This is a genomic window from Bartonella sp. AP21QHHD (genome assembly GCF_042196205.1).
Lineage (GTDB): Bacteria > Pseudomonadota > Alphaproteobacteria > Rhizobiales > Rhizobiaceae > Bartonella.
In genome coordinates this window covers 1-57,671 of sequence record NZ_JBHIPT010000118.1, presented here as the reverse complement: position 1 = coordinate 57,671, position 57,671 = coordinate 1, and the positions used below count along the sequence as shown (strand labels likewise).

The window sequence follows — 57,671 nt, the reverse complement described above, 5'->3', positions numbered from 1 at the left end:
ATCGATCTTATCTGTCGTCTCTTCTTATAAATTCACTGATTGATCCCAAAGCTATCGCGACTGTTTTATCATTTACAGCCATTATTACAGCTGTTGTATCCTTTGCATTCAGTTTTTTATACGGTCATGTTTTTTCAACATTCTGGCAAGCTAATTTGTGGTTGGCAGTGATTATGGCTGTGATTTTTGGGGTGTCTGCTTTAATTATTTTTGTCAGAAAACAAGAAATCATTTGGTTACAGCCTGAAAATGCACAATCGTCAAAACAACATTTCTTGAAACGCAAGCATCAAGAGTTTTGCTATGGGCAAATTTATCCGGAAGCATCGTGCATTAATGAAAACATCAAGGATGGCTCTTTTCGACAAAGTCTCTATCCTGCACCAAATTTGATAACACTTTGCGATGAAATAGTCGAATGGGAGTTTATCCGGGGTACTGTATTGAGCCAAATGGATTTGCTACATCAAAAGGCGATTATTGATCAAATCAATAAGATCTTTCAAGATCGATTAAGCAAGAATATAATCTTATCACATGGAGATTTACATCCTGATAATATCATTGTTACTTCTGATAGTTCTTTTATGGTAGTGGATTGGGATTTATGTCAAGAAGCCAGTCCGGAATTGGATATCTTAACATTTTTCACCAGTCCAAGATTATCTCTCAATTTAGAAGAACGGATAGACTATATTTCTCATTTGCTGTCTATATCAAAGGATGAAGCTTTACCAATGATAAAAGCGTTTGTGGCTAAAAAAATTTCTGATCTTTCTCTATACCAAAATATTTTCATGAAACAATTAGTATTGGATTATATGAACTTGAATAAAAAATTTCATGGGCGATAATATTGTAATTTGTAATGAAAATTGCAGTGCGGGCTGCAATCATTGTCCGTATTCGATGGAATATATGGTGAGAGATGACGCGTTGCCTGAATCTTTATATACAATAAATGACATAAAATCTGATTTTATTATTCTTTCTGGTGGAGAGCCTTTTGAGCTCGATTATGATTTACTTCATAAATATACTTGTATGTGTCTCATTTGCAAAAAATATTTTCGGATTGCAACAGGGGGGCACATCTATATTCAACCATATTTGAAGCTATTAAAGAGTAATCCGTTCTTTTTAGGGATACAAATAGGCACAGATGTTATTTCAGAGATAAGAAATCTAGACAGTAAAAAATATAAACAAACGTGGGTGCGTAACATAGAATGTATGAAAAAAGATAGCGTACCATATAGTGTGACGATTACTTTATCGGAGAGATTCGATTTGGCAGAAGTGTTAGCTCTAATACGTATCGCTACTCCCGAGTTCATTTTAGTTAATTTTGAAAATAGAAAAAAGTATGAGAATAGATTTCAGTTAAATATGATACGGGATTTTTTTTCTGGCTGTGAGATAAAATATGGATATACGCATCAGAGTTTACACCAATAAATATAAACTATCGGATTCTTTTCACAGTTCTTCTGGTGTGTTAGTTGAAAAAACAGAACTGATAATTTTATTTACTGCTCAGGATAAAGTTATTTCGCCCTTTGCTATGGAGTTGCCATTGTCACCTAGTCACGGAGAAATGCCGGACGATTTTATAAAATCTGTAAATGAACGATCAATAAATAAAAGTAAACACTTTGCAAATTCTTTAAGCTATTTCTTTGGGTTGGAAGATTTTTTTAAAAAAGTTGAAATGGCTAAAATTATTAATTCTGGATTAATGAAATCTATTAAAACGATAGGAATAGGTGCAATTATTGATGATGAGATACGTAATTACGATTTGATAAAATTGAAATCATCGAATCAGTATTTGGATGATACAATTGCAATTGTTAATGAAAACAAAAATGTAAAATTTATTATTGATTTCAATGCAAGTATTAATTTTGAGCAGTGGAATTATTTTATTGATAGGATAGATAAGAATAATTTGTTTGGAATAGAACAGCCTGTGAAATTTCCTTCAAAAATTCCAGATTTGGGTTTCTTAAATATCGCTGATGAGACATTCGTGAAATGTGGTTATGAAAAAATTCACGAATATGGCTATAATGCTTTTGTCTATAAGCCATTTGCAAGTAATATTAAAGAATTATATAAGTGTTTTGAGAATAAAAATAACTACGTTGGTATGGTTGGAAGTAATGTTTCAGGCCCTTTAGATTGTAGTTTTTGTAACATCATAAATCATTATATGCCTACCAAATTAGCAGGAAATCGTGCAAGTAATTTTGAAGCGCATCCGTTAAATAATAAAACTGAGGATTTAATGAGAATTCGAGAAAAAAAGATATCTCTCTCTGATGAATTGTTTATTTATCTTGATAAATTTTGCCAAAAGGTATCGGATTTGTATTTTGATATGAATCAATTAAAAGAAATTGCTACAAATATATAGTATTTCCCACTCTGAAGCAGCTATGTTTCGTGAATAGATATAGGACATACCGATGGAAGAACGATATGGTGCTTGTCTCATGTATCGGGATCTTATATACTAAAAGTGTCAAAGATGGTGGCAAAATTGGCTTTGATTTTTTTGATATTAGCAGTAATTTAAGCAGCAACTTGCCTTTTTTATTCAAGATTTTTGATGAGAAAGAATTATAGGTATTTCAGTTTGATGTAACTCAAAATAAGCGAACGGTATTTTTAAGCTTGATGTTTATTATAAAGCTGAGCTCAACCCCAATCAAAACAGTATGGCAGGTGGACTTATTATCTTACTTAAAAGGGGCTAGCTAAGAAGCATACGCTTGTTATTATATCGAATGTTCTCAATTTGCATTCGATTAAACTTACAAATCAAGATGGCTTTTATTCTAATATCATCAATACTGGGCTTTATAGATTAAACATTCAAGTCCAATAATTCGCAGAACAAATGAGCCATGCATCCAAAATGCCAATTACGAGTAATATAAATCCCAATGATATTGTAGCTGATATTCACTTAATACCATCAATACTTCCAAATGACTCATATTATCGTAAGGTTTTTTTCTTTTTTCTTGAGATCATCACCAACGTCATAAAAATATATTTTACCATGCTGTTGCACGTTTGGATTTTTTACAAAAATAGAAATTTCCATAGAGTAGCTCAAGATCCTAAACAAAAATATTAAAATATAATGTTTTTTATTTTTTATTATTAAAAAAATAACATAAACATTGGAATAACTCTCCAAAAGCAACAAAACTCTTTGTAAGAAGAACTCTGATCATTTTCTTTGAAAAAAGAGCAATGAAGAGAATGTCACTAAAAAGAGCGTTGAGCGATTGGCTTGAAAAACTGTCAAAAGAGATTTCTCTATTGTGTGGTCCTATGATTTTTCACCAAGGTGAGCTATTCATAGCGTTTTGTAGGCCGACCGCCTTTTGGGTTTTGTCTTCATAAATTTCACGAAGATAGTTGTAACAGCATAAAAGCTCTAAAGTTTGTTGAATAATTCCTTTATCCTTTAAAAGCTTCCAATCACGCTTATAAACATCTCGTGCAGGTAAAACCATCTGGTAAATGATCACAAGGCTCTACAATGAGTTTTGCATGACTTAACAAATAGGGTGATCAACACAATGTCATAGTGAGTGAAGGCAGGCCTATTTCAAAACGCCCCCCCTCACTCAATTCAAAAATCAAAGCAAGGGTTGGTATGGTTTTATTCATTTTTAAAAGATGTGCTTGTAAACTTGATGAGAAATGACCTCCTTTGATTGTTCTTTGAAAATTTTCCCACCATACACGAAACATTTCTTGAGCTTCAGCAGAAAAGCGTATGGTAATAGGGTGTTTTGGTGATCCTAAAGGTTTATCATAAAGAGAACGAAAGACTCCTTGATAGCTTTCCCATGCCTCTTGTTTAGGAGGTCTATCAACCCATAACCGCTCTTGTCGTTCATCGGGCCACACCAGCATTTGAAATCGTTGCAATAAGCCGTCATTATTTGTTCCATGGTGCATTGCTTGAATAATGGCAATAATCCGTGAAGGTTGAATGCCCCTAATCATAGATAAAGTGACATAAGGGATAAAAATGGTTCCACGTCCTATACGGTCATAAGTAAATTGATCATCTTCATTAAAAGCTTCCAAATAAAAAGCACAGTCTGATTGATACTCCTTTTAAGAAGGCTTTGCTCAATAATACAGAATTTACCTCTGCGATGTATGGAAGCAATGAAGGTGGTGGGATTCAAGGCAAAAAAGCACCTTCACCAAAACATTCTGGAGGTCATAAGAATACGGCAAATATACGGATGATTTCGCATATCGGTTGTGAAGATGGTTGCGGTTATGTTTGGCAATTTGTGAGAGATGTTTGTTTCATGCAAACGGTAACTGGAACCTCACCAAATGTACAGTTTAAAAAAGATATGTATGCATTGTGAGCTGCTGGAGACTGGTCTGATACTACGAATATCAATCCACATCTGCGTGCAGTCATTACACGGAATGCCATTTATGAATCGGCTGGCGCCCGTGGCTGTAGTTATCCACGGCATTTTGTTTAGGAGGGGTAGATGATAGATTATCCAGAGCATTTAAATAGCAAGCAAGATTATCTGAACATGCTTTCCTTTGATAAGGCTGAAACCGTAAGGAGGCTAGGGAATCTTTTAGCAACACGTTTTTATTGGGTCTTTGTTAAAGAGCTTGGAGAGGGAGAAGAGGGGATTGAAGATGACACGCATAAGGTTTGTCTAACAACAACCATGCCGTTTGATTTAAATGGTGATTTTGTAGAAAAGCGTTGTCAGTATGAATTACAGGAAAGCGAATATGCACCGCTCTTTCAACTTGGCTTTCGTGTTGAAGAAGTCGAGCAGCTGATCAAAGAGCATAGCCAATAGAGATCATAAGAAAACATTTTTATCCAGCCCCACTTTTGTGGGGCTTTTTTTATGGAGCGTCAGATGAGAAAGATATCGAAAGAAGGATTAGAGCTTATCAAACAATGGGAAGGTTTGCGTTTAGAGGCATATAGAGACACGGCATGTATCTGGACGATTGGTTATGGTCACACCAGCAATTCGGGTCACCCCCTTGTCAAAAAAGGCATAACAGTACGATTATTAGCACAATAGTAAGCCTCTACTTTAGTCTTAGAATTTGTGTTATCTTCAAAATAATAAGAAAGGCTGAAGGGAATATTTGAAAGACCGATTTTGAGAGTTTTATATTCTAAGTAAGGTAAATCTTGCGTATTGATTGTTCTTTTCTCTAAGCTTTCTACATCTTCTAAATTTTTTACATCCCTTAAGTTATTTACATCTTCTAAATTTTCTACATTATGTACATAAAAGTTAATTTGGATATTTTCATCTTTCTTTAAAAAAAGTAAAGGAAGAAGATGATAGTAAATTTCATTATGAACTAAGTTTATATCTAACACATTTTGTTTATAAGGCCCTTCAAAAGATAAATGTGTATTCCACCATTTATCTTTTTCGCCATTTTCTTTTTTAAAAGAATCTTGTGTAAACTGTGGGGTGAAATTCAGTGAAATTTGAGCATGATGTTCATCTTTGCTAAAACTAATGATTTTAACTTCTTCGAATATTTTCAAGTAAGTAATACGTCCAACCCCTTTACATCCTTCTTGAATTTTATAATCACTTTTATAAGAAGAGAAAGATTTGATATTCTCTTTTGTAAATCCATCTCCATTATCAAAAACACTTATAGAAAAAATTGGTTGATTCTCCCACAAATCTGCATTGCCATAAAGTTGGAATAAAATATCAATTTTTGTTGCATGAGCTTGTATAGAGTTAACGATAGATTCCTTAAGAACTGTAACGATATTCGTTTCTGAAGAAAGATCGCGGATTATAGCATTAAGATTGACAAGCATAAGTACACCAATATATTTTATTTATATATCTCGTTGTAATATTTAAATTTTATAATGATATTAAACACACTATTCCTGATGAAAAGTTAATAATTTCTCACCATAAGAGATATTGTATATGCTTGATAACGGTTTTTGTATAGAGGTATTGGACAAGATCTCCACACACTAAAAATAAAGACTAACCAAAATTTGAAAAACTTTATTAGAATCAGAATAAAATACTTATTCTTTCTAAAGGATTTTTCAAATGTTACCCCCTTTGGTAAAACTTTACGCAAACTTCGTATTGTTCGCTCAGAACGCCTCTATAGATATGGCTAAGAAATTAGACATATCTGTATCATTTTTATCTTCTGTAGAAATTGGCAAAAAATCTGTTCCTGTAGGACTGTAGGAAAAGATAATTGAACTCTATGATTTAGATCAAGAGAAGGCTTTACTCTTAAGAAAAGAAGCTTATGTTTGTCGCAAAAGTTTTACAATCAAGACTTCTGATCCGTTGAGGCATGAAGCTGTTGGTGAGTTTGTTAGAAATTTAGAGAATTTTTCACAACAAAACTTAGCAGAATTAAAAGACGTTCTTGAGAAAGTTTGCAAAAAAAGAGGCGTCCTATAGAGATAGGTTGAAAAATCCTATTCCCTTAACTTTATTAAGGCATCCCTCGCAGTAAAAAAGATATGAATTCCAAAAACTTAATAGGAATATAAAGCTATATGGTGGGCGATGAGAGACTCGAACTCCCGACATCCTCGGTGTAAACGAGGCGCTCTACCAGCTGAGCTAATCGCCCAATGCAATGATCAGCAATTGAATGAAGACTATTTAAGGAAGAATTTTTCTAAACGCAAGAATAAAGATGGGATTTGATAATTTTTTTTAAAAATGCATAATCCTTCTTGACATGAACGCATGAACCCCTTACACGACCGCTTGTACCAAATTAAATTGGTTCGAAAAAAATGCGCGGGTGTAGCTCAGTTGGTTAGAGTGCTGGCCTGTCACGCCGGAGGTCGCGGGTTCGAGCCCCGTCACTCGCGCCATTTCGTGATTCCTTATGAAATTTCCTTTTTAAAATATCCATATGCTATGAGTAATGTGGTGGAGTGTTTGATCGGGGAATAAATATGTTTTTTCTTTCTTTTTATATGGTTTATAAGAATAGGGCTTGCGTCTTTCTTTGCTCTGCGTTACCTATGCCGATAAGAAAAGTATCGCTCTGTATGCCTTAGAAGCAGTATGAATAGAGTTAATAGAGCGATTGTTAAATTTGTCTGTTTGGTCTCGCAATATTGAATCATTGTGTTAAACTCAGGCATTTCGTTACGATGGAAGAGGGTTATGGCTTATTTATTGAGCTCTTATTTGCCAGTCTTGATTTTCATTATTGTGTCAGCGGTTATTGCTGGAGTTTTGTTGATTACACCTTACATTGTAGCATATCGTTCCCCCGATCCTGAAAAATTATCGGCTTATGAATGTGGGTTTAATTCATTTAGTGATGCACGCATGAAGTTTGATATTCGTTTCTATTTGGTATCAATTTTATTTATTATTTTTGATCTTGAAGTTGCATTTCTTTTTCCTTGGGCTGTTTCATTCGAATCAATAGGTATGTTTGGCTTTTGGTCGATGATTGTGTTTTTAGCGATTTTGACTATTGGATTTATATATGAATGGAAAAAAGGAGCCCTTGAATGGAATTAAGATCTAATAATTCAACGATTGAGGCTCCAAAACCAAAAGGAATCATTGATCCAAATACTGGTGGGCTGATAGGATCTGACAATAAGTTTTTTCGTGATATCAATGCTGAATTATCAGATAAGGGTTTTTTAGTTACCTCGGCAGATGCTTTGATTACTTGGGCACGTACCGGTTCTTTAATGTGGATGAGTTTTGGTTTGGCTTGTTGTGCTATCGAAATGATGCAATGCTCAATGCCTCATTATGATAATGAGCGTTTTGGATATGCACCACGAGCTTCACCCCGCCAGTCAGATGTGATGGTGGTGGCAGGTACTCTAACAAATAAGATGGCTCCTGCTTTAAGAAAAGTGTACGATCAGATGCCAGAGCCACGTTATGTGATTTCTATGGGATCATGTGCAAACGGTGGGGGATATTATCATTATTCCTATTCAGTAGTGCGGGGATGTGATCGTATCGTGCCTGTCGATATATATGTCCCAGGGTGTCCACCTACAGCAGAGGCATTATTATACGGCATATTGTTGCTACAGAAAAAAATCCGTCGTACCGGATCCATAGAGCGATAGAGAGTTTTCTTGTCATGGTGGATGAAACATTGGTTGAGCTTGCTGCTTATTTGGAAAACAAATTAAAAAATAAGCTTGAAGAGACTGTTCTTGCTTTTGGTGAATTGACCATTGTGGCACGTCTTGATGCAATTATCGATGTCTTAATGTTTGTTCGTGATGATTCTCGTTGTCAATTTATTAATCTTACAGACATTAGTGGTGTGGATTATCCTTCTCGCGATAAGCGCTTTGATGTTTCTTACCAATTGTTATCTCCTCGTGAGAATTTACGCTTACGTGTAAAGGTTCGTACTGATGAAAATACTCCTGTTGCTTCAGCTTGTACAGTTTATCTTGGCGCAGAGTGGTATGAACGTGAAACGTATGATATGTATGGGATTTTATTTTCAGGACATCCGGATTTGAGACGGATTTTAACAGATTATGGGTTTGAAGGATATCCTTTACGCAAAGACTTTCCTGTGACAGGATTTGTTGAATGCCGTTATGATAATGAAGCAAAGAGGGTGATTTATGAGCCTGTTGTTTTGCGCCAAGAGATGCGTAATTTTGATTTTCTTTCTCCTTGGGAAGGAGGACAGTATACTTTGCCATGTGATGGGAAAGCAGATGAAAAAAAATAATATTGGTTTTGATAAGGCATTATATTAGGGTACTGTATTTCTTAAATAATTAAATATTTTTTAGCGTGATAGATTTTTTTGATATTTGATATGAAGTTTTTTAAAAAGCAAGGGGTTGATTGTGGCTGAGGTCAATGTTCGAAACTTTAATATCAATTTTGGTCCGCAGCATCCTGCCGCGCATGGGGTTTTGCGCATGGTTCTGGAGCTGGACGGTGAAGTTGTTGAGCGTGTAGATCCACATATTGGGTTGTTGCATCGCGGTACTGAAAAATTAATGGAAACAAAGACTTATCTCCAAGCTGGTCCTTATCTAGATCGTTTGGATTATGTTGCTCCTATGAATCAGGAACATGCTTTTGTTCTTGCTATTGAAAAGTTATTAGATATAAAAGTTCCTAAAAGAGGGCAATTAATACGTGTTTTGTTTTCTGAAATTGGGCGTATTCTTAATCATTTGCTTAATGTAACGACACAGGCAATGGATGTTGGTGCTTTAACACCACCGCTTTGGGGATTTGAGCAACGTGAAAGATTGATGATTTTTTATGAGCGTGCCTGTGGTGCTCGTCTTCATGCAAATTATTTTCGTCCTGGTGGCGTGCATCAAGATTTACCAGAATCTTTAGTTGAGGATATTGGTGATTTTATTGATCCATTTCTTGTTTCTCTCGGAAAACTTGACGCGCTTGTGACCCCAAATCGGATTTTTAAGCAGCGTAATGTGGATATTGGCGTTGTAAGTATTGATGAAGCTTGGGCACGCGGTTTTTCTGGGGTTATGATTCGTGGAGCTGGTGTTCCATGGGATTTGCGTAAAAGTCAGCCTTATGAATGTTACGATGAAATGGAATTCGATATTCCTATAGGTAAAAATAGCGATTGTTATGATCGCTATCTTATTCGTATGGAAGAAATGCGTCAATCAGCGAAAATTATGCGCCAATGTGTGGAACGTTTACTGAGTACTGAAAAAAATGGACCAGTTTCGAGCTTGGATCGCAAAATTGTACCACCGACGCGGAGTGAAATGAAAAGCTCGATGGAAGCACTGATTCATCACTTTAAACTCTATACGGAAGGTTTTCATACACCTCCTGGAGAAGTATATGTTGCTGTGGAAGCTCCGAAGGGTGAGTTTGGTGTTTATCTTGTTTCTGATGGAACCAATAAGCCTTATCGTGTCAAGTTGCGTGCTCCTGGGTTTGCTCATCTCCAAGCTATGGATTTTTTAACCAGAGGTCATATGTTAGCAGATGCTACAGCTATTTTGGGTTCGATTGATATTGTTTTTGGGGAGGTTGATCGCTAATGTCCGTACGCCGTCTTGCAGATGATGTTTATCAGCCCGCTGAGTTTTCTTTTACAAAAGAAAATCAGATATGGGTAAAAAATACCATAAAAAAATATCCTGCAGGGCGTCAGCAGTCTGCTGTAATTCCATTATTAATGCGTGCTCAAGAGCAAGATGGTTGGGTGACACGTGCTGCGATTGAGCATATTGCTCAGATTCTTTCCATGGCTTATATCCGTGTCTTAGAAGTTGCTACTTTTTATACTCAGTTTCAGCTTAAGCCTGTTGGAACAAAAGCGCATATTCAAGTTTGTGGTACAACGCCTTGTATGTTACGTGGTTCTGATGAATTGATTAAAGTTTGTCAGAAAAAAATTCATCATGAACCTTTTGCGACCAATCAGGATGGAACCTTATCATGGGAAGAGGTGGAGTGTCTTGGTGCTTGTGTGAATGCTCCGATGGTTATGATTTTTAAAGATACTTATGAAGATCTTACAGCTGAACGCCTTGAAGAAATTATTGATGCATTTGAAGCAGGTAAGGGTTCTGAGATAGAGGTTGGTCCGCAAAATAGTCGTAAATCGTCGGAACCGATTAGTGGTTTAACTTCTCTTATTGATGATGAGAAAGAAAAAAAGATCTCTCAAGTCTTCACCAAAAAAGGATAAGGAAAGAATGGGGAACATAATTAAGTATTTTTCTTGAGAAAATATTTTATTATTCTACCCATGATGGCAACATTTAACGAAAAGTAAGAAATCTTGAAAAGATATTTAAAAATTGCATTTGAGGAAAAGCAGAAAATGCTATGGGTAATAGAAAAAAAGGTGGGGTATGCTAGCTGATAAAGATCGTATCTTCACCAATATTTATGGTTTAAAAGACAAATCATTAAAGGCTGCGATGTTGCGTGGGCATTGGAATGGTCTGAAAGAAATGATTGACAAAGGTCGTGATTGGATCATTGATGAAGTGAAGGCATCGGGTTTACGCGGTCGTGGTGGTGCTGGTTTTCCTACTGGAATGAAGTGGTCCTTTATGCCAAAGCAGAATGATGGGCGTCCTCATTATTTGGTTGTCAATGCCGATGAATCTGAACCTGGAACTTGTAAAGACCGTGATATTTTACGTCATGACCCCCACACTTTGATTGAAGGATGTGCAATCGCTACTTTTGCTATGGGAGCCAATGTTGCTTTTATTTATATTCGTGGTGAATATATTCGTGAACGTGAAGCGCTTCAAGCTGCCGTTGATGAATGCTATGATGCGGGTTTACTTGGCAAAAAAACGAAATATGGGCATGCTTGTGATATTGTTATTCATCATGGAGCGGGTGCTTATATTTGTGGTGAAGAAACAGCTCTTCTTGAAAGTCTTGAGGGAAAAAAGGGACAACCTCGGCTTAAACCACCATTTCCTGCCAATATGGGGATTTATGGCTGTCCAACAACAGTAAATAATGTAGAGTCTATTGCCGTTGTTCCAACGATTTTGCGGCGGGGTGCTTCGTGGTTTTCATCAATCGGACGAGCAAATAATGTTGGAACGAAATTATTTATGGTTTCAGGGCATGTTAATGCACCTTGTACATTTGAAGACGCTCTTGGTGTTTCATTCCGTGAATTAATTGAAAAACATACGGGTGGTGTTCGTGGTGGATGGAATAATCTTTTAGCAGTTATTCCAGGGGGGGCTTCTTGTCCAGTCGTTCGTGGTGAGGATATGATCGATGCGATCATGGATTTTGATGGGATGCGAGATGTCGGGTCTTCTTTTGGCACAGGGGGAATGATTGTTATGGATAAATCAACCGATATTATCAAGGCAATTTGGCGTATAGCTGCTTTTTTCAAGCACGAGAGTTGTGGTCAGTGTACACCGTGTCGTGAGGGGACGGGATGGATGATGCGTCTTTTAGGGCGTATGGTTGAGGGAAGAGCGCAAAAACGCGAGATTGATCTTTTGTTTGAAGTGTCTAAACAGGTTGAAGGACACACTATTTGTGCGCTTGGTGATGCTGCCGCATGGCCTGTACAGGGGTTGATACGTAATTTTCGTCCAGAAATCGAGCGTAGAATTGATGAATACACGCGAAATGTAGTCCAAAGCAAAAATATTGCTTTAGAAGCGGTTTAATAAAGGATTTTGTTTTAAGAACGACCGAATGCAAATTTTAAGTGGGTTATCCGCAGGTTGGATGGGTGATGATAAATATCAAAGTTGATGGCAAAGAGATTGAAGTTCCTGATTACTACACGTTGCTTCAGGCTGCTGAGGCGGCTGGGGCAGAAATTCCACGTTTTTGTTTTCATGAATCTTTGTCAATTGCTGGAAATTGTCGTATGTGTTTAGTTGAGGTTAAGGGTGGTCCACCAAAACCTCAGGCTTCTTGTGCTATGGGGGTTCGTGATTTACGATTAGGGCCTAACGGTGAGGCACCTGAGATTTTTACCAATACACCGATGGTAAAAAAAGCACGTGAAGGTGTTATGGAATTTCTTCTCATTAATCATCCTTTGGATTGTCCAGTGTGTGATCAAGGGGGAGAGTGTGATCTTCAAGATCAAGCAATGCTTTATGGACGAGATTGTTCTCGTTATACAGAAAATAAACGTGCTGTAGAAGATAAATATATTGGACCTCTTGTCAAAACTGTTATGACACGGTGTATTCATTGTACACGGTGTGTTCGTTTTACAACGGAAGTTGCAGGTATTTCTGAGCTTGGTTTGATCGGTCGTGGTGAAGATGCTGAAATTACGACGTATCTTGAAAAAGCTATGACATCTGAATTACAGGGAAATGTTATTGATCTTTGTCCAGTGGGAGCTCTAACTTCAAAACCTTATGCGTTTCATGCCCGTCCGTGGGAATTGGTAAAAACGGAATCGATTGATGTGATGGATGCGCTTGGTAGTGCTATCCGTATTGATAGCCGCGGCCGTGAAGTTATGCGGATTATGCCGCGTACGAATGAAGATGTAAATGAGGAATGGATCTCTGATAAAACGCGTTTTATTTGGGATGGATTACGGACTCAGCGGCTTGATAAGCCATATGTACGCAAAGATGGAAAGCTTCAACCTGTCAGTTGGACAGAAGCTTTTGCAAAAATTAAAATGGTAATCTCTAAAATTTTTCCAGAAAAAATTGGAGCCATTGCGGGGGATCTTGCTTCTGTTGAAGAAATGTATGCCCTTAAAGCATTATTGAGTTCTTTGGGCTCAAAGCTTTTTGATTGTCGTCAAAGAGGGGGGGCTTTATCGCCAGAGTTTGGGCGCTCGAGTTATATTTTTAATCCTACAATTGTAGGTATTGAACAGGCTGATGCACTGCTTATTGTGGGATCTAATCCACGTCATGAAGCAGCTGTTTTAAATGCGCGTATTTTAAAGCGCCAACGGATGGGCAATTTTCCTATTGCATTAATTGGAGAGAAAGTCGATTTACGTTATCCTTATTCTTACCTTGGATCTGGGAGTGATACATTAACGACACTTATTCGTGGAGAGGATGTTTTTTTTAATGTCTTAAAAGAAGCGAAGAGGCCCCTTATTCTTATCGGAGAGGGAGCGGTTTCAGGAAGTGAAGGTTTATCTGTTTTAAAAAGTCTTGCTAAATTAGCTGATAATATAGGTGCTCTTAGTGAGACATGGAATGGGTTTGGGGTTCTTCATAATGCAGCTTCGATTGTTGGAGGGTTGGACATAGGCTTTACTTCTAAGCTTGGGGTTGCAAATATACTTAAAACCTGTGAAGTTCTATTTTTGCTTGGTGCTGATGAAGTAGAATTAGCCAATACAAAAGCTTTTACAGTTTATATTGGGAGCCATGGTGATAATGGTGCACATGCTGCTGACGTTATTTTGCCTGCATCTGCTTACACTGAAAAATCAGGGCTTTATGTGAATACAGAAGGACGTGTTCAAATGACAAATCGGGCTGGTTTTGCTCCAGGTGAAGCAAAAGAAGATTGGGCTATTTTGCGTGCTTTATCGGATATTTTAGGACAAAAGCTCCCTTTTGATTCTCTTTTTCAATTAAGGCAATGCTTGTTTAATGATTATCCACACCTTTGTGCTGTTGATGATATAGTGCCTTCTGATATAAGTGGTCTTAAGGCGCTTGGTTCAAAAATGGTTTCTCTCGAGAGTCAAGCATTTACTTCTATGGTTAAAGATTTTTATTTAACAAATCCGATAGCACGTGCTTCTGCTGTTATGGCTGAATGTTCATCTCTTGCAAAAAACCGTGCTACACAAACAGTAAAGTAAGGGCAAAGGAAAAGGAATAATGATGTATGATTTCTTTATGACTTGGCTGTTGCCATTACTCATTATAATCGGAAAAACACTTCTTCTTTTGGTCGTTCTTTTGGTCTTAGTTGCTTATCTTCTTTATGCAGATAGAAAAATTTGGGCAGCGGTACAATTGCGTCGTGGACCAAACGTTGTTGGACCATGGGGTTTGTTACAGTCTTTTGCAGATTTAATTAAATTTGTTGTTAAGGAGCCTATTATCCCTGCAGGTGCAAATAAGGGTGTTTTTCTTTTGGCTCCTTTTGTTTCAGCGACACTTGCTTTATCAACTTGGGCTGTTATTCCTGTCAATGAGGGTTGGGAGATTGCAAAGATTAATGTTGGCTTGCTTTATATTTTAGCCATTTCGTCTCTTGAAGTTTATGGTGTTATTATGGGGGGATGGGCATCAAATTCAAAATATCCTTTCTTAGGAGCTCTTCGTTCGGCGGCACAAATGGTTTCTTATGAAGTTTCCATTGGTTTTGTGCTTGTGACTGTCATTTTAATAAGTGGTTCGTTAGATCTCACAACAATTGTTTTTAAACAAACGCACGGGCTTGGTACAACTCTTGGTCTTCCTTTTAACAGTTTTCTCGATTGGAATTGGTTGGTCCTTTTTCCAATGTTTATTATATTTTTTATTTCTGCGCTTGCAGAGACAAACCGTCCTCCATTCGATTTGGTGGAAGCAGAATCCGAACTTGTTGCTGGTCATATGGTAGAATATTCTTCAACGCCTTACATGCTCTTCTTTCTAGGTGAATATGTTGCGATTGTTTTAATGTGCGCATTAACAACCATTCTATTTTTAGGCGGTTGGCTGCCTCCCTTAGATGTTTGGTGGCTTAATTGGGTTCCTGGTATCATTTGGTTTGTTTTAAAAGTCTGTTTTGTATTTTTTTGGTTTGCTATGGTTAAAGCATTTGTTCCACGTTATCGCTATGATCAGCTCATGCGGCTTGGTTGGAAGGTTTTTCTTCCTCTCTCACTAGCAATGGTTGTGATAACTGCTGCTTTTTTAAAGTTTACGGATTTCGTTTAAGAGGAGATTTTACGATGTCAGGTTTTATTCAGGCGGCAAAGTCACTTCTTCTATTGGAATTTGTGAGTGCTTTTTTCTTAGCTATGCGTCAATTTTTTTCACCAAAACCCACGATTAATTATCCTTATGAAAAAGGTTTTGTATCTCAGCGTTTTCGTGGTGAGCATGCATTGCGTCGCTATCCAAATGGTGAAGAACGGTGTATTGCTTGTAAATTATGTGAAGCGATTTGTCCTGCTCAAGCGATTACAATTGAAGCTGGGCCACGGCGCAATGATGGTACACGTAGAACTGTCCGTTATGATATAGACATGGTTAAATGTATCTACTGTGGTTTTTGTCAAGAAGCCTGTCCGGTTGAGGCTATTGTCGAAGGTCCAAATTTTGAGTTTGCGACGGAAACACGTGAAGAACTTTATTATGATAAAGAAAAACTTTTATTGAATGGAGATCGCTGGGAGCGAGAAATTGCTCGAAATATATTGATGGATGCGCCTTATCGTTAAGTGTATCGTTAAATGAGGTGTCGGATATTTTTCCGATAAATTGTAATCTGGTATGAAGTTTATACCAATTGTTTGAATAATTAAGGAGAAGCCTATGCTAACAGATCTAGCGGCGGCATTTTTCTATTTGTTTGCTTTTATTATGCTAACAAGTGCAGTTATTGTTATTACAGCACGCAATCCAGTGCATTCTGTTTTGTTTTTAATCCTCGCATTTTTTAATGCAGCAGCTTTGTTTTTACTTGCAGGAGCAGAGTTTTTAGGGCTTATTCTGCTTGTTGTGTATGTTGGAGCTGTCGCTGTTTTATTTTTATTTGTCGTTATGATGCTTGACGTTGATTTTGCTGAGTTAAAGAGTGGAACTCTTCGGTATGCTCCTATTGGAGCTCTTATTGGTGTTATTATCGCTGTAGAATTGATTGTTGTTTTTATGAGTAGCTATTTTTCTCCAGTCTTGAGAACGCATGTTACGCAACCAATGCCAGATTTAGCGCAGCGAACAAATACACAAGCATTAGGTGATATTCTCTATACGGATTATGTTTTCTATTTTCAAATTGCTGGAATGATTTTATTGGTTGCAATGATTGGAGCTATTGTTTTAACACTTCGTCATAAATTAGGAGTAAAGCGGCAATCTATTGCGGAGCAAGTTTCTAGAACGGTAGAAAGTGCCATTGAAATCAAACAAGTTGAATCAGGCAAAGGTATGTAAGGGGGGCTATGCAGATGTATATTGATATTACACATTATCTCACTGTTTCTGCTTTGATGTTTACAATTGGTATTGCTGGAATTTTTCTCAACAGAAAAAATGTGATTATTATCTTGATGTCCATTGAGCTTATATTGCTTTCAGTTAATCTCAATTTTGTTGCATTTTCAGCATTTCTTCATGATCTCGTTGGTCAGGTATTCGCTTTATTTGTCTTAACCGTAGCAGCTGCTGAAGCTGCCATTGGTTTAGCAATTCTGGTCGTTTTTTTCCGTAATCGTGGTTCCATTGCGGTTGAAGATGTTAATGTAATGAAAGGCTAACCAGTGATGTATTATACGATTGTCTTTCTTCCGCTTTTGGGTTTTTTAATTGCTGCACTAGGTGGAAAAACGATAGGAGATCGTGCGAGTGAATTGATAACATGTAGCTTTATGGTTGTTGTTGCCATATTATCGTGGATAGCATTTTTCAGTACTGCACTTGGTCATATTCCAGCGATTGATGTATTGGTATTACATTGGATGACTGTTGGTGACTTAAGCTTTAATTGGGCTTTACATGTTGATGCATTAACAGCTGTCATGCTTATTGTTGTGAATAGTGTTTCGGCATTAGTGCATATTTATTCAATTGGTTATATGCACCATGACCCTTCAAGGTCTCGTTTTTTTTCTTATCTTTCTTTGTTTACATTTATGATGCTTATGTTGGTCACATCCAATAATTTGATTCAGATGTTTTTTGGATGGGAAGGTGTCGGACTTGCTTCTTATTTACTCATTGGTTTTTGGTTTCAGCGCGATTCTGCTAATAAGGCCGCAATGAAAGCTTTTGTAGTTAACCGTGTTGGAGACTTTGGTTTTCTCTTAGGAATCTTTAGTATTTTTGTTTTGTTCCAATCGGTTGATTTTGCCTCTATTTTTGCAAAAGCTGCCGACAAGAGCTTTATACAAAATATGACATTTTTAGATTGGCAATTTGATGGGCAGACGGCAATTACCATTACATGTCTTTTATTATTTATTGGTGCGATGGGAAAATCCGCACAATTTCTTTTACATACTTGGCTGCCTGATGCAATGGAAGGGCCAACCCCTGTATCAGCGCTTATTCATGCCGCTACAATGGTAACGGCTGGTGTTTTTATGATTGCGCGTATGTCGCCAATTTTTGAACTTTCTTCAACTGCTTTGACCGTGATTATTATTGTTGGTGCAACAACAGCGTTTTTTGCAGCAACTGTGGGGTTGGTGCAGAATGATATTAAGCGTGTTATTGCTTATTCTACATGCTCTCAACTTGGTTATATGTTTGTGGCATTAGGTGTTGGAGCTTATGGCGCTGCTGTCTTTCATCTTTTTACGCATGCTTTTTTTAAAGCCTTATTGTTTCTTGGTGCAGGTTCTGTGATTCATGCTGTATCTGATGAACAAGATATGCGAAAAATGGGTGGGTTACGCAAACATATAAAGGTCACCTATTGGATGATGATGGTCGGGACCATTGCCTTGACCGGAGTTGGAATTCCAGGAACACTTTTCGGGACTGCAGGTTTTTTCTCAAAAGATGCGATTATAGAGTCTGCTTTTGCATCTCATAATATTGCTTCAGGATATGCTTTTTATCTTCTTGTTTTTGCTGCCTTTTTAACAAGTTTCTATTCATGGCGACTTATCTTTATGACATTCCATGGTAAACCACGGGCAACAGTTGATGTGATGCATCATGTTCATGAATCGCCTCCAGTTATGTTGATTCCACTCTTTCTTTTATCTATTGGAGCAATATTTTCTGGTGTCGTTTTCCAACCTTACTTTTTTGGTGACTTGTATAATGCTTTTTGGAAGGGAGCATTGTTTACAAGCAGCCATAATCATATTCTTCATGATGCTCACCATGTTTTTAATTGGGTAAAATGGTCGCCTTTTATAGCAATGATTCTTGGGTTTATGTTGGCTTATTTATTTTATATTGTGGCTCCCTCTCTTCCCAAGAAAATGGCGCGTATTATGCCAGGAGTGTATCACTTTCTTTACCAAAAGTGGTATTTCGATCAATTATATAACTTTTTATTTGTTCGTCCTACCTTTAGAATTGGTTCTTTTCTTTGGAAAGTGGGAGACGGTAAGATTATTGATGGTCTAGGTCCCAATGGTATTGCAGCGCGTGTTGTTGATATTACAAATAGAGTTGTTCGAATGCAAACAGGCTATCTTTACCACTATGCATTTGCAATGCTTATCGGCGTTGCATTGCTCATTACATGGATGATGATCGGGGGCGTAAACTAATGACCGATTGGCCTATTCTTTCTACGGTTACATTTTTGCCGCTTGTTGGTGTTCTTCTGATTTTGTTTATCAAAGATGATAGTGAAGTAGCACGCCATAATATACGTAATGTCGCATTTTTTACGACTCTATTTGTTTTTATTATTTCTTTAATTATTTGGATAGGATTTGATTCTAGCAACCAAAATTTTCAAATGGTTGAAAAATCCAGTTGGTTAGGGGGTGGTATTAGCTATCATATGGGGGTCGATGGTATTTCTATTCTTTTTGTTGTTCTCTCGGCTTTTCTTTTGCCTTTCTGTATTTTAGCAAGTTGGGAGAATGTTAAAGAGAGATTAAAAGCCTATATGATTGCGTTTCTTCTTCTAGAAGTTGCGATTATTGGTGTTTTTTGTGCTCTTGATGCAATGCTATTCTATGTTTTTTTTGAAGGCAGCCTCATTCCAATGTTTATCATTATAGGTGTATGGGGAGGAGCACGTCGTGTTTATGCAAGTATAAAGTTTTTCTTATATACTTTACTTGGTTCAGTGCTTATGCTGGTTGCTCTTATGGTTATGTATTGGGAGGCTGGGACACTTGATATACCAACTTTACTCAATTATCAGTTTCCTGCTCATATGCAAATATGGCTATGGCTTGCATTTTTTGCTTCTTTCGCAGTTAAAATGCCAATGTGGCCAGTTCATACATGGCTCCCTGATGCTCACGTAGAAGCACCGACAGCGGGTTCTGTTATTTTAGCTGGTGTCTTACTTAAATTAGGTGGGTATGGTTTTCTTCGTTTTTCTTTACCTATGTTTCCTATCGCTTCAGCAGATTTTGCGCCTTTTGTTTTCACATTATCGCTTATCGCTATTATTTATACATCACTGGTTGCACTTGTTCAAAGTGACATCAAAAAACTTATTGCATATTCCTCAATAGCGCATATGGGATATGTAACGATGGGTATTTTTTCTGTGAATGAACAGGGGATACAAGGGGCTATTTATCAGATGCTATCCCATGGAATTGTTTCAGCAGCATTGTTTCTTTGTGTTGGGGTTATCTATGATCGCTTGCATACACGTGAAATTTCAGCGTTTGGTGGTTTAGTGAATAATATGCCTAAATATGCTGTTGTTTTCTTAATTTTCACCATGGCAAATGTTGGTTTGCCTGGAAGCTCAGGATTTTTGGGTGAATTTTTAACCTTAATAGGTGTTTTTCAAGTAAATAAATTGGTTGTTGTTTTAGCAACAACAGGTGTTATCTTATCGGCAGCCTATGCCCTTTATCTTTATCGGCGTGTGGTTTTTGGTTCCTTGGATAAAGAGAATTTAAAAGTATTAATAGATCTTTCTTTAAGAGAAAAATTCCTCCTTTATCCAATGGTTATTCTTACAATATTCTTTGGTATCTATCCAACGCCTATTCTTAAGGCAACGGCGTTTTCCGTAGAAACCCTCATCAATAAACTGCACTAGATAAGGGAAGAATGCACATGCAAACTGAAATAATAGCGCAATTAGTCTTAATTCTTCCAGAGCTTTTAATTGCATTAGGAGCTGTCGTGCTGCTTATGATTGGTGTTTATTCCAATACACGTGCTTCTTTAACAGTGACAGGTTTAGCCATAGCAATTCTTGTGGCAACCATTATTATTCTTATAATTTTTCCGAAAAATGGTTCATTTCAAACCAATGCGCTCGTTATCGATTCCTTTAGTCGTTATATGAAAATTTTAATGCTTATTGGTGCACTCTTTTCTCTTATCATGTCTGTTGGTTTTGCCAATGCACAAAAGTTTAATATATTTGAGTTTCCAGTACTTGTTCTTTTAGCAACCCTTGGAATGATGTTTATGATTTCAGCGGGTAATATGCTGTCGCTTTATATGGGGTTAGAGCTGCAATCTTTAGCTTTATATGTTTTAGCAGCGATTAATCGTAATAATGTAAAATCTTCTGAAGCCGGTATAAAATACTTTGTTTTAGGAGCATTATCTTCAGGGTTGCTTCTTTATGGTATTTCTTTGCTTTATGGTTTTACCGGTCAAATTGGTTTTCACGAAATTGCTCTTGCTTTAAAGGGCAAAAATGTACAATTGGGGGTCATTTTTGGAATTGTCTTTATTTTAGCTGGTTTGGCTTTCAAAATTTCTGCTGTTCCGTTTCATATGTGGACACCTGATGTTTATGAAGGAGCGCCCACACCGATTACAGCATTTTTTGCTGGTGCCCCTAAAGTTGCTGCAATGGCTTTAATCATCCGTATTATTGTGGTGACCTTTATTCCCCTAGGGCGTGTTGATAACGTGATGCCTGCATGGCAACAAATTTTGGTGTTCATGGCGATTGCATCAATGATACTGGGTGCTTTTGCTGCAATCGGTCAGAATAATATTAAGCGCTTAATGGCTTATTCGTCGATCAGTCATATGGGTTATGCACTTGTTGGTTTATCTGCTGGAGATATGCTTGGGATAAAAAGCGTTATCCTTTATATGACTATTTATCTTGGAATGACGCTTGGTTCATTTGCCTTTATTCTTGGAATGCGCTCTCAGAATGGAAATGTTGAAAATATTTATGATCTTTCAGGGTTAGCAAAGACGAATCCGTTTATGGCTGTTGTGATGACAATACAGCTTTTCTCTTTAGCCAGTATACCACCTATGGCTGGTTTTTTTGGAAAGTGGTATACCTTTTCTGCTGCTGTCCACGCTGGACTTACGCCACTTGCTGTCGTTGGGATGATAGCGTCTGTCGTTGGGGCTTTTTACTATTTGCGAGTCATTAAAATTATGTGGTTTGATGATGCACAAGCGCATTTTGTTGCTTTATCGAAAGAGCTTCAATTTTGTCTTGGTCTTTCTGTATTCTTTATTTTATTTTACGCGCTTTTTGGAGTTTGGTTCGCTGAGCTAGCAGAAAAAGCAGCAACAGCATTGTTTTAATGAATATGGTTTATACTTTATCAGATTTTGCACAAAAACAGGGATACACTGTTGAAGCGTACGATAGTGTTGATTCAACAAATCTCATTGCGCAACGAAAAGCGCAAACTGGTCATCAAGGTAATCTTTGGATTGTTGCACAAGAACAATCACAGGGAAGAGCAAGAAGAGGGAGGACTTGGTCTAGTCCAAAAGGGAACCTTTATTCTAGTCTTTTATTAGTTGATGATATTGTTCATCAAACTGCGGCTCAACTTGGTTTTGTTGCTGGAGTAAGTGTGGCAGAGGTAATAAAACAATTGATAAAAGAGGAAAAGCAGACAAACAATATTGTGAGCTTAAAATGGCCAAACGATATTTTGCTCAGAGGAGAAAAAAGCTCTGGAGTTTTGCTTGAGATTTTAAAATTGTCATCACAACAATATGCTTTGGTTATTGGTATTGGAATAAATGTGAAATATAATTATGAAGATGCGCCCTATTCCACTTCAAGCTTAAAGAATATCGGGTTGCGTATTGATGCAGAACAATTATTTACGGTTTTGACGGAGTGTTTTTCTAAAAATTACCTTCTTTGGAAACAACCAAAAGGATGTGAAATAATCCGAAAAAAATGGCTTTTATATTCCGCTCATCTTGGGAAACATGTCAAAGTGGTGAATGATGAAAAAGTCATTGAGGGTATTTTTGATGGTCTTGATAGTGATTTTAACTGCATCATAAAGCGAAAAGACGGTCAGACAGCCATTATAACAGCTGGGGATGTTCATTTTGGTTTGGCTGATTCTGTTAATGCAGGCCGTTATTGAAAAATTATTTTATCATCAGATACCTTAATGATTTGGGAGATGTTTATGGTTGCAGCCAATAGATGTGAATTTGTTTTTTTACCTCTGGGAGGTGTAGGTGAAATAGGGATGAATTTAGCTGCTTACGGATTTGGTCCCCAATATCTTCGTGAATGGCTGCTGGTTGATATGGGGATTAGTTTTGCTGGTTCTGAATTACCAGGTGTCGATCTTGTTTTGCCTGATATTCGTTTTCTAGAAAGTGAAAAACACAATATACGGGGTCTTGTTTTAACACATGCACATGAAGATCATTATGGGGCCGTTCTTGATTTATGTCCAAAGTTACAAGTGCCGATTTACTGTACGCCTTTTACGGCAGGATTATTGGAAACTAAAAAACAATTAGATTTTGAATCTCAAAAAATTTTACTCAATATTTTTCAAGCTGGTGATTGTTTTCAGGTAGGTTCCTTTGCTGTAGAGGCTATAGCCGTTAACCATTCAATACCAGAATCTGTATCTTTAGCAATTACAACCTCTTTGGGGACTGTGATTCATACTGGTGATTGGAAAATTGATCATACCCCTTCACTCGGGGCTGTAACCGATGAAAAAAGATTTCGTGCTTTAGGCAAAAAAGGTGTTTTAGCATTACTTTGTGATTCCACAAATGCATGTCGGGATGGTATCTCTCCTTCAGAACAGCAAGTTCAAGCCAGTCTTTCAGAGATTATTTCTAAAGCTGAAGGGCGCGTTGCGATAGCAACTTTTTCTTCTAATATTGGTCGGATACGTTCTATTGCTCTTGCAGCTGAAGCTGCTGGACGTAAGGTGCTTGTCATTGGGCGTTCCCTTAAGCGAAGTATTATGGTTGCACAAGAGCTTGGTTATATGAATGGTTTAGCACCATTTGTAACGGAAGATGATTATGGCTACATCTCGCGAAAAGATCTTGTTTTAATTGTCACAGGGAGCCAAGGTGAGCCATGTGCTGCTTTGGCTAAACTGTCACGTGATGGAATGAAAAATATTGCACTTTCCACTGGTGATACCGTTATTTATTCATCACGAAGTATTCCAGGAAACGAAAAAGCGATTATTGAGGTACAAAATCGTTTCATTGATTTGGGTATTAAAATTATTACGAATGAAGATGCACTTGTTCATGTTTCAGGTCATCCCCGTCGTTCAGAACTTTTACAGATGTATGATTGGATAAAGCCACAAATACTTGTCCCTGTACATGGGGAAGCAATGCATCTTAAGGCTCAGGCAACTTTAGCACGTCAAGCGGGTATTAAAACTGTTATGGATATCAGAAATGGCCATATGTTACGTCTTGCACCAGAGCCTGTAGAAGTTATTGATCAAGTTCCTGTTGGCCGCATCTATAAGGATGGTTGCCTAATTGGAGATGAAGATGAATTAGGGATTCGTGAACGCCGCAAACTAAGTTATGCTGGTCATGTTACTATTTCTCTCCATATAAATAGTAAGCATGAATTATTAGGGGATATAGGTCTAACAACATTCGGGTTACCTGAAAGTAATGGAAAGGGGGAAAGTTTAAAAGATATTCTTTTAGATATCGTAGAAAATACAGTTTATAATATCCCACGCATGAAACAGAAAAATAATGAACTTATTCGAGAGGCAACACGACGTGCAGTAAGAGCGGCTGTTCATGAAATTTGGCAAAAAAAACCTATCTGTACAGTTTTTTTACATCGGTCAAAATAAAAGAACTTTCCTATTACGTTATTTAAAAAGAGAAGAGCATTTTTATTTTATTGCTAAATAAGAAAAATAGAGAATAAAGCACAATAAATTTTTAAATGATAAGATCGTTATATTTGCAAGTATTCAGAATGCGGCTATAGATGAATAGAGGGTGTGATAAATTGTTCCGATATGATAGATCTGATTAGGAGTTAATTATTTCAATGCGTCTTTCTCAATATTTCCTTCCACTTTTAAAAGAGAATCCTAAAGAAGCAGAAATTGTTTCTCATCGCTTCATGTTGCGCGCTGGAATGATTCGACAACAAACATCAGGGATTTATTCTTGGCTTCCTTTGGGAAAAAAAGTGCTTGATAAAGTTTGTAAAATTATTCGTGAAGAGCAAGAACGTGCGGGTGCAATAGAAATATTGATGCCTACAATTCAGTCTGCTGATCTTTGGCGTGAAAGCGGTCGTTATGATGATTATGGTTTGGAAATGCTCCGCATTAAAGATCGTCAAAAGCGTGATTTACTTTATGGTCCAACCAATGAAGAGATGGTAACAGATATTTTTCGCTCTTATGTTCGTTCTTATAAAGATCTTCCGCTTAATTTATATCATATTCAATGGAAATTTCGTGATGAAATTCGTCCACGTTTTGGTGTGATGCGAGCACGAGAATTTTTAATGAAAGATGCTTATTCTTTTGATCTTGATTATGAAGGCTCTGAAACATCTTATAATCGTATGTTTGTTGCTTATTTACGCACTTTTTCTCGCCTTGGCTTAAAAGCAATTCCTATGCGTGCAGATACAGGTCCAATAGGGGGGGAACTCAGTCATGAATTTATCATTTTGGCTGAAACAGGAGAGAGTGCTATCTTCTGTGATAAACAATTTCTTGAACTTACCGTTCCTGATAGTTCAATCGATTTTAGTGATAAAGCTGTTTTAGATGATATTGTTAAGCAATGGACATCTTTTTATGCAGCAACGGAAGAAATGCATAATGAAGAGGAGTGGGCTAAAGTTTCTGATCATAATCGTCTTTCAGCGCGTGGTATTGAAGTAGGGCATATTTTCCACTTTGGTACTAAATATTCTGCTCCAATGGGAGCAAAAGTTATGGGACAAGATGGAAAAGAGCATGTGGTCTCTATGGGATCTTATGGTATTGGGCCTTCGCGTCTTGTTGCGGCCGCTATTGAGGCTTCTCATGATGAAAATGGTATTATTTGGCCAAAGTTTATGGCACCGTTTGATTTTGGGATTATCAATATGAAGCCCGATGATGAAAAATGCACACAGGCATGTGAGTTTCTCTATCAGGGATTAAAGAAGGTTGGTTTTGATCCGTTATTAGATGATAGAAATGAACGCCTTGGATCAAAATTTGCAACAATGGATTTGATTGGTTTGCCAACGCAAATCATTGTTGGTCCTAACAGTATTGCACAAAATGAAGTTGAAATTAAAGATCGAAAAACAGGAATAAAAAAATCTCTAAAGGTTGAAGATGTGCTCAGCCAACTTTCTATAATTTAATAGGAAATATTATGAAGAGGCTGAAAAAAAAATGCTTTTCATCTTATGAGTGGATGATCGCTTTTCGTTATATGATTCCCAATAAAAAACATGTCGTTGCATCTGTTATTTCAATTATTTCTCTTATTGGGATTATGTTGGGCGTATTTGCTCTGGTTGTTGTTATGGCGGTGATGAATGGCTTTCGTACAGAACTTCTCAATCGTATTCTTGGTATGAATGGGCATCTTATTATTCAAACAGTTGATTCTGGTTTCTCTGATTATAAGACTCTTATTTCTTCTTTAGAAACTACAAATGGTGTGAAGTTTGCTTTACCTGTTATTGAAGGTCAAGCGCTTGTTCAAGGTGAAGTTCAAGGTGGCTCTGGCGCGTTAGTTCGTGGTATGCGCAAACAAGATCTAGAAAAGCTTAAAACAGTCTCTCAAAACATTAAATTAGGATCGATTTCTCGGTTTGATCAAGAAGAAGGTGTTGCAATTGGAAGTGGCTTAGCAGAAAAATTAGGACTGACAGTTGGAAGAGATATTCGTATTATTACTCCAGATGGTGATGAGACTCCTTTTGGCGTTACCCCACGTGTGAAAGCTTATAAAGTCGTTGCTATTTTTGAAGTTGGTATGTCTGAATATGATTCAATATTTATCTTTATGCCTCTCCATGAAGCACAAATGTTTTTTAATTTGGGAGATAAGGTTCAGTCTTTGGAATTATTTCTAAATGATCCTGATGCTGTTGATCAAATAAAACCTGTTGTAGAAAAAGTAGTTGAACAACAGGTCTATTTAATTGATTGGCGTACACGCAATCAGGCTTTTTTTTCAGCCTTACAGATTGAACGAAATGTTATGTTTTTCATTCTTTCTCTGATCGTTCTTGTTGCTGCTTTAAATATTATTTCAGGGCTGATTATGCTTGTAAAAGATAAAAGTCATGATATTGCAATTTTACGCACGATGGGGGCTCAACAGAGTGCGATTTTGCGTATATTTATCATTACAGGAATGATGATTGGTTTTATTGGAACTATATTGGGTTTAGTTTTAGGTGTTATCGCGACCGCGAATATTAATCATATCCAAGATTTTATATCTTGGTTATTTAATGTCGACGTTTTTAATCCTCAACTTTATTTTTTAACAAAATTGCCTGCACAAATTGAGTGGAAACAGACCATCTTGGTTGCTATGATGGCTTTATTCTTGTCGTTTCTTGCTGCTCTCATTCCGGCATGGCGTGCTGCTAAGCTAGATCCCGTACAAGCTTTGAGGTATGAATAATGACAGCTATTTTAGAGCTTGTAGAGATTGAAAGACACTTTTTCGAGAGTCATAAGCCACTCATTGTTTTAGATAAAGCGAATTTTATTCTTAATCGTGGAGAGCTTGTCGCACTTGTTGCACCATCTGGTGCTGGAAAATCAACACTTCTTCATATTGCTGGATTATTAGAAAAACCAACAGCTGGTGATGTGATGTTACGGGGTGTTTCTTGTGCAAAGCGCTCTGATAGTGAGCGAACAGCTATAAGACGAAATGATATTGGTTTTGTTTATCAATTTCATCATTTACTTCCAGAGTTTACGGCGTTAGAAAATGTCATGATACCCCAAATGATAGCAGGATTAAAAAAATCTATAGCAGAAGATCGTGCGCGCAAATTATTGACGTATCTGCGTGTTTCTCATCGTGCGAACCATCGTCCCTCAGAGTTATCGGGAGGAGAACAACAACGTGTTGCTATTGCACGTGCAGTAGCAAATGGCCCTTCGGTTCTTTTGGCTGATGAACCTACAGGAAATCTTGATCCAGTAACTTCAGCTTATGTCTTTCAAGCTTTATCTATCCTTGTTCGTCAGTCTGGTCTTTCTGCTCTTATTGCAACACATAATTACGCTTTGGCTAAGCAAATGCATCGTCGAATTACACTTAAAGAACAAAAGATTATAGAACTTCCTTAAAGCAAGGTAAAAATTTTATACGACTAATTGAATAGTTTATATTACTTTATTCAAGGAGATTTTTTATGACAGTTTTTGTCGTTGACAAAAATCAATTAGATGCTCGTCGTCGTCGATTGATTTTTCGTGCATGGCATCGCGGTATTCGTGAAATGGATCTCATTTTTGGACATTATGTCGATGCTCATATTACTGGGATGAATGATAGAACGCTCTCTGAGCTTGAGTATATTATGTCTTTTGATGATCGTGATTTACTCACATGGATTACTGGAGAAATTTTGCCCCCCTCTGAAGTTGATAGTCCACTTTTCCGTGATATTGCCAATTATCGTACTTGCTTAAGTTATTAATCCCGATGCCTATATTTAAAAAAATTGTTATTCCAAAAAATAATTCTGTTCGTATGATTTTAGATGGCGTTACTGATGGATTTGAAGCCTTTGCGCTTGCTAAATTAAGTTCAGAAATTGCACAAGGTAAACCGCTCATCTATGTTGTCCGTGACGGAACAAAAATTGCGCATTTACAACAAGTTTTAAATTTTATTGAACCCAATTTACCCGTACTTCAATTTCCTGCATGGGATTGTTTGCCTTATGATCGCGTATCACCAGGAATTGCTGTTATGGCACGTCGACTATCAACATTGGCACACATAGCAAATTTACGGAAAGATCCATATTCTGCAATTATATTAACAACAGCAAATGCAATTATGCAAAAGTTGCCTCCTCGTGAAATGATAGAAGCTCAGCTTATTCACGCACGTGTTGGCCAGCGCAATAACATGGGAAATCTTATTCAATTTCTAGAAACCAATGGTTTTGAACGCGTTACGGTTGTCCGTGATGTTGGTGAGTTTGCTGTAAGAGGAGGAATACTTGATATCTTTTCTCCGATGGATGTTGAACCTTTACGCCTTGATTTTTTTGGAGATACCCTAGAAAGTATCCGCGTATTTGATCCAGAAAGTCAAAGGACAACAGGCCAAAAAACTGAACTTTTATTACAGGCAATGAGTGAGGTTGTTCTTACACCAGAACGCATCAGTCGTTTTAAAAGCAATTATACCCGTACATTTGGTGTGTCACAAAAAAATAACATGCTTTATGAAGCAATTTCTCAAGGTCGGCGTTTTGCCGGTATGGAACATTGGCTTCCATTTTTTTATGAAAACCTTGATAGCTTTTTTGATCATTGTGGCAACTTACCGATAGTTTTTGAGCATCTCATAGAAGAAGTCTTCATTGAGCGCTATCGTCTTATTGAAGACTATTATAATGCGCGCAAAGAGCGCGAAAGTGATGAAAAAAATTCTACTTCTTATCATCCAATAGATCCTAGTCTTTTTTATTTAACGCCAGAGCGTGTTTTGGAAGGTGCGCAACAATCTTCACAGCGTATTGATTTTTCTCCTTTTAATGTTCCACAAAGTTTGGAACAAACTGTTATTCACACCAATGTTAAACAAGGATATGATTTTGTAAAAGAGCGTAATGCGCAGGAAAAAAATGTTTTTTCAAGTGTTATTGATCATATCGCATCTTTACGCACTGCTGGTAAAAAAGTGCTTTTAGCGTGTTGGAGTGAAGGATCTCTCAATCGTTTGTTACAAGTTCTCGATGAGCATGGATTGAAAAAAATAGATGTTGCAAAATCTTTGCAAACTGTCAAAGCAACACCTCGGGATCGCATATTAGCAGCTGTTATCATGATAGAACATGGTTTTGTGGCTGAAGATTTGGCTATTATAGCAGAGCAAGATATCCTTGGCGATCGTTTTATAAGATCGCCAAAGCGGCGTAAGAATAATACAAATTTTATTTCTGAAATTTCTGCTTTAAATTCTGGTGATATTATTGTGCATATCGACCACGGTATTGGCCAATTTGTTGGTCTTAAAACCATCAGAACCACTGGAATTTTACGAGACTGCCTTGAAATTAGATATGCTGGAGGTGATTTACTCTTTTTACCTGTTGAAAATATTGAGCTTCTCTCACGTTATGGCTCAGAAGGAACAGAGGTAACTTTAGATAAATTAGGAGGTGTTGCTTGGCAAGCACGTAAAGCTCGGCTTAAAAAACATTTATTGGAAATGGCAGGGCAATTAATCCGTATAGCTGCAGAGCGTATGACTCGTGCTGCGCCTGCTTTACTTCCACCAATTGGACCATTTGATGAGTTTGTTGCTTGCTTTCCCTATGAAGAAACGGAAGATCAAATGAATGCAATTGATGCTGTTTTGGACGATCTAGCCTCAGGCAAGCCGATGGATCGCTTGATATGCGGTGATGTTGGTTTTGGAAAAACTGAAGTAGCCATTCGAAGTGCTTTTGTTGCAGCATTAAATGGATATCAGGTTGCTGTTGTTGTACCGACAACTTTGCTTTCACGTCAACATTACAAAACATTTATTTCGCGTTTTCAAGGATTACCGGTTAAAATTGGACATGCTTCGAGGCTTGTAAAAGCGAAAGAACTTGCACGAGTAAAAAAAGGTGTTTCAGATGGTACAATCGATATTGTCATTGGAACCCACGCATTATTAAGTGGTGCAGTTAATTTTTTACGGTTAGGTCTTCTTATCATTGATGAGGAACAGCATTTTGGTGTCAAACACAAAGAGCGTTTAAAAGAGCTTAAAAGTGATATTCATGTTCTCACACTTTCAGCAACTCCCATACCACGCACTTTAGGGTTAGCTTTATCGGGTGTACGTGAACTTTCATTGATAACAACCCCCCCCATTGATAGAATGGCGGTTCGTACTTTTATTTCACCCTTTGATGCACTTGTTATACGAGAGACCCTGCTTCGAGAATATTATCGTGGTGGACAAAGTTTCTATGTTTGTCCTCGTATTTCTGATCTGGCTTTTGTAGAAGAATATCTCAAAACACATGTGCCAGAACTGAAATTCGTTGTGGCTCATGGACAAATGCCGGCTGGACAACTTGATGATATCATGAATGCATTTTATGATGGACAATATGATGTGCTGCTCTCAACAACCATTATTGAATCAGGTCTTGATATTCCAACAGCCAATACCCTAATTGTGCATCGTGCTGAGATGTTTGGTCTTTCTGCCCTTTATCAGTTACGTGGTAGGGTAGGACGTTCAAAACAACGTGCGTATGCTCTCTTTACATTTCCTGCTGGTAAAGTTTTAACAACTGCTGCTGATCGCCGTCTTAAAGTGTTACAATCTCTTGACACCTTAGGGGCCGGTTTTCAATTGGCAAGCCATGACATGGATATCCGCGGTTCAGGCAATTTTTTAGGTGAAGAGCAATCGGGGCATATCAAAGAAGTTGGATTTGAACTCTATCAAAAAATGCTTGAAGAAGCTGTTGCTGAATTAAAAGATGGAGAGCTAAATGAAGATAAGCAATGGTCACCTCAAATTTCCCTTGGTACAACAGTGATGATACCAGAAAGTTTCGTGCCTGACTTATCATTACGTATGGGACTTTATCGTCGTTTAACAGAACTTGATGGTTTAGAACAAATTGATGAATTTGCAGCGGAGTTAATTGATCGCTTTGGTCCTTTGCCCCTTGAGGTTCAACATCTTCTTAAAGTCTTTCATATTAAAACATTGTGTCGAAAAGCACATGTAGAGAAATTAGATGTTGGACCAAAGGGGATTGTCATACAGTTTCGTAATAACTATTTCGCAAATAGTGTTGCTCTTGTTCAGTGGGTGGGAAAACAAGGTTCAATGGCAAAAATCCGACCAGATCAAAGTATTGCTCTTATTCGTGATTGGTCCACAGCGGATGAAAGGCTTGTTGGAGCAGCGAATATTATAACACAGCTTGTCGAAATGGCAGAACAACATTCTGTTTAAAAAATATCTTTATTATTTTAGAATTATTACTCATTTTTATAAAATCATTCTATAAAAACAAACAGTTATTGATTTTGTATAAGAATAAAATTTAAGTTTATAATAAAGAGCCCTTATATATTTATTTTGTTTTTATTATATACGTATTGATACAATGAAGGAAATAGATTAGACGGTTTAACCGCATTAAATAGCACTTGCATATAATAAGCTAATAAGCTCCTGTAAATTTTTTAGAAAGAATTTAGGTAAAGATAGCATGCTTTCTTCATTACAAAAGTGTCTAACTATCGTTTTTTTGTTACTCACTTTAATATATGGCGTAAAAAACGCTTATGCTGAGTTATCTTCTGATGAACAATACCAACATTTAAAAAACAAAAGAAAGAATATTAAAGAGAGCATACAATTTATTGAAGAAAGTATATCTCATTTGGATATTTGGAAAAAAAATATTTCTAAAGCAGAATACTATGAGCGTTTACAGGAACGGAATAAGTTATATAAAAAACTGAAAACTCTGAAGGATGAATATTATAATCTTGGTTCGAAATTACAGGATCTAGCTGAAAAAAAACAAAAAATTATCTCTAGAATACATATAGCGAGAGAGTATGAAGTAGGGGAGTATGAAGAAAAGTTGATTAAAGCAAAAGATTATTTAAAAAAAACTCAAACGTTTAATGAATGGGGAATGAATGAGAAAAGTGGAGGTGATGATGAGATAATGAAAAATTATCTCATATTTATTATTGCTTGCAATACGTTAGCGGATATATTGCAAAGTGATATAGGTGCTATTTTGCGCAAAGATTTTGATTGGAAAGATAAAGATTTTAGTTGGGCTAAAGGCGCAAATAATTCAATAAGTCCTAGTTTAGTCAGGGATATTAAAGAATTATTAACAGATGGCTCTTATAGTTATGAAAAACAAATATTTGACGATATAAAAAATAGTCTTACAGAAGATAATTGGTTTGTAAAAAGTGCACCTAAGCTTTGTAATACCATTAAAGAAGTACATAATATAATGCTTCCAAACAAGAAAAAGAATATTATAGATCGTATACGTTTTCATGTTGAAGAATTATTCAATTAAAAATTTACTCATATAAATACAGAGAAATTAATATTATATACTAAATAATAGTTAAAATATATTTTAATTTTTTGTTTTTAATTATTATTTATAATAAAGTAATTTTATGCACATAAGATATTATCTATTGTTCTTATCATATAAGATTTAATATATTATTAAATAATAAAATCATATATCTTTTTTATGTTTTCTTTTTATGCATAATTTTTTGTGCTTGTAGTTTTTTATTTTTATCTGTTTAATTATTTTAATGACGATACATCTCATATCATAAATCTTGTTTCATTAATACGATAAGAGAAATATTTTATAGTTCTAAGTTGTGTTATATAGAGAAACAAAATGATATTTTTAATTCATTTTTTTCTTAAAACTTAAATCATTAACGATTTATATCTTTGATATTGTGAAAGATGAAAAGAATTTATCATTTTAGTAGATTCTTTATTTAAGAAATAACTTAAAATAAATTGATAAAAGCTACATTTTTTATTCACGTTATAAAGCTGAGAGATGATATTTGTACAGAGATGCAATAATAGATGTATAATATATGAGCATAAATTTATTATGGCTTTGGGCACGTGAGATGATTCATAGGGGGGGTCCTTTGTTCAGTAGTTTTATCTATAAAACTAACTCCGCTTGTGATGTACAAGTGGATAAATTTTATTGATTCAATATAAGAGAGGTTTGCGCTATTAGGATCTTTCATACAATATAGAAATAGAAAAAAGATAAATTATTATTATAAATTAATATGTTATTATATTTTAAGAAAGTTTATTATAAATAAAATATTTTCAGCAGTTATAGATTTTCTCCCTAAGAAAATGTGTTGTTTAATTAAGAAAAAAGCACTTCTTTAGTAGCGTATTTTTAAACTAAACTGTTTAGTTAAACGCTATGGAATATAAAATTTTTATTACAAAAGCGTATCACCATTATTTTGTAAACAAGGGCAGAAAATTGTTCATTAGCAAAAAGCTCTCTTACAATTATGCAGAAATTTTAGACAATCAGTGGTTTTAATTCATTAAATGTTTCAATAATATCGTAGATGATTTTGTTTTTGTGTATCACACGAGGCACATAAGGAAAACAGTAAAATTTATCTGATATTTTGGAGCTTCATGCATTACAACACCTGTTGCTAAGGTTCTATAAGCTTAACATGAAGAGTAATAAATGTAAAAATTTTAATTAGTAAATTTTTTAGAGTAGTATCAGAGTTTATTTTAATTAATATTGCAATATTGATTCGTTTGTGTAATCTTAGTTTAAATGCACAGAGGTGTTTTATGGATAGATTGCATCAAATACCAATGTGATGAAGAGGGGAAATGATATGAGTGTATAAAAATTAGAATGGCTCGTCGTATTTTTTCTCTAAATTTGACTTTTTTTTTTATATTGAAGTAAAAATAGTAAAATTAATTGTTATTTCATTATAATTTAATAAATTAAGTTGGAATTATATTTAATATTTTTTTGAAGTTACTTAAGAGCGCGTTGAAAGGATTAACTTAATCATGTCGCATAAAAATGTTTATTCTGCTGTTTCAGTATTAGTTGGAGCCGCTGCCCTTTTTCTTATAGCTGGTATTTCTGCAAATGCGCAAACTTTATCACAAGGTTGGTACAAAGTTTGCAGTAAGCAGCATGATGTTGATATTTGTAATACAATGAATACTGTATTATCGAATACGGGACAACCTTTAACGGCTTTTAATCTTGTTGAAATAAAAGGGAAGCAAAATGAGAAACGTATAGGTATTCAAGTACCTACAGGTCGTTTTTTGCCAGAAGGTGTTCACATTAAAATTGGTGACGAGTTCTCTAAAAAAATTCCTTATATTATTTGTAATGGACCAAGTTGTATTGCTAATGATGTCTTAGATGATAAGCTTATAGCAGCTATGAAAAGTGGTACAAAAATGGTTGTAACCACAGTTAATTTTCGTGGTTCAGCTAATCCTATTGAATTTTCTCTTAATGGGTTTACAGCAGCCTATACCGGTCCTGGTATGGAGGAAAAAGATTTCCAACAAGAACAAATAAAGCTGCAGCAAGCTATTCAATCAAAGCAAAAAGAAATTGAAGAGCGTATGCGGGCTGAGCAAGAAAAAGCGAAACAAAAGTAATAAAACCACACCATAAAAGTTGGTCAAAACGTTTTCTATAATTGTTTATTTGAACCGCCACAGTTTTCTGTGGCGGTTTTTTTAATCCTTAATTTTTCGAAAGAATTCTGCGTTTCCACCAACCAATACGTTCAGTTTTGGAAGAATCATTAGGCGTTGATGAAATAACAACGGGTTGATTAATTGTTTCTTCAATTTGGGAAGGAGAGGTTTCGATAACTTTCTCCATCTCGATTACAGTTTCTTGCTCTAATATTTTTTGTATTTGCGTTGTCTCTTTAGAAGATGATTTTTTACGTGTTCCACGTGTTGATTTTTTACTCTTTTCAAGAGCTTTATCTTCTACCTCATGAATAGCTTTGTCTGCTTTTTTTGTTTTAGTTTTACGCACCGGACTGGTTGTAGGTTTTTCTTCAAGAGATTTTTGTTCTGCAATATTTTGATCATTCTCTAAAGAAAGTTGATTTTCTACTACTTTTGAAGAACGTGTTTTACGTTTTTTAGGTTTAATACTTGTATCATTTTTTTCAGATTCACTCTGTTGTTGTATATCTAGAGCTTGTGTATTATTTTTTGTTTCTTCAAGTTCAAAAGATTTAACAGGTGAAACACGACGTTTGCGATGCGCTGCTTTAATTTCTGCTAAAGCTTGCTTAGCAAAATCTCCTACTGGTTCTGCATAAGGAACGCGAATCTGATGAAAATTATTATCTTGATTGCGTCGACCACCACGACGTCCTCGACGACGTCCTCGACGATAAGAATCATCATTTAAGGTATCTTCTTTTTTATGAACGTTGGAGAGAGAATGATCAGTAATTTCACCGTGACGATTTTTGCGCCGACGCTTTTGGTTTGTTTCAATGGGAGAAGGATTTTCAATAGATTCACTTTTTATGAAAACAGAATCTTCAATTTCTTGCTTATTGTCATCTTCCAATGAAGATTGAGAAATTCTCTCTGCTATTGAGCCTTTAGAAATAACAAGATGTTGTGTTCCAATACTATCATCTGCTTCAATACTAATATTAAGTTTAAAGCGAGCTTCTAAATTAACAAGAATATTGCGTTTATGATTTAATACATAAAGCGCTGTTGCTACGGGGGTGCGCACGATAATATTATGTTGCGAATTATGAAGAAGATATTCTTCAATTGAGCGCATGACATGTAACGCAATTGATGATTCAGAACGTATATTTCCTGTTCCTGCGCAATGTGGGCAGGGCTGTGTCGTACTTTCTAAAACCGATATGCGAATACGTTGACGACTCATTTCTAAAAGGCCGAAGTGTGAAATATGACCTACTTGAATACGAGCACGATCGTTTTTTAAACAATCTTTTAATTTTTTTTCGACCAGCTTCACATTGCGTTCTTCAAGCATATCAATAAAATCAATCACAATTAAACCAGCAAGGTCACGCAAGCGTAATTGACGCGCTACTTCTTCAGCAGCTTCAAGGTTAGTTTGTAAGGCTGTCTTTTCGACAGAGAATTCTTTCGTAGAGCGGCCAGAATTTACGTCAATAGCAACAAGTGCTTCTGTTTGATTAATAACAAGATAACCACCAGATTTTAAAGAAACCTGTGGTTGCAACATTTTATCAAGTTGAATTTCAATATTATTTCTTGCAAAAATGGGCGTAGGATCACGGTAAGGTTGCACAACTTTTGCATGACTTGGCATGAGCATACGCATAAAGTCTTTCGCTTCACGATATCCTTGGTCTCCAGAGACAAGAATTTCACTAATGTTCTTATTATAAAGATCTCGTATAGAACGCTTGATGAGATTGCTTTCTTCATGGACAAGGCATGGTGCCGTTGACTCGAGTGTCAAAGTGCGAATAGTATCCCATAACCGCATAAGATATTCATAATCACGTTTAATTTCAGCTTTTGTTCTATTGGCACCAGCGGTTCGTAAGATAACGCCCATACCTTTTGGAACGGCTAATTCTTTTACGATTTCTTTAAGACGCTTACGGTCTTGTACGTTCGTAATTTTTCGTGAAATACCACCACCACGTGCTGTGTTGGGCATTAGAACAGAGTAACGACCAGCTAGAGATAGATATGTTGTAAGGGCAGCACCTTTATTACCACGCTCTTCTTTGATAACTTGTACCAACAAAATTTGACGTCGTTTAATGACTTCTTGAATTTTATACTGGCGCCCTTGTTTTCTTTGATAAATCGGGAGCTCTTCACGGATGTCCTCAGCACCGACCATTTCAATCTCATCATAAGAGATATTGGCATTTAATGCTTCTTCTGTATTATCAATTATTATCGCTTCAGATGTGATATCATTTTCAATATCGGCTGCTATAACATTGTTTTTTTCACTTTTTTTTGTTCTTCTGGAGCGTTTTTTATTTTTAGTTGCTTCTTCCGTAAAGGTATCTACAGAATTTTCTCCTACAGCTTCTTTTTCTTCTTCTTCAAGAAGAGCAAGGCGATCAGCAATAGGAATTTGATAATAATCAGGATGAATTTCAGAAAATGTTAAAAAACCATGTCGGTTTCCACCATATTCAACAAAAGCCGCTTGGAGAGACGGTTCTACACGCGTAATACGTGCGAGATAAATATTCCCCTTGAGCTGTTTTCTATGTTCTGATTCAAAATCAAGTTCTTCAATTTTGTTGCCGTGAACAACAACAACACGTGTTTCCTCCGGATGGGAGGCATCTATAAGCATTTTGTTTGACATAAGTTAATATCCTGAAGGCGACATGCACAATTTTATTCAAACGAATGCCATAACTATTCGTAAACATAAAAGGCTGTCTGCCATAAAAGGGAGGTACCAGAAAAACAGGACGAAACACCACGTGCAAAGGCATGACTGCATTTACACCATTTCTCATCATTATTTCCATCTGTTTTTTATGACTCATATTTTCTTAAAAGTCTCCGGTAAAATAATCTTTAAAACAGTTCGGATATCCGAACCAACGAATCTTAAGTAATGCAATCCTAATGTTACAACATAGAAATTTTTCATCCATAAAAAAGTCTCAACGCATAATAGACAAAAAACTTCTAAAGACAACTTAATATGAGTTACAGATAATTTAGATGACTATTATCAGCTAGGAAGCATAAATATTCTTTTATGTTGATATCATGCGTTTGGCAAGTAACAATGTAAATCATGTATAATTATAATATCTTTATGACCTTAATTTCGTTTTGAGGTGTTTATTTAGCTTTTATTGAAAAATAGATAATAAATTGGTGTATCGTTTTATGTAACCAAGATAAATTATTACAAAGGTAATGTAGAGTATTTTGCTTATGATAAGAGTTTTTTTTACCAAAAAGCTGAAAACAGCTTATGGGGATGTTATTGTGCTCGTCACATACTTTTTATTATCTTTTTTGCTACTCCAAACTAGTGTTCAAGCCGCAGATCCTCTGAGACTTATTAATTTTCGAACCATTGGTGATAGTATTCATACGCGTATTATTGCGGTTTTTAATTCAAAACCAAATGTTCGTTTACAGATTTTTGACAGGCCCGCACGTTTGGTTATCAATTTACCTACAATTGACTTTTCGATGCAAAATACGCCTTTAAAGAAACGGAATACATTATCCGTTATGCTTTCAGATGTGCGTTATGCTTTCTCTGACATACAGACTTCACGCATTATTTTGACAAGTAAAACGGCTTTTGTGGTTGAAAAAAATGTCGTAAAAAAATTAAATAATGGTTTATGGCAGTTGCTGATTGATATTCGTAAAAGTACACAAGAAAAATTTGATGAGATATTAAAAAAACAGCAAAGAAGCAATTTTGATACAAAAACACAGTTAATGCCAGCATATAATTTCCGTGTTGTTCTTGATCCTGGTCATGGTGGTATTGATGGCGGTGCACGGGGTGTTACTGGAATTTTAGAAAAAGATGTGACTTTAGACTTTGCGCGTGCATTGCGAGACGAATTACAAAAGGATTCTCATATTACCGTTGCTTTAACACGAGATTCCAATATTTTTTTAAGACTAAGTGAAAGAGTTAAAAAAGCGCAAGAGTTTGATGCTGATCTTTTTATATCTATTCACGCAGATACGATTGATCTACATTCTCTTCGCGGTGCCACAGTGTATACCATATCAGATAAAGCCTCTGATGCCATTGCAAAATCTTTAGCTGAAAATGAAAATAAAGTTGATTTGCTTGATGGTTTGCCTGCAGATGAAACGCTCGAAGTTACAGATATTTTGATGGATCTTACACGACGTGAAACACATACATTTTCGGTTAATTTTGCAAATAGTGTTATTTCAAGTTTATCAAAGAATCATATTAACTTGATTAATAACCCACATCGGTATGCTAATTTTCAAGTTTTAAGAGCTTCAGATATACCCTCAGTCTTGATAGAGATAGGTTATTTATCCAATAAAGAGGATGAAAAGTTATTAAATGATCCTCATTGGAGAAAACAAATGGCAGCCTCTATTGCTCATTCTATTCGTCAATTTGCTGATTATAGGCAGAAAATGATACAGCCTCTTTAAATTTATGAGAAAATAGAGTATCAATATGGGCTTCTAGTGTACCCTGGTATAAATAAAAGATAGAAAACAATTTCTCTTGATCTCAATCTTGTGGTGATATCCACTTGGTGTGTTTGAAGTAACGTATTTTTTCTTTAATTAATTCTTAAGAAAGCGATAGCCGTTTTTATGATGATTTTTTTAAGATATCTTCTTCGTTTTTTTATTGCTATTGGACTTTATGGTGCAATAACGTGGGGTGTTATGACCAGTGGTCAAGCAAATGCACTCCCTGATTATGAAGTTCTTTCACTTTATGAGCCGCCGGTAATGACCCGTGTCCATGCTTCTGATGGCCGTCTTATGGCAGAGTTTGCAACAAAACATCGCCTCTATTTACCGATTCAATCAATACCAAAGCTTGTTATAAATGCTTTCATTTCAGCTGAAGACAAAAACTTTTATCATCATTTTGGTTTAGATCCTGAAGGACTTTCTCGAGCTTTGATCAATAATATTCGTAATATTGGTTCTGGAAGACGTCCAGAGGGGGCATCAACTATAACGCAACAAGTCGCTAAAAACTTCCTTTTAAGTTCAGAAACAACGTTAGAACGTAAATTTAAGGAAGCTATTTTAGCAATGCGTATTGAGAAAACTTATTCAAAAGATCATATTCTCGAACTTTATCTCAATGAAATTTATCTGGGTCGTGGCACTTATGGCATAGCTGCTGCTTCATTGACCTATTTCAATAAATCCGTCAATGACCTGACGCTAGAACAATGTGCTTATTTGGCTGCTCTTCCAAAAGGACCAGCAAATTATGATCCATTTAAGAATACACAACGTGCTATTGATCGGCGTAATTGGGTTATAGACCGGATGATTGCAAATGGATATGTAACGCGTGAACAAGGTGAAAAAGCGAAAGCTAAACCTTTAGGAGCGACAATACGTGGGAGTGATAGCTATGTTTTTGCGGCTGATTATTTTACTGAAGAAGTACGGCGTCGTTTAATACATCGCTATGGGGCTAAAACACTTTATGAAGGTGGGCTTTCCATTCGTACAACGCTTGATCCGCATTTACAACTTATTGCGCGACGTGCTTTGCACGATGGATTAATTAGATTTGATCATGCGCAAGGATGGCGTGGAGCTTATGCGCATATTGATGAGAAAGGTGATTGGGGGACAGAACTTGCAGATATCACAGGGCTAAGTGATGTTCCTGAATGGCGTTTAGCTGTTGTTCTTTCTACTAATCTCAATAAAGTAGAGATTGGTTTACAGCCACAGCGCGAAGCTTCAGGTATATTATCAAAAAAACGGGAAATTGCTGTTTTATCTGAAGCTGATTCAAAATGGGCACTCCATGTTGTAAAAGAAAATGGTTATCGAAAAACTGTTCAGAGCTTATCTCATGTTCTGCAAGTTGGGGATGTCATTTTTGTTGAAAAACTATCTAATACAAACAACACTTATCGTTTACAACAAATTCCAAAGGTTGAAGGTGCAATTGTTGCTATGGAACCTCATACAGGGCGCGTTCTTGCTATGGTGGGAGGATTTTCTTTTGCAGCATCTGAATTCAATCGTGCAACCCAAGCTTATCGCCAACCGGGGTCTGCTTTTAAGCCTTTTGTTTATGCAGCAGCTCTTGATAACGGATATACACCAGCATCCGTTGTTTTAGATGGCCCCATTGAAGTTCGTCAATATAATGGTGAAGTTTGGCAACCCAAAAATTATGGGGGTACCTTTGCAGGACCTTCAACGTTGCGTTATGGTATTGAGCGTTCTCGTAATCTTATGACAATACGGCTTGCCAATGATATGGGAATGCCTCTTGTCGCTGAATATGCAGAACGCTTTGGGATCGTAGATAAATTGCAGCCTTATCTTCCCATGGCTTTAGGGGCTGGCGAAACAACAGTATTACGAATGGTTACAGCTTATTCCGTTATTGCCAATGGCGGACGCTCTATTAAACCTTCTCTGATAGACAGAATTCAAGATCGTTATGGGAAGACAATTTATCGTCATGATGATCGTATTTGCGAAAATTGTAATACGAATTCATGGAATAATCAAAGTGAACCCACATTGATTGATGAGCGAGATCAAGTTCTTGACCCTATGACGGCTTATCAAATTACATCGATGATGGAAGGGGTTGTTCAGCGTGGTACTGCGGCACGTTTACGTTATCTTAATCGACATATTGCCGCTAAAACAGGAACAACCAATGACTCTAAGGATGTCTGGTTTATGGGATTTACTCCTGACATTGTCGTTGGTATTTTTGTCGGTTATGATCAACCAGCTCCGTTAGGATATAATGGAACAGGAAGTTCATTAGCTGCACCTATTTTTGGTGATTTTATGGCAGATGCTCTTAAAGGGAAGCCAGATGTTCCCTTTAAGATGCCAAAAGGTATGATTTTAATGCCAATTAATCGGAAAACAGGAATGCTTGCCGAAAGAGGAGATCAAGATGTCATTATAGAAGCATTTAAACCAGGGACTGGGCCTGCTGATATATATCAAGTTATTGGGAGTACAAATTCTTTTCAAGAAGGTGTTCCTGCAGTAACGACTTCTCCACAAGTCAACAAAGCACTTGAAAGTGGGACAGGTGGGCTGTATTAATCGACAAAATCTCCTTTTGCCATGAGTCATGGTTTTTATCTCTTTTTTACAATGTCGGTTCTATAAATAGAGTGATAGAACTGTACCATTTTCTGATAGCAGCTATTAAATTTGTATAAAATGCTAAGAGACACAACCAAAAAGAGTTTTTAAAAATACGGTGTTAAATTATGCGAGCAGAAATAGAAACATTAGTTGATGAAATCCAGAAAGCAATACAATTGCTAAGGGGGCATCTTTGACTGGGATCAATCACTAAAGCGTCTTGAATATCTTAATCAAAAAGCGGAAGATCCATCATTATGGGATGATGCACAACGAGCACAGGATATGATGCGTGAGCGTCAACGTCTTGATGATTCAATCAATGGTCTTTTATCATTTACAAAAACACTTGAAGAATGCATTGAGCTTATTGCGATGGGCGAAGAAGAAAGTGATGTGGAAATTATCGCTGATGCAGAAAGATCAATACGTAATCTTAAAAATGAGATAGATAAAAGGCAAATTGACGTACTTCTTTCAGGAGAGGCAGATCCGAATGATACCTATTTAGAAGTTCATGCTGGAGCAGGGGGAACAGAAAGCCAAGATTGGGCTTCTATGCTCTTACGTATGTATATGCGATGGGCTGAACAGCATGAAATGAAGGTTGAAATTTTAGAAATTCATGATGGAGAAGAAGCAGGAATAAAGTCAGCGACTATTCTTGTAAAAGGGCATAATGCTTATGGAATGTTAAAAACAGAATCAGGCGTTCATCGCTTAGTACGGATTTCTCCATTTGATTCGAATGCAAAGCGCCATACTTCTTTTGCGAGCATTTGGGTCTATCCAGTTATTGATGACAATATTGAAGTTGATGTTTCAGAGGCAGATGTGCGTATTGATACATATCGTGCATCTGGAGCAGGAGGACAACATGTTAACACAACAGATTCTGCTGTTCGCATCACACATATAAAAACGGGTATTGTTGTTCAATGTCAAACAGAGCGTTCTCAACATAAAAATCGCGCTACGGCTTGGTCGATGTTGCGTGCACGGCTTTATGAAGAAGAGCTTAAAAAAAGAGAAGAAGAAACCAATGCTGCTGAATCTTCTAAAACAGAAATCGGATGGGGACATCAAATTAGATCTTATGTTCTTCAACCCTATCAGCTTGTCAAAGATTTGCGTACAGGAATTGAAAATACGGATCCACAATCCGTACTTAATGGTAATTTAGATGCATTTATAGAGGCAGCACTCGCACGGCGCATTTATGGACAAGACAAAAAAACTGAGGATATTCGTTAATTACATATCCTTCCTTCAAGCCATGTAGATTTTTTCTTAAGCTGTTCGTTTTATGGATGCTGTGATGTTATATAGCCTTTGATACTTTAAAGGTTTAAAGGGGGATTTTCTTGTTCCTTTCTTCAACTTTTTCTCACACGCTAATTCTGCTTATGATATTGCAAGTGATAGGAAGAATCTGAAATCAGAAAATTTTGCGATATTCGGGGGACTAATATAAATGTAAAACAATTCATTATCCTTATAAATCAATATATTGTAAAAATTGAATCCGTTGAAAAACTAAAATCAATTAGGGAGAATAACTTTTGCTTTTGAAGGTAAATCAAACACTCAATTTACAAGTTACCATTATGATATAAAAGTGTTGCAGTAGCTAAAACATTTTCAGCATGCCCAGATACGCTTACTTTGCGCCATTCTTCTACTATTATTCCATTTGCATCAATTAAAAAAGTGCTCCGTTCAACTCCCATATATTTGCGTCCATACATGCTTTTCTCAACCCAAACACCATAAGCTTCGAGGGTCGTTTTTTCTTCATCAGAAACCAAGATGACATCAAGTTCATGTTTTATTTTAAATTTATCATGTTTTTTTACATTATCTGGAGAGATTCCAATAACAGCAACACCGATTTCATCAAATTTCATCTTTAATTTTGTGAAATCAAGTGCTTCACTTGTGCAACCACTGGTGTCATCTTTTGGATAAAAATATAAAACAACAGGCTTTCCTTTAAAGTCAGAAAGACACACTGTCTCTCCTCCATCGCGCGGCAAAGTAAAATCAGGAGCAAGAGCACCTTTCATTGGTCTTGTCATTGTTTTCATCTTTCTTTTTTGTGTAACAGGTATAAAATATCAGAGTACACAGAAGAAAAGAACTATTCAACTCTCTAGAATTTTATCGTTTTGAAGAGACTTTTATTTCCCTAACAAAATTCGCCCTATCACAACGATTGAATTGAAAGAACAAGCTCGACGTGAACAACATAAACAAAACAGCAAAAGATTATACTGGTTTCATCACAACATGTTTTTTCTTACCAAAAGAAAGTTTAATGGTTCCTTCTGCACTGACATCCCTTTCAATAATAAGATGTGTTTCATCCTCAATAATTTGATCATTTACACGGACACCTCCACCTTGAACGTGTCGGCGTGCCTCACTATTCGATCTAGCGAGTCCTGCTTGTACTAAAAGAGTGAGCAATCCAACACCTTTTTTTAATTCTGAGGCATTAATTTCAACAGTTGGAAGATTTTCTCCCAGAGTTTTTTCTTCAAACGTCTTGCGAGCCGTTTCTGCTGCTGCATCAGCAAGAACACGTCCATGCAACATTGCTGTAATTTCTGTTGCAAGAATTTTTTTTGCTTCGTTAATTTCAGTTCCTTGTAATAGAGAAAGTTTAAGAATCTCATCCATCGGCAATGGAGTATAGAGCTTTAGAAATCGTGTTACATCAGCATCTTCTGTATTGCGCCAGTATTGCCAAAATTGATAAGGTGAAAGTTTATCCGCATTTAGCCATACAGCCCCATTCAATGATTTACCCATTTTGGCACCGGAAGAGGTTGTCAGCAATGGTGATGTTAACGCATATAATTGCGGTGTTCCTAAACGATGTCCTAATTCGATTCCGTTAATAATGTTGCCCCACTGATCAGAGCCCCCCATTTGCATACGCAACCCATAACGTTTATAAAGTTCAACAAAGTCATAAGCTTGCAGAATCATATAATTAAACTCTAAGAATGACAAAGAGTGCTCACGCTCAAGTCTGAGTCTGACAGAATCAAATGACAACATACGGTTGACAGAAAAATGCTTTCCTACATCACGCAAAAATTCTAAGTAGTTTAAATTGCATAACCATTCAGCATTATTCACAATACAAGCATCGGTTTCTCGGTCACCGAATGTCAAATAGTTAGCAAATACCTTTTTAATACCATCAATATTTGCAGCAATATCATCTTGTGTCAGAAGGCGTCGCGCTTCGTCTTTGAAAGAAGGATCACCAATCAATCCGGTTCCTCCACCCATTAAAGCAATGGGGCGATGACCCGTTTTTTGTAACCAATAAAGCATCATAATCTGAAGAAGACTTCCAGCATGTAAACTCGATGCTGTTGGGTCAAATCCAGTATAAGCGCTTACAGTTTCTTTTGAAAAAAGATCATCTAAGCCTTTTTCATCTGAAATTTGGTGGATAAAACCACGTTCGCTCATAATGTGTAAAAAATCAGATTTAAAGGCAAACACAGATTTAATTTCCTAATTTAAGAGTGCATTTATTGTATATAATAGGCGATTATATAACGAATTATTAATGCGTTATCTATCATAACTGACGCACACCTCACAAGAGAAAGAGACATATTGGTAGTATAAAGATAATAATACAGGTATTATTTCCTTTTTACGCTAAAAAAGAAACTTCTTAGTAATAGAAAAAAGGTGTTCTGTTATTCTCATTTCTATCCTGAAATAAAATTTAGAAAAATTTTAAATGCAGACTAAAAAAATTACTTTGTTATGATCAGAGACGATTTTTGCTAATTTTTTATAAATCTATCGTATTTTCCTAAGTTAGTGAAAGTATTTCAGGAGGAGGAGCGAGAAGTTCATTGGAGATATGGTTATCCAAATAGTGGGCACATCGTTCAATAAGTTTTTCATGACATCCACTGAAAAAGTGATTAGCCTCTTCCAATATTTCTTGTGTAATGATGATACCTTTTTGTGTTTTTAATTTATCGACAAGTATTTGAACATCTTTTGGAGGGGCAACTTTATCGATACCGCCATGAATGATAAGTCCAGAAGAGGGACAAGGTGCAAGAAATGAAAAGTCATAAACATTAGGCTGAGGGGCAACTGAGATAAATCCCTCAATTTCCGGTCGGCGCATTAAAAGCTGCATACCAATCCATGCTCCAAATGAGTATCCTGCTACCCAACAATTTTTAGAGTCTGGATGTTGTGTCTGCACCCAATCGAGAGCAGCAGCAGCATCTGAAAGTTCTCCTATTCCATAATCAAATTCACCCTGACTACGACCAATACCACGAAAGTTAAAACGTAAAGTTGTAAAGCCACGTTGTTGGAACATATAAAAGAGGTCATAGACAATTTTATGATTCATAGTTCCACCAAATTGGGGATGAGGATGCAAAATGATCGCAATGGGTGCATTTTTTTGTTGTGAAGGTTGATAACGCCCTTCGAGCCGACCCGCGGGACCGTTAAAAATAATTTCTGGCATAAAATGCTCCTTAATGCAATAAAAGGCTCTCTTTGACCTTGGTCGACTTTTACCATAGAATCTCTTAAATAATTATTAGATATTCTTTTTTTAGTGCACTTTTCAAGAAAAATGCGCTATTTTTTCAATCAATTCATAAGATTAATGATTGCGATGTAAAATGGTTATAAAACGCCGATATTTTGATCATAACGCAACAACACCGCTCAAAAAAGTGGCACGGATAGCGTTACTGGAATCTTTAGAGATATTTGGTAATCCATCATCGGTTCATAAGGAAGGGCGTGCCGCTAAAACTTTGTTGCAAAAGTCCCGTCGGCAAATCGCTGAAAATCTTAAAACAGATCCAGATCACGTGGTATTTACCTCTGGTGCGAGTGAAGCCGCAATGACTTTGTTAACACCTTTTTACAATATGGGGAAAGCAAAAGTTAAATTTTCTCATCTTTACCTTGGAGCGACTGAACATCCCTCTGTTGCAGAGGGAGGACGTTTTTCTAAAGAATTGATAAGCGTCATTGATGTTGATCAAGATGGGCTCATACAACAAGATAAATTAACATCACTCTTAACGGTTCACGATAAAACAAAAGGTTTACCTCTTGTTGCTATTCAAGCTGCAAATAGTGAAACGGGTGTTATTCAACCGTTAACAGAAATCGCCGCTATTGTTCGGGATTTAGGAGGCACTCTTATAGTTGATTTGACACAATATGTAGATAAAAATTTTGTGGATATTCATCAGTTAGGAGGAGACTTTTTTATACTGTCTGCCCATAAAATTGGCGGTCCTAAAGGAATTGGTGCTTTTGTTTCATGTGGTAATCTTCTCATGCCACACCCTCTTATTATTGGAGGAGGACAAGAAAAAGGTCTCCGTGGAGGAACAGAAGCATTGCCCCTTATTGCTGCTTTTGGGGCAGCAATGACTGATTGCTTCACACAGGAGGAAATAAAACAGTTAATATATTTACGCAATAAATTAGAAGCTGGACTACAAAAAATAAGTAAAAATGTTGAGATTTTTGGCAAAAGAGTTCAACGTTTGCCAAATACAACTTACTTTACCGTGAAAAATATAAAAGCTGAAACGATGCAAATTGCTTTTGATTTAGAAGGGTTTTCTTTATCATCCGGCTCTGCCTGTTCTTCGGGAAAAGTAAAACAAAGCAAAGTGTTGGAGGCAATGGGGTATCATGTTCCAAATGGTGCCATTCGCATTTCGCTAGGGCGTGGCACAACTTCTGAAGATATTGATGATTTTCTGTCGTTTTTTTCTCAAATTATAAGCAGGAAAAAAGGGGAAGATTTATCATCAGAAAGTTATAAAAATTAGAATTATTTTAAAAATAAAATAAGTTTGATTGAAATTTTTGCGCTTTACCTATAGCCTAGGAGATAACTTGCTTACTTTAATCTTGTAAAAAACAAGACTTTAGTTACCGGTTTTTGACGCCAAAAAATGGAGAAAATTTATGCCGGCAGTACAAGAAACGATACGCCAAGTACGTGAAATAGATGTTGACCAATATAAATATGGTTTTGAAACCAATATTGAAACCGATAAAGCTCCAAAAGGCTTAAATGAGGATATTATCAAATTTATTTCCGCTAAAAAAAATGAGCCTGAATGGATGCTAACATGGCGCTTAAAAGCTTACCGCCGTTGGCTGACAATGCAAGAGCCTCATTGGGTGCGTCTTGAATATCCTAAAATTGATTTTCAGGAGCTTTATTATTATGCTGCTCCCAAAAATCATACAGGACCAAAATCTTTGGATGAAGTGGATCCTGAGTTATTAGCAACGTACGAAAAACTTGGCATTCCCCTTAAAGAACAAGAGATTTTGGCAGGAGTAAGAAAACAGTCTGATCCCTCCACTTTTGATGACAGTATGTCTGTATCGGGGCAGGTGGCTGTTGATGCAGTCTTTGATTCTGTTTCTGTTGTAACAACATTCAAAAAAGAGCTGGCACGTGCTGGTGTGATTTTTTGTTCTATTTCAGAGGCGATTATTGAACATTCTGAGCTTATTAAAGAATATTTAGGAACAGTTGTACCTATAAGTGATAATTATTATGCGGCCTTAAATGCAGCTGTCTTTACAGATGGTTCATTTGTTTATATTCCTAAAGGGGTTCGTTGTCCTATGGAGCTTTCAACTTATTTTAGGATTAATGAACGCAACACTGGCCAATTTGAACGAACATTGATTATCGCCGCTGAAGATTCCTATGTTTCTTATCTTGAAGGGTGTACAGCACCCCAACGTGATGAAAACCAACTTCATGCTGCTGTTGTTGAGCTTATTGCCCTTGAAAATGCAGAGATTAAATATTCTACAGTACAAAACTGGTATCCTGGCGATAAAGATGGAAAGGGCGGTATTTATAATTTTGTGACGAAGCGTGGAGATTGTCGAGGTGATAGCTCTAAAATTTCATGGACACAAGTTGAAACCGGTTCTGCGATTACTTGGAAATATCCATCCTGCTTACTCCGTGGTGATAATGCGCGTGGAGAATTTTATTCTATTGCTGTTGCAAACGGTTATCAACAAATTGATTCTGGTACAAAAATGATTCATTTGGGAAAGAATACATCCAGTCGCATTATTTCCAAAGGTATTTCTGCAGGTTTTTCAAATAACACTTATCGAGGACAAGTCACAGCGCATCGAAAAGCACAAAATGCGCGTAACTTTACGCAATGTGATAGTTTGTTAATCGGAAATGATTGTGGTGCGCATACAGTTCCTTATATTGAAGCAAAAAATGCAACAGCTCAGTTTGAACATGAAGCCACAACATCAAAAATTTCTGATGACCAACTTTTTTATGTTATGCAAAGAGGAATTCCCGAAGAAGAAGCTATCGCATTAATTGTAAATGGTTTTGTAAAAGAGGTCATTCAAAAACTTCCTATGGAATTTGCTGTCGAAGCACAAAAGCTTATTAGTATTAGCCTTGAAGGTAGTGTTGGATAATTTTATTTAATTAGATAAATAGAAGACTTTATGTAAAAAGGCTGTAACGGTAGCATATAATGCTAAAAATGACCTCTATGGTAATTACAAAAGTAGATGGATGCTAAGGTAAAATAATACGCATTGATATCTGAAAAACAGCCAAAACAGGATTAATTATGTTAGAGATCAAAAATTTGCACGCCCGTATTGCTGAAACCGATACAGAAATTATTCGTGGTTTAAACTTGACAGTTCAAGATGGAGAAGTTGCCGCTATCATGGGACAAAATGGAGCCGGAAAATCAACTTTATCTTATTTGCTTGCTGGTCGTGATGATTATGAAATAACAGAAGGAGATATTCTCTATAATGGACAATCACTTTTAGAAATGGATCCAGCAGAACGTGCTGCATATGGTGTTTTTCTTGCATTTCAATATCCAATGGAAATACCAGGGGTAGCAACAATGGAATTTTTAAAAGTTGCGATGAATTCTCAACGCAAAGCGCGAGGTGACGAAGAACTTAAAATTCCTGAATTTATAAAATGTGTTAAAGAAGTTTCAGCCAAACTTGAAATAGATATGGATATGCTAAAGCGTCCATTAAATGTAGGTTTTTCAGGTGGAGAAAAAAAACGCGCTGAAATTTTACAAATGGCACTTCTTGAACCTACACTTTGCATTTTAGATGAAACGGATTCTGGTTTAGATATTGATGCACTAAAAATTGTTGCAGATGGTGTTAATAAACTTCGGGATTCAAAACGTTCATTTTTGGTGATTACCCATTATCAACGGCTGCTTAATTATATTATTCCTGATACGGTACATGTTCTTTATAAAGGACAAATTATCAAAAGCGGTGATAAATCCTTAGCGCTTTATTTAGAGCAAAATGGGTATGCTGATCTTATTAGGGAAGCGATTTGAGGTTATTAAATATGAATGCACAGCAAAACTTGTTAGCGGTTGAAGAAAATATACTCAGTAATTTCAATCAGTATGTAAACCACTTACCTGGTGATAAAGCTGTACAGGAAATCCGCAAGAAAACTATTGAGCAGTTTCAAATGACACGGCTTCCTTCCCGTAAAATCGAAAGTTGGCATTATACCAATCTACGTACCTTACTGAAGTCTATTAGCAATTTTTCAAAAGTTCAAGACAATCAATTGGTTGATGCATTGCTTTCAGAAAGTGCTGTTTTCTCCATAAACAATGGAAAAACATCGATAGAGTCAAAGGTAGACAACATTGCAGTAAAACGCCTTTCAGACGCATTAGAAGATAATTCTGTACAGATAAATCAAAACATTTCTGATGAAGATTTTATTGGACAGTTAAATACAGCTTTTGTTACAGATGGTTGGCTTTTTTACATCCCTGAAAATACAAAGTTAAATATCCCCATTGAATTACAAAATATACAAATGGGGGGACAATCTCATATTTTTTCGGATATAAAAGTTGATAAAAATAGTCAAGTTATGTTTATTGAACATCAGGTTGGCAATGATAAAGATACCTTTGTCAGTTCAATATTTTCATTAAATGTTGCTGCTGATAGTGATGTTACGTGGATTCTCATTCGCAATCGTGATTTTAATTCTACACAATTTGGTCGATTTTGTGCTGTTCTTGATCAAAGAGCGAAGTTATCACTTTATGTCATTAATATAGGGAGTCAATTAAATCGCCAAGAAATCGATATTGAATTACAGGGAGAAGAATCTGATTTTCAATTACGCGTCATAAATTTATTATCAGGACAAACACATAGTGATCTTACAATGACTGTTCGTCACGTGGAAGAAAAATCAACATCAACCGAAATTATACGCAATGTGGTTACGGATAAGGCTGTTGGTGTTTTCCAAGGAATAATACGTGTTTCTCAAAAAGCGCAAAAAACAGATGCACGCATGGCTTGTAATAGCCTTATTCTTTCAGATGATGCAGAATTTAATGCAAAGCCTGAACTGGAGATTTTTGCTGATGATGTTGCATGTGGTCATGGTGCAACAGTTGCTAATATTAATCATGATTATCTTTTTTATCTTATGACACGTGGTATCCCATTTAAAACGGCGCGAGCACTTTTGATTAAAGGATTTATCTCTGAGCTCATTGATGACATCAAGCAAGATAATATTCAAATCGTTTTGGAGAATATCATTAGTAAATGGCTTGAAAAAAATGTTTAAGGTAGAAAAAATGGAAAATAACGTACAAACATTTACTTATAATGTCGAAGAAATTCGGCGTGATTTTCCTATTTTGCACCATCAAGTTTATGGAAAGCGATTAGCATATCTTGATAGTAGTGCTTCTGCCCAAAAACCAATGTCAGTACTCAATGCAATGAATAATTATTATCACTATAGTTATGCTAATGTGCATAGGGGAATGTATTTTTTAGCCAATATAGCAACACAATCCTATGAAAATTCTCGTGAAACCGTTCGTGTTTTTCTAAATGCTCAAAAAGCTGAAGAAATTGTTTTTACGAAAAATGCAACAGAAGCTATTAATACTGTTGCTTATGGTTGGGCGATGCCAAAACTCAAGGAAGGTGATGAGATTGTTCTAACGATCATGGAACATCATTCAAATATTATTCCTTGGCATTTTCTCCGTGAACAAAAAGGTGTTAAACTTATTTTTGTTCCTGTCGATGAAAATGGTGTTCTGCACATTGAAGATTTCCAAAAGGCTTTAAGCGAAAAAACGCGGCTTGTTGCTATAACGCATATGTCCAATATATTAGGAACTGTGCCTCCTGTTAAAGAGATTATTAAACTAGCACATCAAAATTCTATTCCGGTTCTTGTTGATGGTTCTCAAGGAGCAGTACATTTAACCGTTGATGTGCAAGATCTCGATTGTGATTGGTATGTCTTTACAGGTCATAAGCTTTATGGACCCACTGGTATTGGTGTTTTGTATGGTAAAGAAGATAGGTTAGAAGAAATGCGTCCTTTTCAAGGGGGAGGGGAAATGATCGAGGAGGTAACAACCGATAAGGTTTTTTATAATGCTCCTCCTTACCGTTTTGAAGCAGGCACTCCTCCTATCGTTGAAGCTATTGGATTAACTGCGGCTATTGATTATATACAAGAGAAAGGTCGTAGCACGATTCATGCCCATGAGAGATCCCTTTTAGCTTATGCGCAGGAAAAACTTAAAATGGTTGAGTCATTGCGTATTTATGGTCATTCTCCCAATAAAGGAGCTATTATATCATTTACAATTGAAGGGATTCACGCCCATGATATCGCTATGTTTATTGATAGAAAAGGGGTTGCGATACGTGCGGGAACTCATTGTGCACAGCCTTTATTACAGCGCTTTGGTCTAACATCTATTTGCCGCGCATCGTTAGCCATGTATAACACTCAAGAGGATATAGATCAATTAGTAGAAGCATTGCAAGAAACAAGGACATTTTTTAATGGCTGAATCAATTGAAGAGCGTCATTCTACAGAATCCGTTGAAACTGTAAGCGAAAATAAAAAATCTTACATATCAGCAATTCCAGCAGACGAAATTGATCGTATGACAAATGATATTATTGCTGCTCTCAAAACAGTTTATGACCCAGAGATTCCTGCTGATATTTATGAGCTAGGACTGATTTATCGTATTGATATTGAAGATGATCGTTCAGTAAAAATTGAAATGACTCTTACAGCACCGGGATGTCCTGTTGCGGGTGAAATGCCAGGGTGGGTAGAAAATGCAGTCAGTGCAGTTGAAGGGGTTTCGTATGTTGAAGTCACTATGACTTTTGATCCACCATGGACACCTGATTGTATGTCAGAAGAAGCTCAAATTGCTGTCGGATGGTACTAAAAGTATTGTTAAGAGACTCTAATTTAGCCATTCATGAATAAGCTGTTTACTTTTCACAAGCATTTGAATTTAAGGACGATCGCATGAGTTATAATAAACAAAAACTAGAACTCACTTGGATTGGAAAAGAAAAACGCCCAAAACTAGAGCCTCGTATCTTATTAGAAGATCTTGAAAAATCTTATCACGCTTCGCATCGAATATCATCCTAGGATATTTTTGATAATAAACTTATTTTTGGTGACAATTTGCTCGCACTCAAAGCGCTTGAACAAGAATATATGGGAAAGGTAAAATGTATCTATATCGATCCGCCTTATAATACAGGCAATGCTTTTGAACATTATGAAGATGGTTTAGAGCATTCCATATGGCTAAGTCTTATGAGAGATAGGCTAGAATTGTTACATCGTTTACTGGCGGAAGATGGAAGTATTTGGATTTCCATTGATGATGATGAACAAGCCTATCTAAAAGTGATGATGGATGAAATTTTTGGTCGCCAAAATTTCATCAACAATATTATTTGGCAAAAGAAATATGCTCCACAAAATGATACAAAATGGCTTTCTGATAATCATGATTTTATAATGGTTTATGCCAAAGATAAAACGATTTGGCGCCCTCAATTGCTTCCTCGTTCAAACGATATGGATGCGCGCTATAAAAATCCTGATAATGATCCTCGCGGTCCTTGGAAATCTGGAGATTTATCCGTAAAAAGAGTAACACCTAAGGATATTTATGAAATCATCACACCTTCTGGACGCAAGGTAATGCCTCCTAATGGTAGAAGTTGGGCTATGAATAAAAAAAAAATTCTTTGAATTATTGAATGATAATCGTATTTGGTTTGGCCCCACAGGAAGCAATGTTCCTTCTTTGAAGCGTTTTTTATCAGAAGTAAAAAATGGCATGGTTTCAATGACCATTTGGCCTTATCAGGAAGTTGGCCATAATCAAGATGCAAAAAAAGAAGCCAAAGTCTTCAATTCTGATAGTGTCTTTACAACTCCTAAACCGGAACGTTTAATGGAACGCATTATTCAACTTGCCACTAATCCCAGTGATCTTGTACTGGATTCTTTTGCTGGTTCTGGCACAACCGGTGCTGTTGCCCATAAAATGGGAAGGAAGTGGATTATGATTGAACTTGGTGAGCATTGTCACACCCACATTATCCCTCGTTTAAAACAAGTCATTGATGGAACTGATCAAGGGGGAATTTCCAAAAGTGTCAATTGGCAAGGTGGCGGTGGATTCCGTTATTATCGCCTTGCACCTTCTCTGTTGCAAAAGGATCCATGGGGACAATGGATTATTAGTCGCGAATATAATGCTGCGATGCTTTCAGAAGCAATGTGCAAACATATGGGATTTACCTATGCACCTGATGAAAATCATTATTGGATGCAAGGGTATTCAACCGAAACAGATTATATTTATGTCACAACAAGCGCTATGACCCATGAACAACTCCGTATAATGAGTGAAGAGGTAGGCTCTCATCGCACGTTGCTGATTTGTGGTACAGCCTTTGATACAAAATCAGCATCCTTTGAAAATCTGACACTCACTAAAATCCCCCGTGCAATATTAGAAAAATGCGAATGGGGAAGGGACGATTACAGTTTAAATGTAGCCAATCTTGAACCAGTGATTGTGGTAAAAGAAAACAGCAAAAATAAAGATATTGCGCAAGCAGAATTAGATCTATTTGAATAATATATAAAAAGCGGAGTTTTTCATGAACACTGTTGAACAAAGGATTTCTGCTCGCTTATCGTTGCGTGATCCTCAACGTGAATCTTTAAATATTTTGGTAAAAATCTTAGAAAATATAGAGCTTTCTAAAAATGCTGATTTGGTTGCAGAGTTAGAAGTGATAAAAAATCTTTATCCTTCTGTACAAGATTTTGAACGAAATTTTCCCTCTTTTTGTTTTGCCTTAGCAACGGGTGTTGGGAAAACGCGACTTATGGGGGCTTTTATCAGCTATCTTTATTTAACAGGTCATAGTCGCCATTTTTTTGTTTTAGCGCCAAATTTGACTATTTATGAAAAGTTAAAACAGGATTTTAGTCCCCAAAGTCCGAAGTATGTTTTCAGTGGAATGAGTGAATTTATTGCCAATAGACCCGTTATTATTACAGGTGAAGATTATGAAAGTGGTAAAGGTATTCGCGTTGATGAACACCATATTCAAGGACAAAAGCGTTTGTTTGAGAATAGAGATACGGCCTTTATCAATATTTTTAATATTTCTAAAATTAATACAACGGATAATAAAAAAGGCGCACTAAAATCTAGTATTCCGCGAATTAAACGCTTACAAGAAACGATTGGTGAAAGTTATTTTGATTATCTCGCAAATCTTCCTGATTTAGTTTTGTTAATGGATGAAGCACATCGTTATCGAGCTTCTGCTGGTGCGGCAGCAATTAATGAGTTAAAACCTGTTTTAGGAATAGAGCTTACAGCGACACCAAAAACAATAGGTGCAAAACCCGTAGATTTTAAAAATGTTGTCTATAGTTATTCACTTGCAGAGGCTAGAATTCACATTATACAAAAAATACAATAAAGTCAATAGGTTGTTTGCAATTATTTTATATGAATCCACTCAAGAATCCATCTTTTTATACGTGATTCATTTGATCATTTTTTATATAAGATTGCCATGTATGAATAGACCATAAAAAGCAAATCATGATACAAATATTATAACGCATGGGTGTATTCAAATAAAATGAAAAGCAGCTATCATTCATAACAGTTTATAAATTTTATGATATGTTTTTATCACAGCACAAATCACATTGTTTAAAAATTTAGTCGTTTGAAAATATCGATAACATAAATTGTATAGGTTTAAAAAATGGTATGAGTTTTGCTCTTTTTTGAGCTAAACCTTCAAAGGAATAATCGTTTGAAACGGTCATAAGCTTATAGGTTTAGTTTATAAAGATTGCATAAAAAGATTTAAAGACAAGATCGATTTTATAACCACGGTATTTTTTACCGAGGTAGAAATAAAGGTCATGAAATTCAAAACGCTATATCTCATGAAATGAAAAGGCCTTTTAATGAATAGATTGCAGGCTAGTCTTTAAGAACGGAACTATTCGCTTCCACAAAAAAATGGAGGCAAATAATGCCATGGCAGTAGAATTACTATCTACTTTAGATTTGGTACTAAAAACGTTTTAAAAGTTATAGTTTAAAAATACGAAACCAAAAGAGCTCTTTCCAAATTTGGGGGCAGCTATTAAGACAAAGATAAGCAAACAAACTTCAAAACCATTGTAACATCATAAGGTATGGGTTTTTACTCAATTTTGAGTCAAAAGCTGTAATATTTAAGAATGCTCTATTCTAAGATAACATCCCCAAAATGGACCGGCTAATATTTAAAGAAATTAGGTTTTAATGAAAAGTACAAATACGCTTATGAGAACCTCTTTAAATGCACGTTTAAACGTTTGAAACATAAAATGAGATCTTTATAAGAAACGTTAAAACTTTTTTTTATTACAGTTATAACTTAGTTATCTTTTGCTCTTAAGAACGTTTCATTTATGAAAAACTAAGATCTATATTTCACAGCAGAGCAAAATCTTAAAAACCTTACACTTTATAAAAGCGTTTGTTTATTTATCTTATGAAAAGCTGCTTTTGAAAACCAATGCTTGCGAGCTAAAAAGAACGTTTTTACAAGACATTCACTTAATATGCATTTGCTTTTGATTGGATTGTTAAAGNTCATTATAATCGTTATTTGAAAGCCGCGTCATATCACTTTCGACACGGCTTTTTTTATGTTACTCTCTCTTTTATGATATGTTTATAGCAATGCATTTTATATGCGTTTATACACCATAAAGAAGGCACGCCCCCCACGCCGTTCTTTATTCTGTTTTATCAGTTATATTGACAACATTATCCCTTTCATACACCTCACAATTTTTTGGAACCAACCTTACTTTGCTTTTTTTATTGATTTTTGCATTGCCATAAACACGCCCCCAGATCGTTGCACAATATGAGATTTTAGCATTGCCATAAACAGAGCCATAAATCTCACAAGAGCCACTCACAC

Annotated in this window: 44 protein-coding genes, 2 tRNA genes and 6 pseudogenes (1 of these 52 running past the window's edge); 44 read left to right on the top strand and 8 right to left on the bottom strand. The window is 36.2% G+C overall.

Annotation, left to right across the window (positions count from 1 at the left end):
• The 3 genes from ACFIMC_RS08775 to ACFIMC_RS08765 form a co-directional block, all read left to right on the top strand.
• A protein-coding gene (locus ACFIMC_RS08775) for an MFS transporter (protein ID WP_375680903.1) crosses the window boundary here: on the top strand, positions 1-854 show its 3' end. The gene continues 931 nt to the left of window position 1, outside the view; the window shows 854 of its 1,785 coding nt (coding positions 932-1,785); the start codon falls outside the window, past its left edge; it ends in the stop codon at positions 852-854.
• 64 nt (positions 855-918) lie between these two features.
• Complete coding sequence (locus tag ACFIMC_RS08770) at positions 919-1,458, top strand: hypothetical protein (protein ID WP_375683818.1); 540 nt, start codon at positions 919-921, stop codon at positions 1,456-1,458.
• Positions 1,427-2,419, top strand: a complete 993-nt coding sequence (locus ACFIMC_RS08765) for a hypothetical protein (protein WP_375613859.1) — start codon at positions 1,427-1,429, stop codon at positions 2,417-2,419. The genes ACFIMC_RS08770 and ACFIMC_RS08765 overlap by 32 nt, the downstream gene beginning before the upstream one ends.
• A 950-nt stretch (positions 2,420-3,369) precedes the next feature.
• On the opposite strand, the pseudogene ACFIMC_RS08760 reads toward ACFIMC_RS08765, so the two are convergent.
• A pseudogene (locus tag ACFIMC_RS08760) lies at positions 3,370-4,146 on the bottom strand (DUF3987 domain-containing protein); the annotation flags it as partial.
• A gap of 11 nt (positions 4,147-4,157) precedes the next feature.
• Between ACFIMC_RS08760 and ACFIMC_RS08755 the strand changes: the two are divergent.
• From ACFIMC_RS08755 to ACFIMC_RS08745, 3 genes and pseudogenes are all read left to right on the top strand, one after another.
• On the top strand, positions 4,158-4,412 hold the full coding sequence (locus ACFIMC_RS08755) for a hypothetical protein (protein ID WP_375668365.1): 255 nt from the start codon (positions 4,158-4,160) through the stop codon (positions 4,410-4,412).
• Between the two features lie 132 nt (positions 4,413-4,544).
• On the top strand, positions 4,545-4,874 hold the full coding sequence (locus ACFIMC_RS08750; RefSeq protein WP_375668364.1) for a hypothetical protein: 330 nt from the start codon (positions 4,545-4,547) through the stop codon (positions 4,872-4,874).
• A gap of 63 nt (positions 4,875-4,937) precedes the next feature.
• Positions 4,938-5,090: pseudogene (locus ACFIMC_RS08745) on the top strand (lysozyme); the annotation flags it as partial.
• Here ACFIMC_RS08745 and ACFIMC_RS08740 read toward each other — a convergent pair.
• Positions 5,060-5,878: an ATP-binding protein gene (locus tag ACFIMC_RS08740; protein WP_375668363.1), complete on the bottom strand. Its 819-nt coding sequence runs from the start codon at positions 5,876-5,878 to the stop codon at positions 5,060-5,062. The pseudogene ACFIMC_RS08745 and the gene ACFIMC_RS08740 overlap by 31 nt on opposite strands.
• Positions 5,879-6,094: 216 nt before the next feature.
• On the opposite strand from ACFIMC_RS08740, the pseudogene ACFIMC_RS08735 reads away from it, so the two are divergent.
• Positions 6,095-6,497 (top strand): annotated as a pseudogene (locus ACFIMC_RS08735) (helix-turn-helix domain-containing protein).
• A 99-nt stretch (positions 6,498-6,596) separates the two neighbouring features.
• On the opposite strand, the gene ACFIMC_RS08730 reads toward ACFIMC_RS08735, so the two are convergent.
• Positions 6,597-6,672: transfer RNA gene (locus tag ACFIMC_RS08730), tRNA-Val, on the bottom strand.
• A 173-nt stretch (positions 6,673-6,845) separates the two neighbouring features.
• Here ACFIMC_RS08730 and ACFIMC_RS08725 point away from each other — a divergent pair.
• The 24 genes and pseudogenes from ACFIMC_RS08725 (at position 6,846) to ACFIMC_RS08610 (ending at position 35,008) form a co-directional block, all read left to right on the top strand.
• A tRNA-Asp gene (locus ACFIMC_RS08725) sits at positions 6,846-6,922 on the top strand.
• Between the two features lie 298 nt (positions 6,923-7,220).
• Complete coding sequence (locus ACFIMC_RS08720) at positions 7,221-7,586, top strand: NADH-quinone oxidoreductase subunit A (protein ID WP_005773599.1); 366 nt, start codon at positions 7,221-7,223, stop codon at positions 7,584-7,586.
• Complete coding sequence (locus ACFIMC_RS08715; protein ID WP_375638388.1) at positions 7,577-8,158, top strand: NuoB/complex I 20 kDa subunit family protein; 582 nt, start codon at positions 7,577-7,579, stop codon at positions 8,156-8,158. The genes ACFIMC_RS08720 and ACFIMC_RS08715 overlap by 10 nt, the downstream gene beginning before the upstream one ends.
• Before the next feature lie 14 nt (positions 8,159-8,172).
• The gene (locus ACFIMC_RS08710; RefSeq protein ID WP_375680902.1) at positions 8,173-8,784 is read left to right on the top strand and encodes an NADH-quinone oxidoreductase subunit C; all 612 of its coding nucleotides are present in this window, start codon (positions 8,173-8,175) and stop codon (positions 8,782-8,784) included.
• 121 nt (positions 8,785-8,905) lie between these two features.
• Entirely contained in the window at positions 8,906-10,096 is a 1,191-nt protein-coding gene (locus ACFIMC_RS08705) for an NADH-quinone oxidoreductase subunit D (protein WP_375613457.1), read from the top strand.
• Positions 10,096-10,786: pseudogene (nuoE, locus tag ACFIMC_RS08700) on the top strand (NADH-quinone oxidoreductase subunit NuoE). Before ACFIMC_RS08705 ends, nuoE begins: the two are co-directional and overlap by 1 nt.
• Before the next feature lie 129 nt (positions 10,787-10,915).
• Positions 10,916-12,220 (top strand): NADH-quinone oxidoreductase subunit NuoF, encoded by a 1,305-nt coding sequence (nuoF, locus tag ACFIMC_RS08695; protein WP_375613456.1) that lies wholly within the window; start codon positions 10,916-10,918, stop codon positions 12,218-12,220.
• 68 nt (positions 12,221-12,288) lie between these two features.
• A complete protein-coding gene (gene nuoG, locus ACFIMC_RS08690) occupies positions 12,289-14,358 on the top strand; it encodes an NADH-quinone oxidoreductase subunit NuoG (RefSeq protein ID WP_375680901.1) in 2,070 nt (689 codons plus the stop codon).
• A 22-nt stretch (positions 14,359-14,380) separates the two neighbouring features.
• Positions 14,381-15,427, top strand: a complete 1,047-nt coding sequence (gene nuoH / locus ACFIMC_RS08685) for an NADH-quinone oxidoreductase subunit NuoH (protein ID WP_375632259.1) — start codon at positions 14,381-14,383, stop codon at positions 15,425-15,427.
• Positions 15,428-15,441: 14 nt separating this feature from the next.
• A complete protein-coding gene (gene nuoI, locus ACFIMC_RS08680) occupies positions 15,442-15,933 on the top strand; it encodes an NADH-quinone oxidoreductase subunit NuoI (protein ID WP_273723184.1) in 492 nt (163 codons plus the stop codon).
• Positions 15,934-16,027: 94 nt separating this feature from the next.
• Complete coding sequence (locus tag ACFIMC_RS08675; protein ID WP_375611880.1) at positions 16,028-16,648, top strand: NADH-quinone oxidoreductase subunit J; 621 nt, start codon at positions 16,028-16,030, stop codon at positions 16,646-16,648.
• Positions 16,649-16,662: 14 nt separating this feature from the next.
• Positions 16,663-16,971, top strand: a complete 309-nt coding sequence (nuoK, locus tag ACFIMC_RS08670) for an NADH-quinone oxidoreductase subunit NuoK (RefSeq protein WP_273791275.1) — start codon at positions 16,663-16,665, stop codon at positions 16,969-16,971.
• A gap of 6 nt (positions 16,972-16,977) precedes the next feature.
• On the top strand, positions 16,978-18,942 hold the full coding sequence (nuoL, locus tag ACFIMC_RS08665) for an NADH-quinone oxidoreductase subunit L (protein ID WP_375613453.1): 1,965 nt from the start codon (positions 16,978-16,980) through the stop codon (positions 18,940-18,942).
• The gene (locus tag ACFIMC_RS08660) at positions 18,942-20,411 is read left to right on the top strand and encodes an NADH-quinone oxidoreductase subunit M (protein WP_375636709.1); all 1,470 of its coding nucleotides are present in this window, start codon (positions 18,942-18,944) and stop codon (positions 20,409-20,411) included. Before nuoL ends, ACFIMC_RS08660 begins: the two co-directional genes overlap by 1 nt.
• A 17-nt stretch (positions 20,412-20,428) precedes the next feature.
• Positions 20,429-21,883: an NADH-quinone oxidoreductase subunit NuoN gene (nuoN, locus tag ACFIMC_RS08655; RefSeq protein ID WP_375621227.1), complete on the top strand. Its 1,455-nt coding sequence runs from the start codon at positions 20,429-20,431 to the stop codon at positions 21,881-21,883.
• Positions 21,883-22,692, top strand: coding sequence for a biotin--[acetyl-CoA-carboxylase] ligase (locus ACFIMC_RS08650; RefSeq protein WP_375636712.1), 810 nt, complete (start codon positions 21,883-21,885; stop codon positions 22,690-22,692). The genes nuoN and ACFIMC_RS08650 overlap by 1 nt, the downstream gene beginning before the upstream one ends.
• Positions 22,693-22,737: 45 nt before the next feature.
• Positions 22,738-24,414 (top strand): ribonuclease J, encoded by a 1,677-nt coding sequence (locus tag ACFIMC_RS08645; protein ID WP_375680900.1) that lies wholly within the window; start codon positions 22,738-22,740, stop codon positions 24,412-24,414.
• Positions 24,415-24,617: 203 nt separating this feature from the next.
• Positions 24,618-25,943, top strand: a complete 1,326-nt coding sequence (gene proS, locus ACFIMC_RS08640; protein WP_375680899.1) for a proline--tRNA ligase — start codon at positions 24,618-24,620, stop codon at positions 25,941-25,943.
• An 11-nt stretch (positions 25,944-25,954) separates the two neighbouring features.
• Positions 25,955-27,223, top strand: coding sequence for a lipoprotein-releasing ABC transporter permease subunit (locus tag ACFIMC_RS08635; protein WP_375628078.1), 1,269 nt, complete (start codon positions 25,955-25,957; stop codon positions 27,221-27,223).
• On the top strand, positions 27,223-27,903 hold the full coding sequence (locus ACFIMC_RS08630; protein WP_273791269.1) for an ABC transporter ATP-binding protein: 681 nt from the start codon (positions 27,223-27,225) through the stop codon (positions 27,901-27,903). Before ACFIMC_RS08635 ends, ACFIMC_RS08630 begins: the two co-directional genes overlap by 1 nt.
• Before the next feature lie 65 nt (positions 27,904-27,968).
• Positions 27,969-28,256, top strand: coding sequence for a succinate dehydrogenase assembly factor 2 (locus ACFIMC_RS08625; protein WP_273791268.1), 288 nt, complete (start codon positions 27,969-27,971; stop codon positions 28,254-28,256).
• 5 nt (positions 28,257-28,261) lie between these two features.
• Complete coding sequence (gene mfd, locus ACFIMC_RS08620; protein WP_375672026.1) at positions 28,262-31,762, top strand: transcription-repair coupling factor; 3,501 nt, start codon at positions 28,262-28,264, stop codon at positions 31,760-31,762.
• A 259-nt stretch (positions 31,763-32,021) separates the two neighbouring features.
• Complete coding sequence (locus tag ACFIMC_RS08615; protein ID WP_375672025.1) at positions 32,022-32,861, top strand: hypothetical protein; 840 nt, start codon at positions 32,022-32,024, stop codon at positions 32,859-32,861.
• 1,535 nt (positions 32,862-34,396) lie between these two features.
• On the top strand, positions 34,397-35,008 hold the full coding sequence (locus ACFIMC_RS08610; protein ID WP_273791265.1) for an invasion associated locus B family protein: 612 nt from the start codon (positions 34,397-34,399) through the stop codon (positions 35,006-35,008).
• Between the two features lie 88 nt (positions 35,009-35,096).
• On the opposite strand, the gene ACFIMC_RS08605 is transcribed toward ACFIMC_RS08610, so the two are convergent.
• Positions 35,097-37,727, bottom strand: a complete 2,631-nt coding sequence (locus tag ACFIMC_RS08605) for a ribonuclease E/G (RefSeq protein ID WP_375672024.1) — start codon at positions 37,725-37,727, stop codon at positions 35,097-35,099.
• A gap of 587 nt (positions 37,728-38,314) precedes the next feature.
• Here ACFIMC_RS08605 and ACFIMC_RS08600 point away from each other — a divergent pair.
• The 3 genes from ACFIMC_RS08600 to prfB all read left to right on the top strand — a co-directional run bounded on the left by ACFIMC_RS08600 (position 38,315) and on the right by prfB (position 43,477).
• Positions 38,315-39,544, top strand: a complete 1,230-nt coding sequence (locus tag ACFIMC_RS08600; RefSeq protein WP_375628086.1) for an N-acetylmuramoyl-L-alanine amidase — start codon at positions 38,315-38,317, stop codon at positions 39,542-39,544.
• Between the two features lie 168 nt (positions 39,545-39,712).
• Positions 39,713-42,178, top strand: coding sequence for a penicillin-binding protein 1A (locus ACFIMC_RS08595; protein ID WP_375628088.1), 2,466 nt, complete (start codon positions 39,713-39,715; stop codon positions 42,176-42,178).
• Positions 42,179-42,348: 170 nt separating this feature from the next.
• A protein-coding gene (gene prfB / locus ACFIMC_RS08590; protein WP_375611893.1) for a peptide chain release factor 2 occupies positions 42,349-43,477 on the top strand; the annotation gives its coding sequence in 2 pieces (ribosomal slippage) (positions 42,349-42,417 and positions 42,419-43,477; 1,128 coding nt in all).
• A gap of 338 nt (positions 43,478-43,815) precedes the next feature.
• Here the strand turns inward: prfB and ACFIMC_RS08585 are convergent.
• The 3 genes from ACFIMC_RS08585 to ACFIMC_RS08575 form a co-directional block, all read right to left on the bottom strand.
• Entirely contained in the window at positions 43,816-44,301 is a 486-nt protein-coding gene (locus tag ACFIMC_RS08585; protein ID WP_375611894.1) for a peroxiredoxin, read from the bottom strand.
• Between the two features lie 190 nt (positions 44,302-44,491).
• Positions 44,492-45,745 carry a tyrosine--tRNA ligase gene (gene tyrS, locus ACFIMC_RS08580; protein ID WP_375638395.1) on the bottom strand — a complete coding sequence of 418 codons (1,254 nt, stop codon included), beginning with the start codon at positions 45,743-45,745 and terminating at the stop codon, positions 44,492-44,494.
• Between the two features lie 322 nt (positions 45,746-46,067).
• A complete protein-coding gene (locus tag ACFIMC_RS08575; protein WP_375613441.1) occupies positions 46,068-46,748 on the bottom strand; it encodes an alpha/beta hydrolase in 681 nt (226 codons plus the stop codon).
• A gap of 160 nt (positions 46,749-46,908) precedes the next feature.
• On the opposite strand from ACFIMC_RS08575, the gene ACFIMC_RS08570 reads away from it, so the two are divergent.
• From ACFIMC_RS08570 to ACFIMC_RS08525, 10 genes and pseudogenes are all read left to right on the top strand, one after another.
• Positions 46,909-48,084 (top strand): cysteine desulfurase family protein, encoded by a 1,176-nt coding sequence (locus tag ACFIMC_RS08570; protein WP_375628096.1) that lies wholly within the window; start codon positions 46,909-46,911, stop codon positions 48,082-48,084.
• A 139-nt stretch (positions 48,085-48,223) separates the two neighbouring features.
• Complete coding sequence (gene sufB, locus ACFIMC_RS08565) at positions 48,224-49,735, top strand: Fe-S cluster assembly protein SufB (RefSeq protein WP_375672023.1); 1,512 nt, start codon at positions 48,224-48,226, stop codon at positions 49,733-49,735.
• A gap of 158 nt (positions 49,736-49,893) precedes the next feature.
• Complete coding sequence (sufC, locus tag ACFIMC_RS08560) at positions 49,894-50,649, top strand: Fe-S cluster assembly ATPase SufC (RefSeq protein WP_375672022.1); 756 nt, start codon at positions 49,894-49,896, stop codon at positions 50,647-50,649.
• A gap of 11 nt (positions 50,650-50,660) precedes the next feature.
• Complete coding sequence (gene sufD / locus ACFIMC_RS08555) at positions 50,661-51,923, top strand: Fe-S cluster assembly protein SufD (protein WP_375672030.1); 1,263 nt, start codon at positions 50,661-50,663, stop codon at positions 51,921-51,923.
• A gap of 10 nt (positions 51,924-51,933) precedes the next feature.
• The gene (locus ACFIMC_RS08550; protein ID WP_375618154.1) at positions 51,934-53,178 is read left to right on the top strand and encodes a cysteine desulfurase; all 1,245 of its coding nucleotides are present in this window, start codon (positions 51,934-51,936) and stop codon (positions 53,176-53,178) included.
• Complete coding sequence (locus tag ACFIMC_RS08545; protein ID WP_273787976.1) at positions 53,171-53,572, top strand: SUF system Fe-S cluster assembly protein; 402 nt, start codon at positions 53,171-53,173, stop codon at positions 53,570-53,572. The genes ACFIMC_RS08550 and ACFIMC_RS08545 overlap by 8 nt, the downstream gene beginning before the upstream one ends.
• 83 nt (positions 53,573-53,655) lie before the next feature.
• Complete coding sequence (locus ACFIMC_RS08540) at positions 53,656-53,784, top strand: hypothetical protein (protein ID WP_375672021.1); 129 nt, start codon at positions 53,656-53,658, stop codon at positions 53,782-53,784.
• A 36-nt stretch (positions 53,785-53,820) separates the two neighbouring features.
• The gene (locus ACFIMC_RS08535; protein ID WP_375680898.1) at positions 53,821-54,399 is read left to right on the top strand and encodes a site-specific DNA-methyltransferase; all 579 of its coding nucleotides are present in this window, start codon (positions 53,821-53,823) and stop codon (positions 54,397-54,399) included.
• Positions 54,400-54,403: 4 nt separating this feature from the next.
• A complete protein-coding gene (locus ACFIMC_RS08530; protein ID WP_375680897.1) occupies positions 54,404-55,297 on the top strand; it encodes a DNA methyltransferase in 894 nt (297 codons plus the stop codon).
• Between the two features lie 22 nt (positions 55,298-55,319).
• Positions 55,320-56,126: pseudogene (locus ACFIMC_RS08525) on the top strand (DEAD/DEAH box helicase family protein); the annotation flags it as partial.
• A gap of 1,354 nt (positions 56,127-57,480) precedes the next feature.
• Here ACFIMC_RS08525 and ACFIMC_RS08520 read toward each other — a convergent pair.
• Positions 57,481-57,671, bottom strand: a pseudogene (locus ACFIMC_RS08520) (hypothetical protein); the annotation flags it as partial.

Excerpts from the sequence above, each read along its gene's own strand:
- ACFIMC_RS08770 (WP_375683818.1), top strand. The coding sequence starts at position 919 with ATGGTGAGAGATGACGCGTTGCCTGAATCTTTATATACAATAAATGAC.
- ACFIMC_RS08765 (WP_375613859.1), top strand. The coding sequence starts at position 1,427 with ATGGATATACGCATCAGAGTTTACACCAATAAATATAAACTATCGGAT.
- ACFIMC_RS08750 (WP_375668364.1), top strand. The coding sequence starts at position 4,545 with ATGATAGATTATCCAGAGCATTTAAATAGCAAGCAAGATTATCTGAAC.
- ACFIMC_RS08740 (WP_375668363.1), bottom strand. The coding sequence starts at position 5,878 with ATGCTTGTCAATCTTAATGCTATAATCCGCGATCTTTCTTCAGAAACG.
- ACFIMC_RS08720 (WP_005773599.1), top strand. The coding sequence starts at position 7,221 with ATGGCTTATTTATTGAGCTCTTATTTGCCAGTCTTGATTTTCATTATT.
- ACFIMC_RS08715 (WP_375638388.1), top strand. The coding sequence starts at position 7,577 with ATGGAATTAAGATCTAATAATTCAACGATTGAGGCTCCAAAACCAAAA.
- ACFIMC_RS08710 (WP_375680902.1), top strand. The coding sequence starts at position 8,173 with ATGGTGGATGAAACATTGGTTGAGCTTGCTGCTTATTTGGAAAACAAA.
- nuoF (WP_375613456.1), top strand. The coding sequence starts at position 10,916 with ATGCTAGCTGATAAAGATCGTATCTTCACCAATATTTATGGTTTAAAA.
- nuoG (WP_375680901.1), top strand. The coding sequence starts at position 12,289 with ATGATAAATATCAAAGTTGATGGCAAAGAGATTGAAGTTCCTGATTAC.
- nuoH (WP_375632259.1), top strand. The coding sequence starts at position 14,381 with ATGTATGATTTCTTTATGACTTGGCTGTTGCCATTACTCATTATAATC.
- nuoI (WP_273723184.1), top strand. The coding sequence starts at position 15,442 with ATGTCAGGTTTTATTCAGGCGGCAAAGTCACTTCTTCTATTGGAATTT.
- ACFIMC_RS08675 (WP_375611880.1), top strand. The coding sequence starts at position 16,028 with ATGCTAACAGATCTAGCGGCGGCATTTTTCTATTTGTTTGCTTTTATT.
- nuoK (WP_273791275.1), top strand. The coding sequence starts at position 16,663 with ATGTATATTGATATTACACATTATCTCACTGTTTCTGCTTTGATGTTT.
- nuoL (WP_375613453.1), top strand. The coding sequence starts at position 16,978 with ATGTATTATACGATTGTCTTTCTTCCGCTTTTGGGTTTTTTAATTGCT.
- ACFIMC_RS08660 (WP_375636709.1), top strand. The coding sequence starts at position 18,942 with ATGACCGATTGGCCTATTCTTTCTACGGTTACATTTTTGCCGCTTGTT.
- nuoN (WP_375621227.1), top strand. The coding sequence starts at position 20,429 with ATGCAAACTGAAATAATAGCGCAATTAGTCTTAATTCTTCCAGAGCTT.
- ACFIMC_RS08650 (WP_375636712.1), top strand. The coding sequence starts at position 21,883 with ATGAATATGGTTTATACTTTATCAGATTTTGCACAAAAACAGGGATAC.
- ACFIMC_RS08645 (WP_375680900.1), top strand. The coding sequence starts at position 22,738 with ATGGTTGCAGCCAATAGATGTGAATTTGTTTTTTTACCTCTGGGAGGT.
- proS (WP_375680899.1), top strand. The coding sequence starts at position 24,618 with ATGCGTCTTTCTCAATATTTCCTTCCACTTTTAAAAGAGAATCCTAAA.
- ACFIMC_RS08635 (WP_375628078.1), top strand. The coding sequence starts at position 25,955 with ATGAAGAGGCTGAAAAAAAAATGCTTTTCATCTTATGAGTGGATGATC.
- ACFIMC_RS08630 (WP_273791269.1), top strand. The coding sequence starts at position 27,223 with ATGACAGCTATTTTAGAGCTTGTAGAGATTGAAAGACACTTTTTCGAG.
- ACFIMC_RS08625 (WP_273791268.1), top strand. The coding sequence starts at position 27,969 with ATGACAGTTTTTGTCGTTGACAAAAATCAATTAGATGCTCGTCGTCGT.
- mfd (WP_375672026.1), top strand. The coding sequence starts at position 28,262 with ATGCCTATATTTAAAAAAATTGTTATTCCAAAAAATAATTCTGTTCGT.
- ACFIMC_RS08615 (WP_375672025.1), top strand. The coding sequence starts at position 32,022 with ATGCTTTCTTCATTACAAAAGTGTCTAACTATCGTTTTTTTGTTACTC.
- ACFIMC_RS08610 (WP_273791265.1), top strand. The coding sequence starts at position 34,397 with ATGTCGCATAAAAATGTTTATTCTGCTGTTTCAGTATTAGTTGGAGCC.
- ACFIMC_RS08605 (WP_375672024.1), bottom strand. The coding sequence starts at position 37,727 with ATGTCAAACAAAATGCTTATAGATGCCTCCCATCCGGAGGAAACACGT.
- ACFIMC_RS08600 (WP_375628086.1), top strand. The coding sequence starts at position 38,315 with ATGATAAGAGTTTTTTTTACCAAAAAGCTGAAAACAGCTTATGGGGAT.
- ACFIMC_RS08595 (WP_375628088.1), top strand. The coding sequence starts at position 39,713 with ATGATGATTTTTTTAAGATATCTTCTTCGTTTTTTTATTGCTATTGGA.
- ACFIMC_RS08585 (WP_375611894.1), bottom strand. The coding sequence starts at position 44,301 with ATGACAAGACCAATGAAAGGTGCTCTTGCTCCTGATTTTACTTTGCCG.
- ACFIMC_RS08575 (WP_375613441.1), bottom strand. The coding sequence starts at position 46,748 with ATGCCAGAAATTATTTTTAACGGTCCCGCGGGTCGGCTCGAAGGGCGT.
- ACFIMC_RS08570 (WP_375628096.1), top strand. The coding sequence starts at position 46,909 with ATGGTTATAAAACGCCGATATTTTGATCATAACGCAACAACACCGCTC.
- sufB (WP_375672023.1), top strand. The coding sequence starts at position 48,224 with ATGCCGGCAGTACAAGAAACGATACGCCAAGTACGTGAAATAGATGTT.
- sufC (WP_375672022.1), top strand. The coding sequence starts at position 49,894 with ATGTTAGAGATCAAAAATTTGCACGCCCGTATTGCTGAAACCGATACA.
- sufD (WP_375672030.1), top strand. The coding sequence starts at position 50,661 with ATGAATGCACAGCAAAACTTGTTAGCGGTTGAAGAAAATATACTCAGT.
- ACFIMC_RS08550 (WP_375618154.1), top strand. The coding sequence starts at position 51,934 with ATGGAAAATAACGTACAAACATTTACTTATAATGTCGAAGAAATTCGG.
- ACFIMC_RS08545 (WP_273787976.1), top strand. The coding sequence starts at position 53,171 with ATGGCTGAATCAATTGAAGAGCGTCATTCTACAGAATCCGTTGAAACT.
- ACFIMC_RS08540 (WP_375672021.1), top strand. The coding sequence starts at position 53,656 with ATGAGTTATAATAAACAAAAACTAGAACTCACTTGGATTGGAAAAGAA.